General features: G+C 60.2%; 44 protein-coding genes and 1 pseudogene (1 of these 45 running past the window's edge). 37 read left to right on the plus strand and 8 right to left on the minus strand.

What is annotated here, in order from left to right; translation table 11 throughout:
- The 3 genes and pseudogenes from EZI54_RS25105 to EZI54_RS16860 form a co-directional block, all read left to right on the plus strand.
- Positions 1–170, plus strand: a pseudogene (locus EZI54_RS25105) (group II intron reverse transcriptase/maturase); the annotation flags it as partial.
- 419 nt (positions 171–589) lie between these two features.
- Positions 590–1,555 (plus strand): universal stress protein, encoded by a 966-nt coding sequence (locus EZI54_RS16855; protein ID WP_131483050.1) that lies wholly within the window; start codon positions 590–592, stop codon positions 1,553–1,555.
- On the plus strand, positions 1,555–10,056 hold the full coding sequence (locus tag EZI54_RS16860; protein ID WP_131483051.1) for a GH36-type glycosyl hydrolase domain-containing protein: 8,502 nt from the start codon (positions 1,555–1,557) through the stop codon (positions 10,054–10,056). The genes EZI54_RS16855 and EZI54_RS16860 overlap by 1 nt, the downstream gene beginning before the upstream one ends.
- Before the next feature lie 34 nt (positions 10,057–10,090).
- Here the strand turns inward: EZI54_RS16860 and EZI54_RS16865 are convergent, their stop codons facing one another.
- The 3 genes from EZI54_RS16865 to EZI54_RS16875 form a co-directional block, all read right to left on the minus strand.
- Positions 10,091–11,026, minus strand: coding sequence for a DMT family transporter (locus tag EZI54_RS16865; RefSeq protein WP_131483052.1), 936 nt, complete (start codon positions 11,024–11,026; stop codon positions 10,091–10,093).
- 128 nt (positions 11,027–11,154) lie between these two features.
- Positions 11,155–11,757 (minus strand): YceI family protein, encoded by a 603-nt coding sequence (locus EZI54_RS16870; protein WP_131483053.1) that lies wholly within the window; start codon positions 11,755–11,757, stop codon positions 11,155–11,157.
- A complete protein-coding gene (locus EZI54_RS16875) occupies positions 11,754–12,515 on the minus strand; it encodes a CDP-alcohol phosphatidyltransferase family protein (RefSeq protein WP_131483054.1) in 762 nt (253 codons plus the stop codon). The genes EZI54_RS16870 and EZI54_RS16875 overlap by 4 nt, the downstream gene beginning before the upstream one ends.
- A gap of 161 nt (positions 12,516–12,676) precedes the next feature.
- Between EZI54_RS16875 and EZI54_RS16880 the strand changes: the two genes are divergently transcribed.
- From EZI54_RS16880 to EZI54_RS16895, 4 genes are read left to right on the plus strand one after another with little or no spacing between them, the layout of a single operon-like run.
- Entirely contained in the window at positions 12,677–13,678 is a 1,002-nt protein-coding gene (locus tag EZI54_RS16880) for a zinc-dependent alcohol dehydrogenase (protein WP_131483055.1), read from the plus strand.
- Between the two features lie 54 nt (positions 13,679–13,732).
- A complete protein-coding gene (locus tag EZI54_RS16885; RefSeq protein WP_131483056.1) occupies positions 13,733–14,131 on the plus strand; it encodes a 6-pyruvoyl trahydropterin synthase family protein in 399 nt (132 codons plus the stop codon).
- A gap of 10 nt (positions 14,132–14,141) precedes the next feature.
- Positions 14,142–15,218, plus strand: coding sequence for a glycosyltransferase family 4 protein (locus EZI54_RS16890; protein WP_131483057.1), 1,077 nt, complete (start codon positions 14,142–14,144; stop codon positions 15,216–15,218).
- A gap of 3 nt (positions 15,219–15,221) precedes the next feature.
- Positions 15,222–16,076 carry a class I SAM-dependent methyltransferase gene (locus EZI54_RS16895; protein WP_131483058.1) on the plus strand — a complete coding sequence of 285 codons (855 nt, stop codon included), beginning with the start codon at positions 15,222–15,224 and terminating at the stop codon, positions 16,074–16,076.
- Positions 16,077–16,106: 30 nt separating this feature from the next.
- Here the strand turns inward: EZI54_RS16895 and EZI54_RS16900 are convergent, their stop codons facing one another.
- Positions 16,107–16,943: a RibD family protein gene (locus EZI54_RS16900; RefSeq protein WP_131483059.1), complete on the minus strand. Its 837-nt coding sequence runs from the start codon at positions 16,941–16,943 to the stop codon at positions 16,107–16,109.
- A gap of 78 nt (positions 16,944–17,021) precedes the next feature.
- Positions 17,022–17,813, minus strand: a complete 792-nt coding sequence (locus EZI54_RS16905; protein ID WP_131483060.1) for a creatininase family protein — start codon at positions 17,811–17,813, stop codon at positions 17,022–17,024.
- 191 nt (positions 17,814–18,004) lie between these two features.
- On the opposite strand from EZI54_RS16905, the gene EZI54_RS16910 reads away from it, so the two are divergent.
- Positions 18,005–18,808, plus strand: coding sequence for an enoyl-CoA hydratase-related protein (locus EZI54_RS16910; protein ID WP_131483061.1), 804 nt, complete (start codon positions 18,005–18,007; stop codon positions 18,806–18,808).
- 8 nt (positions 18,809–18,816) lie between these two features.
- On the plus strand, positions 18,817–19,221 hold the full coding sequence (locus tag EZI54_RS16915; RefSeq protein WP_242674505.1) for a helix-turn-helix domain-containing protein: 405 nt from the start codon (positions 18,817–18,819) through the stop codon (positions 19,219–19,221).
- 14 nt (positions 19,222–19,235) lie between these two features.
- Here the strand turns inward: EZI54_RS16915 and galU are convergent, their stop codons facing one another.
- Entirely contained in the window at positions 19,236–20,072 is an 837-nt protein-coding gene (galU, locus tag EZI54_RS16920; protein ID WP_131483063.1) for a UTP--glucose-1-phosphate uridylyltransferase GalU, read from the minus strand.
- Between the two features lie 845 nt (positions 20,073–20,917).
- Between galU and EZI54_RS16925 the strand changes: the two genes are divergently transcribed.
- The 27 genes from EZI54_RS16925 to EZI54_RS17055 all read left to right on the plus strand — a co-directional run bounded on the left by EZI54_RS16925 (position 20,918) and on the right by EZI54_RS17055 (position 54,707).
- Positions 20,918–22,630: a ShlB/FhaC/HecB family hemolysin secretion/activation protein gene (locus EZI54_RS16925; RefSeq protein WP_242674508.1), complete on the plus strand. Its 1,713-nt coding sequence runs from the start codon at positions 20,918–20,920 to the stop codon at positions 22,628–22,630.
- A gap of 343 nt (positions 22,631–22,973) precedes the next feature.
- Positions 22,974–24,518 carry a glucan biosynthesis protein G gene (locus EZI54_RS16930; protein ID WP_131483065.1) on the plus strand — a complete coding sequence of 515 codons (1,545 nt, stop codon included), beginning with the start codon at positions 22,974–22,976 and terminating at the stop codon, positions 24,516–24,518.
- Between the two features lie 21 nt (positions 24,519–24,539).
- On the plus strand, positions 24,540–24,794 hold the full coding sequence (locus EZI54_RS16935) for a hypothetical protein (protein WP_131483066.1): 255 nt from the start codon (positions 24,540–24,542) through the stop codon (positions 24,792–24,794).
- The gene (mdoH, locus tag EZI54_RS16940; protein WP_131483067.1) at positions 24,787–26,913 is read left to right on the plus strand and encodes a glucans biosynthesis glucosyltransferase MdoH; all 2,127 of its coding nucleotides are present in this window, start codon (positions 24,787–24,789) and stop codon (positions 26,911–26,913) included. Before EZI54_RS16935 ends, mdoH begins: the two co-directional genes overlap by 8 nt.
- A gap of 42 nt (positions 26,914–26,955) precedes the next feature.
- Positions 26,956–28,539: an OpgD/OpgG family glucan biosynthesis protein gene (locus EZI54_RS16945; RefSeq protein WP_165495776.1), complete on the plus strand. Its 1,584-nt coding sequence runs from the start codon at positions 26,956–26,958 to the stop codon at positions 28,537–28,539.
- A 109-nt stretch (positions 28,540–28,648) separates the two neighbouring features.
- Positions 28,649–29,329 (plus strand): GntR family transcriptional regulator, encoded by a 681-nt coding sequence (locus tag EZI54_RS16950; RefSeq protein ID WP_131483068.1) that lies wholly within the window; start codon positions 28,649–28,651, stop codon positions 29,327–29,329.
- A gap of 13 nt (positions 29,330–29,342) precedes the next feature.
- The gene (gene prpB, locus EZI54_RS16955) at positions 29,343–30,230 is read left to right on the plus strand and encodes a methylisocitrate lyase (RefSeq protein ID WP_131483069.1); all 888 of its coding nucleotides are present in this window, start codon (positions 29,343–29,345) and stop codon (positions 30,228–30,230) included.
- Between the two features lie 102 nt (positions 30,231–30,332).
- Complete coding sequence (gene prpC, locus EZI54_RS16960) at positions 30,333–31,460, plus strand: bifunctional 2-methylcitrate synthase/citrate synthase (protein WP_131483070.1); 1,128 nt, start codon at positions 30,333–30,335, stop codon at positions 31,458–31,460.
- A 154-nt stretch (positions 31,461–31,614) separates the two neighbouring features.
- Positions 31,615–34,221, plus strand: coding sequence for a Fe/S-dependent 2-methylisocitrate dehydratase AcnD (gene acnD, locus EZI54_RS16965; RefSeq protein ID WP_131483071.1), 2,607 nt, complete (start codon positions 31,615–31,617; stop codon positions 34,219–34,221).
- 195 nt (positions 34,222–34,416) lie between these two features.
- On the plus strand, positions 34,417–34,764 hold the full coding sequence (locus EZI54_RS16970; RefSeq protein ID WP_207389252.1) for an endonuclease domain-containing protein: 348 nt from the start codon (positions 34,417–34,419) through the stop codon (positions 34,762–34,764).
- Between the two features lie 79 nt (positions 34,765–34,843).
- The gene (prpF, locus tag EZI54_RS16975) at positions 34,844–36,022 is read left to right on the plus strand and encodes a 2-methylaconitate cis-trans isomerase PrpF (protein ID WP_131483072.1); all 1,179 of its coding nucleotides are present in this window, start codon (positions 34,844–34,846) and stop codon (positions 36,020–36,022) included.
- A 133-nt stretch (positions 36,023–36,155) separates the two neighbouring features.
- On the plus strand, positions 36,156–37,640 hold the full coding sequence (gene prpD, locus EZI54_RS16980; RefSeq protein WP_131483073.1) for a 2-methylcitrate dehydratase: 1,485 nt from the start codon (positions 36,156–36,158) through the stop codon (positions 37,638–37,640).
- A 201-nt stretch (positions 37,641–37,841) separates the two neighbouring features.
- Positions 37,842–38,573 carry a PEP-CTERM sorting domain-containing protein gene (locus tag EZI54_RS16985; RefSeq protein ID WP_131483074.1) on the plus strand — a complete coding sequence of 244 codons (732 nt, stop codon included), beginning with the start codon at positions 37,842–37,844 and terminating at the stop codon, positions 38,571–38,573.
- Between the two features lie 201 nt (positions 38,574–38,774).
- The gene (locus EZI54_RS16990) at positions 38,775–40,187 is read left to right on the plus strand and encodes a TIGR03013 family XrtA/PEP-CTERM system glycosyltransferase (RefSeq protein ID WP_131483075.1); all 1,413 of its coding nucleotides are present in this window, start codon (positions 38,775–38,777) and stop codon (positions 40,185–40,187) included.
- A gap of 71 nt (positions 40,188–40,258) precedes the next feature.
- Entirely contained in the window at positions 40,259–40,885 is a 627-nt protein-coding gene (locus EZI54_RS16995) for an XrtA/PEP-CTERM system exopolysaccharide export protein (protein ID WP_131483076.1), read from the plus strand.
- 76 nt (positions 40,886–40,961) lie between these two features.
- Positions 40,962–42,488 carry an XrtA system polysaccharide chain length determinant gene (locus EZI54_RS17000; protein ID WP_131483077.1) on the plus strand — a complete coding sequence of 509 codons (1,527 nt, stop codon included), beginning with the start codon at positions 40,962–40,964 and terminating at the stop codon, positions 42,486–42,488.
- On the plus strand, positions 42,488–43,390 hold the full coding sequence (locus EZI54_RS17005) for a P-loop NTPase family protein (RefSeq protein ID WP_242674506.1): 903 nt from the start codon (positions 42,488–42,490) through the stop codon (positions 43,388–43,390). The genes EZI54_RS17000 and EZI54_RS17005 overlap by 1 nt, the downstream gene beginning before the upstream one ends.
- A 16-nt stretch (positions 43,391–43,406) precedes the next feature.
- A complete protein-coding gene (locus EZI54_RS17010) occupies positions 43,407–44,669 on the plus strand; it encodes a porin family protein (RefSeq protein WP_131483078.1) in 1,263 nt (420 codons plus the stop codon).
- Positions 44,666–45,622 (plus strand): XrtA system polysaccharide deacetylase, encoded by a 957-nt coding sequence (locus tag EZI54_RS17015; RefSeq protein WP_131483079.1) that lies wholly within the window; start codon positions 44,666–44,668, stop codon positions 45,620–45,622. The genes EZI54_RS17010 and EZI54_RS17015 overlap by 4 nt, the downstream gene beginning before the upstream one ends.
- A gap of 24 nt (positions 45,623–45,646) precedes the next feature.
- A complete protein-coding gene (locus EZI54_RS17020; protein WP_131483080.1) occupies positions 45,647–46,801 on the plus strand; it encodes a glycosyltransferase family 2 protein in 1,155 nt (384 codons plus the stop codon).
- Entirely contained in the window at positions 46,801–47,928 is a 1,128-nt protein-coding gene (locus EZI54_RS17025; RefSeq protein WP_131483081.1) for a glycosyltransferase, read from the plus strand. Before EZI54_RS17020 ends, EZI54_RS17025 begins: the two co-directional genes overlap by 1 nt.
- Entirely contained in the window at positions 47,925–49,022 is a 1,098-nt protein-coding gene (locus EZI54_RS17030; RefSeq protein WP_131483082.1) for a glycosyltransferase, read from the plus strand. Before EZI54_RS17025 ends, EZI54_RS17030 begins: the two co-directional genes overlap by 4 nt.
- On the plus strand, positions 49,016–50,356 hold the full coding sequence (locus tag EZI54_RS17035) for a phenylacetate--CoA ligase family protein (protein WP_131483083.1): 1,341 nt from the start codon (positions 49,016–49,018) through the stop codon (positions 50,354–50,356). The genes EZI54_RS17030 and EZI54_RS17035 overlap by 7 nt, the downstream gene beginning before the upstream one ends.
- Positions 50,353–51,246: a glycosyltransferase family 2 protein gene (locus EZI54_RS17040; protein ID WP_165495777.1), complete on the plus strand. Its 894-nt coding sequence runs from the start codon at positions 50,353–50,355 to the stop codon at positions 51,244–51,246. Before EZI54_RS17035 ends, EZI54_RS17040 begins: the two co-directional genes overlap by 4 nt.
- A 22-nt stretch (positions 51,247–51,268) precedes the next feature.
- Entirely contained in the window at positions 51,269–52,252 is a 984-nt protein-coding gene (locus EZI54_RS17045) for a polysaccharide deacetylase family protein (RefSeq protein ID WP_131483085.1), read from the plus strand.
- 107 nt (positions 52,253–52,359) lie between these two features.
- Positions 52,360–53,601: a phenylacetate--CoA ligase family protein gene (locus EZI54_RS17050; protein ID WP_131483086.1), complete on the plus strand. Its 1,242-nt coding sequence runs from the start codon at positions 52,360–52,362 to the stop codon at positions 53,599–53,601.
- Positions 53,598–54,707 carry a CapA family protein gene (locus EZI54_RS17055; protein WP_131483087.1) on the plus strand — a complete coding sequence of 370 codons (1,110 nt, stop codon included), beginning with the start codon at positions 53,598–53,600 and terminating at the stop codon, positions 54,705–54,707. The genes EZI54_RS17050 and EZI54_RS17055 overlap by 4 nt, the downstream gene beginning before the upstream one ends.
- Here the strand turns inward: EZI54_RS17055 and EZI54_RS17060 are convergent.
- On the minus strand, positions 54,666–55,907 hold the full coding sequence (locus tag EZI54_RS17060) for a glycosyltransferase family 4 protein (RefSeq protein WP_131483088.1): 1,242 nt from the start codon (positions 55,905–55,907) through the stop codon (positions 54,666–54,668). The two genes, EZI54_RS17055 and EZI54_RS17060, sit on opposite strands and share 42 nt — an antisense overlap.
- 138 nt (positions 55,908–56,045) lie before the next feature.
- Positions 56,046–57,080: a hypothetical protein gene (locus EZI54_RS17065; protein ID WP_131483089.1), complete on the minus strand. Its 1,035-nt coding sequence runs from the start codon at positions 57,078–57,080 to the stop codon at positions 56,046–56,048.
- A 146-nt stretch (positions 57,081–57,226) separates the two neighbouring features.
- Between EZI54_RS17065 and EZI54_RS17070 the strand changes: the two genes are divergently transcribed.
- On the plus strand, positions 57,227–57,671 hold the 5' portion of the coding sequence (locus EZI54_RS17070; RefSeq protein ID WP_131483090.1) for a glycosyltransferase family 4 protein. Its footprint extends 698 nt past the window's final position; the window shows 445 of its 1,143 coding nt (coding positions 1–445); it begins with the start codon at positions 57,227–57,229; its stop codon lies beyond the right edge, outside the window.

Raw genomic sequence — 57,671 nt, forward strand, 5'->3', positions numbered from 1 at the left:
GGCTCGGACTACCCGAGCCGAGGGCTTGGACAAGCGCGATGAATGGTCGTGGACCTTGGTGGAATAGTGGCGCGTCGCATATGAACGCGGCCCTGCCCAAGAAGGTGTTCGACCGCCTGTCTCTGGTCAGTTTGCTGGATACGATGAACCGGCTTCAGAGTCAACCATGAACCGCCGTGGTACGGAACCGTATGCCCGGTGGTGTGAGAGGACGGGGGAGGTGACTCCCCCTCCTACTCGATCCCGTATTGAGCCGTCATGCCGCATGAGGACAGTATGGCATGAGTGGTAATACGCTTTTAGCTCGGTCCGACATCGCGCTCCGAATTCCCGCTCGCCCTTTGAGTTTTAACCTCCCCGGAAGGTCGGCCGACCGAATCCCGGTCTAATTTGACTCCCGTCAAATTGGCTTGAGAACGCTGTTGCATGCCGGCAGGTATGGGGTTACAAGAACTGAAGTCACCTCACGTTATCGACGCTTCATTGCCACGGAGTCGACCGGGCGTTTTACGGGAAGCACCTTCCATCAAGTTTGTTGTCTGATCGTTCCCTGTGCCACTGCTCTGAGGGCTGAGCAAGGGAAATCGCTATGTTTCAACGTATTGTTGTCCCCCTGGACGGCTCCTGTCTGGCCGAAGGGGCGCTGCCGCACGCCATCAATCTGACCAAGGCGCTCGACACCAGGCTCGTACTCATTCGTGTTCTTCAGGAGGAAAGCGGCGGCCATGATCGTTATCCGGCCGATCCGGTGGCCTGGGATGCCATGCAGGCGGAGGCCGTCGCCTATCTCGATTCGGTGGCCTCGAGACTGGAAGCCCTTGGCCTGAAGGCTGAAATCGCGACCCTTGAAGGCGATCCGGTCGACCAGATCATCAACTACACCCGCGGTGACGGTCATACCCTGCTGGTGATGACCAGTCATGGCGTGGGGGGGATCAGCCATTTCATGCTCGGCAGTGTTGCCCACAAATCCATTCTTCAGGCCCACGTGTCGTTCCTGTTGGTCCGCGCCCTCAGCGATCAATGCAACCCCATAAAGGAAACCCATTACAACAAGGTGACTGTTCCGTTGGACGGGAGCAGTCGTTCCGAGTGCGTGTTGCCCATCGTCGAAATGCTGTCACGCCATAACGAATGCACCGTAGACCTGATTTCGGTGGTGCCTTCGCTGGGGCATCACTACCAGGTGGCCAGGGACGATCCGCGTCTCGGCATCGTCAAGGAACTGGAAGCTGAATTCAGGACACGGATAGAGGATTACCTGACACGAATCGGGGACCGACTCAAGAACGAAGGGCTTCGTGTGCAGTCGGAAGTGGATATACGCGATTCCACCATTGCGGCCTTCTGGGAAATGACCCGCAAAGGCCAGTCCGATCTGGTGATTATGGCGGCCCATGGGAAGAGCTGCGTCAGCCATTGGCCGCTGGGTGCTTTACCGTTGAACGCCTTGGTCTACGGTGAAACGCCCCTGATGGTGATTCAGGATCTCGAACCTCATGAAATAGAGCTTACCTTTGCCGAGAAGGCCGCCCGTGAAGCCTGGGGGCACTGATGGCCGTCAACATGGAAAAGGGTCCCGGGACAGGCCGTGTCGATGCCGGAGCCAACGCGGGTGATGACGGGCAGAACCCGTGGGCGACGACTGGCCCGGGCTCGCGTCGAACCCACCGCCCGTTGAACGAGACGCTGAAGCGTCATGCTCACCGGCTGGACCGCATCCATAAGGCGCTTTACGCGCTCAGGAGCAACCCCTCGGTCGCCGGCCCATGGATTGACTGGTATATCGATAACGAGTACCTCATCCGCCGGGTTTTACACATGTTGCGGCGGGATCTGTCCGTCGACTTCGTTGCCTATCTGCCGGTACTCACGGAACCTCCGTCGACCGGCCGGATCCGCGTCCTGGAAATGGCCCGGGTCGCACTGGAGCGAGCCGAACAGCGCTTTGACCACAACGTGCTTGAAGCCATGGTGCTGGAGCTCAAGGAGACAACCCCCCTGAATACCGCTGAACTCTGGGCGTTGCCTTTGCTCCTGCGTTACCACGCCCTGGTACAGGTGTTGGATGCGGTCCAGCGCCGTATCGCCGAGCTGGCCTCCCATGATGCCCACAGAGGCATGGTCGACGTAGAAAGCCGGGATCTGGTGACCGATGGCGTCGTGACGTTGCATCGACTTGAACGGACCAACTGGCAGGGATTCTTCGAGCGCACGTCGCAGGTGGAAGCCCTGCTCAGAAAGGATCCCGCCGGCGCTTATCCGCGCATGGATTTCAGTACCCGTGACCGCTACCGGGGCCGGGTCGAACAACTCTCGCGACGCAGCGACATGGACGAACTCGCGGTGGCCCAACGTGTCCTGGAGCTGGCACGGCAGGCGAGGGAAGAGGCGCAGGATGCAACGTCTGTTGCCGCCCACATCGGCTACTACCTGATCGGCGATGGGCACCGACTGCTGGAGCAGACCCTCAATGTCCACCTGGATCGCTCAACCCGGTTCAGGCGTTGGCTGGTCCATCACCGCCAGCAGCTCTACTTCATCGCCCTGTCCCTGACGGCGCTTCTGCTGGTGACGATACCGACAGCCTACGCTTGGCTTCAGGGTGGCCCGTGGCAGGCACTGGCCGTCGTCCTTGTGGTTGGGGTTCCTGCGCTGGTACTGGCCTCCATCCTGGTGAACTGGCTGGCCACCCTGACGGTGCCGACGCGGGTACTGCCAAAGCTGGATTTTATTGACGGTATCCACGTCGATCACAAGGCAGCCGTTTGTATGGCCCTGCTGGTCTCCAGTGAGAAGGACATCCAGAGCGCCATCGATACGCTGGAGCGCCATTATCTTGCCAATCCCGACAAACAACTGCGTTTTGGGTTGCTGACCGGACTTTTCGACGCGCAAGAGGCCACGACGCCGAGGGACGGCAGCTTGCTGGAACGGCTGCGCGAAGGCATGACGTCGCTGAACAGGCAATACGCCAGTGAAGGTCATGCCCCGTTTTTCTGGATGCACCGGTCGCGGAGCTTTAACCGGCAGGATGCCATCTGGATGGAGTGGGAACGAAAACGGGGCAAACTCACGGAATTCAATCGCTATGTGCTGACCGGCAATCGCGGGTCGTTCTCTGATACAGCCGGGGACATCGATTGGCTGCGCCAGGCACGTTACGTCATCACCCTGGACGCCGATACCTTGTTGCCTGTGGACGGCGCGAGGCGTCTGATCGGCACCATCGCCCACCCACTGAACCAGCCGGTTTGGGATGAAGAGACGGGCGAAGTCCTCTCAGGATACAGCATTCTCCAGCCCCGGATCGAAATCAATCCCATGACCGCGATCCGGAATATCTTTACCCGCATTTTTTCGGGCGACCGGGGACTGGATCTCTACACGCTCGCGGTCTCGGATGCCTACCAGGATGTGTTCGGCGAGGGCATCTTCACCGGGAAGGGGCTGTATCACGTCGCCGCTTTCGAGGCCAGTCTGCGCAATGCGGTGCCCGAAGGGACCGTCCTCAGCCATGACCTCTTCGAAGGTATCCATGGGCGTACCGCGCTGGTCAGCGATGTCGTCATGTACGAGGAGTATCCACCCGATTACCTGTGTTTCGGGCGGCGACTTCATCGCTGGATACGGGGCGACTGGCAGTTACTGCCCTGGTTATGGCCGAGCGTACCGACGGAATCCGGCGAACGCAGACCCAACAAGTTAACGGGATTGCATCGCTGGCAGCTTGTCCACAACCTGCTGCGTAGCCTCCAGGCCCCATGGCTCCTGCTTCTGCTGCTGTTGGGTTGGTTTGCGCTTCCCGGTTCGCCGCTCCACTGGACGGCCCTGGCCGTGTTGACCCTGCTGGTCCCGAGTCTGACGGGGTTTGTCGGGCTGGCCCATGCCACGGTTCGCAGGCGGCGGGCGGCCCAGCAGGTCCGCAACCTGAAAGGGGACCTGAAACGGTGGGTGCTGGTTATTGCCTTCCTTCCCCAGGAAGCGTATCTCACGCTGGATGCGGTGATCCGCTCCATATACCGGAGCCAGATCAGTCACCGCCGCATGCTGGAGTGGGCACCGGCGGCGCTGGAAGCCGGGCGGTCCGATAACGCCACTCCGTGGCGCTACTGGCGCGCCATGTGGGTCGGACCCGTCGGCGCAACCATCGTGACTTGCCTGTTGCTTGTCTCGACGCCGGTCACCCTGATCTATGCCGCCCCGGTCCTGTTGCTCTGGCTGGTCTCGCCACAGTTGGCCTTTCTCGCCCGACGGGACCGGAAGCTGCCGATCGAGAGGATTCGTGCCGAGGATCGGACGCATCTCAGGCGGCTGGCCCGGCGAACCTGGTATTTCTTTGAGCGGTTTGTCGGACCGGAAGATCATTGGCTGCCTCCGGATCACTTCCAGGAGGACCCCAAGGGCGTGGTCGCTCACCGGACCTCGCCCACCAATATCGGTTTGCTGCTCGTGAGCAACCTGACCGCCTACGACATGGGCTATGTGGATGCGCAGGAACTGGTCATCCGCTCGCGCAACACGCTGCGGTCGATGGCGCGCCTGCCGCGTTTCCGGGGCCACATCCACAACTGGTGCGATACCCATCAACTGACGACCCTGCCACCGGCGTACGTATCCACGGTGGACAGCGGCAACCTCCTTGGATCTTTGCTGGCGCTGAAGCAGGGGCTGCTCGGCCTTGAAGCGGATGCGGTCTGGCGATTCGGTCAGTTCGAGGGGTTGCTCGATACCATGGGCGTGCTGGAAGACTCCCTGGGGGATTATCCCAAGACCACGCCCAGGCGCCGGTTGGGCCAGCAACTGATGGCGATCCGCCGGCAGGTCATGGATGCCCGCTCAAGCCCCCGGCAGTGGCCCGGTCTGCTGGACGAGATTGCCAATCGCCTGAAACGGGAACTGGACCAGGCGGTCCAGGAGGTTATTCGAGAACCATCTCCGCTGCCGGCTGATGTCCTGGCCGACATGCGGATCTGGCTGGAACGGTCGCGTCATCACATTGAGCGGATGTACCAGGGGCGTGATCAGTTCCTGTCCTGGTGGTCGATGTTCGACACCTGGCCGACTATCCATCCCGGCGATCTGCCTCCCCGGCAATATGAGGCCTGGCTGGCTTTGGAGAAGGAGCTTGTACATGTCCCGACATACCTGGAGCTGACCACGCTGGAGTCGCGTCTGGCACCGCTCATCGAGCAGCTTATGGCAACCGGAGACGGCGGCGCTGTGCCTGACCGCCTGCAACAGTGGCTTGCCTCCCTGTCTATGGCAGTCGGTAAAGCCTCGCGGGCAGCTACGTTGCTGCTGACAACCGCAAAGCAGCTCGCCGATACCTGCGAGAGCTGGTTTGAAGAGACTGATCTGGCCTTTCTCTACGATCGCGAGGCCGAGGTTTTCCGCATTGGCTACAACGTCGACGAGGGCAGGCTCGACGACAACGCCTACGATCTTCTGGCCTCCGAAGCCCGGCTTGCCAGTTTCCTCGGTATTGCCAAAGGCGACATTTCCGCCCGCCATTGGGTCCATCTGGGGCGCCCAATGACCCGCGACCACGGCCATCCCCTGTTGCTGTCGTGGAGCGGGACGATGTTTGAGTACCTCATGCCACAACTGCTCATGCGCGAACCGGCGACCACATTGCTTGGCATGAGTGCCCGCGCAGCCATCGATCATCAGATCCAGTATGCCGCGAATCGGGGGTTGCCCTGGGGGATCTCCGAATCCGGTTACTATCTCCTTGATGGTGCCCAGAACTATGCCTACCACGCTTTTGGAGCCCCCCACCTGTCGCTTCGCAGCCATAAGGGCGCCAAGGACTGGGTCATCGCACCCTATGCCACCTTCCTGGCCCTGTTGTGGCGCCCGCAGGCGGCCTTCGACAATCTTCGGCACCTTGAGCGACTGGGCATGCTGGGCCGGTATGGCTTCTTCGAGGCGCTGGACTACACCGAGCGCAGGATGGAAGTCGGTCAAACATACAGCATCGTGCGCAGCTACATGGCCCATCACCATGGGATGTCGCTGATCAGTCTGGGCATCTCGCTGAGTCCCGAGAATGCAGTCTCGCGATTTTCGGAAGATCCCAGGGTGGAAGCGTCGGAGCTGTTGTTGCAGGAGCGCGTCGCGCTGGATGTGGACGTTGAATACCCGGCCCACGGCGGGGAAGAAGAGAGGGAATCGGATGCCTCGGAAACACCGCACATCGCCCCCTGGCAGATTTCGCCTGACAGCCCGATGCCCCGGGTTCACCTGCTGTCGAATGGCCGGCTGGGTGTGCTCGTTTCGAGCTGGGGGGCCGGTGCGACCCGGTGGAAGTCGGATGCCATCACCCGCTGGCGGCCGGACGGTACCCTTGAGTCATGGGGAAACTGGCTTTACGTGCAGGACCTGGGCCGACGCGATATCTGGTCGATTCCCAGGGCGCCTCTGAAGGGGCGGGGCATTCGCGAACACGTGCGATTCCACAGTCATTGCGCCGAGTTTCAGCGTCACGACACCAGCCTCATCCAGACGCTGGAAATCACCGTGTCTCCCTGGCATGACGTTGAGTTGAGGCGCGTCACCATCACCAATCACGGCGACATGCCGCGCCGCCTGAGATTCACCAGTTATGCCGAGATGGTGCTGGCCGATCCTCGTGGCGATAGCCAGCATCCCGCCTTTGGCAACCTGTTTGTGCATTCGGAATTCGTGGAATCCCGGGGATTGCTGGTGTTTGAACGTCGCCCCCGGGATCCGGAAGACCAGCCCCCCGTCGTGGGTGAGTTGATGATGGGACTCTCCGGTGTGCTGACACCGGATGCGATAGAGACCGACCGCTCCGCATTCCTGGGGCGGGGCGGTTCCATTGCGCATCCCAAGGCGCTGGAGACGGGCCAGGCCCTCACCGGCTCGCTCGGCTACACGCTTGACCCCGTGGCCGTCCTGCAGAAGACCCTCAAGATCAATCCCACGGCGTCCGTCCAGTTCGCTTTCCTGCGTATTGTCGGGGAAAGCCGTGAAGAGGTCCTGGCAACGGCGGCCCGGTTTGCTTTCTGGCCTCGCGTGCAGCGCACCTTTGAGGAAGGGCAGGCCCAGGCAAGCCGGGAACTCTGGCGCAGCAAACTGAGCAGCGATGAGTTCCGGACCATGACTTCCCTGGCCTCGGCGCTGCTATACAGTCCGCCGCAACTGCGGGCGCCAGTGCCGATACTGTCGGCCAATCGCATGCAGCAGGCCAACTTGTGGGGCGTCGGGATTTCCGGGGACTTTCCCATCGTCCTGGTGCGCATCGGCCGCGAGGCGGACATTGAAACGGCCCACCTGCTGCTGAAAATCCATGCGCACTGGCGCAAGCGCAACTTCAGCGTAGACCTGATCCTTCTGAACACCGGCGATACGGGATACGAGGGTACCACGCAGGACACCGTGCGGCGGTTACTCGCCCAGCACAATGCCGAACCGTTTGTCGGCCGTCGTGGCGGCATTTTTCCGCTCACCTCCGAATCCTTGAGCAAGGAAGAGGTCGTGCTTTTGCAAACAGCCGCGAAAGTGGTGCTGGATGCCTCGGCGGCGTCCCTGTCCGAAGCCCTGAGCAAGCTGGAGCGCGCAGAGTCGCCGTTACCCCGGTTGCGGGTGCGGCCCCACGATGCCACGCCGCCGGCAACGCCGGCAGCACTGCCACCGCATGATGCCCTGAGTTGCGACAATGGTCATGGCGGCTTTACCGCGGATGGCCGTGAATATGTCATCACCGTCAGTCATCGCCAGCCGACACCGGCTCCGTGGATCAATGTCCTGGCCAACCCGGACTTCGGTACGGTCCTTTCGGAATCCGGCGGGGGATTCAGCTGGTATCAGAACAGTGGCGAGAACCGACTGACCCCCTGGCGAAACGATCCGACCCTGGATGAGCCGGGGGAATGTCTGTACCTGCGGGATGAGGAGACCGGGGCCCTCTGGGCCGCCACACCGAACCCCGTGGCCCACGAGTCGACCTACCGAATCCGCCATGGCGCCGGATACACGGTTTTCGAACACAGTCGCCACGACATTGAAAGCCGGATGACGGTCTTTGTGCCGCCGTCCGATGCCATCAAAGTCGTCCAACTGAGGTTGCGAAACCACTCGGACCGCGTTCGTCGTCTGACACTCACCTACTATGCCGAATGGGTGCTCGGCACCCGGCGGGAGGACACCAGTCCATACATCCAACCGGCTTTCCTGGCCGAGCAGGGTGCCTTGATTGCGGCCAATCCCTATAACCCCGACTGGCCTAAGCAGATCGCCTTCCTGGCAACCGACAGTCACGTTCACGGCTATACGACGGACCGCCTCGAATTCCTGGGGCGCCAGGGTGGCCTTGAGAACCCCGCTGCGCTGAAGAGAGTGGGTCTGACCAATCGTGTTGAACCGGGTCGGGACCCGTGTGCTGCGCTTCAGGTGCATGTGGATCTACCCACGGCTGACCAGGGTGAGCAAACCGTCACGTTCTTCGTCGGCGCCCAAGCCACGTTTGACGAGGCCGTGGCCCTGATCGACCGATACCGGCAACCCGACGCGGTGGCCCAGGCCCGGGAAGCCACCCGGGACTACTGGGACGCCGTGCTGGGCGCGCTGACGCTGTCCTGCCCGGACGACAGCGTGGCGTTCATCTTCAACCGCTGGCTGCTTTACCAGACGCTGGGTTGCCGTATCCAGGGCCGTAGCGCCCTGTACCAATCCAGTGGCGCGTATGGTTTCCGCGATCAACTGCAGGATAGCCTGGCCATGTTGCACACCCGCCCGGACGTGTGCCGTGCCCAGATCCTGGCTGCAGCGGCACGCCAGTTTCCCGAGGGCGATGTGCTGCACTGGTGGCATCCGCCAAATGCCCGCGGTGTGCGGACGCGTATTTCCGACGACCTGGTCTGGCTGCCGCTGGTCGTGAGCGAATACCTGGAGGTCACCGGTGACATTGGCGTTCTGGATGAACCGGTGCCCTGGCTCATCGGGGAACCGCTGGAGGACAACCAGGCGGAACACTACGGGCAGTTCGGGACGTCGACAGATACCAGCCCGGTTTACGATCACTGTCTCCGGGTACTGGAACGGGCTGACCGACTGGGGACTCATGGGTTGCCGCTGATTGGCGGAGGCGACTGGAATGACGGCATGAATCGCGTTGGCTGGGAAGGGCGGGGCGAGAGCGTGTGGATGGGCTGGTTCCTGATCCAGACACTGCGGCGCTTTGCCAATGTCTGTATCGGACGGGGGGACGACGCAACGGCGGAAACATTCAGGAAGCGCGCGCTCGATCTGTCCGATGCGCTCCAGCACCACGCCTGGGACGGGAACTGGTATCGCCGGGCCTACTATGACGACCAGACCCCCCTGGGCTCGGCGGGGCAGAACGCCTGCGAAATCGATTCCATCCCGCAGTCCTGGGCCGTGCTATCCGGTGCGGCCGAACCGGAACGAACCCACAAGGCCATGGAAGCGGTTTGGGAGCGACTGGTCAGGCCGGACCCGGGGCAAGTGTTGCTGTTCACACCGCCATTTACCGGCCGCGGACAGGGGCAGCCCGATCCGGGTTACATTGCCGCCTACCCCCCAGGCGTCCGTGAAAATGGCGGGCAGTACACCCACGCGGCCTGCTGGGCAGGGCTGGCGTTCGCTGCCCTGGGAGACGCCGAGCGTGCGAGCGTCGTGCTGGATTGCCTGAACCCGGTCAAGCATGGGGATTCTCCCGGGCGGATCGCGCAATACCAGGTGGAGCCCTACGTGCTGGCCGCCGATATCTATGGCGAACCGCCCCATGTCGGCCGGGGTGGCTGGACCTGGTATACCGGCTCGGCGGGCTGGTTGTACCGCTTTATCCTCGAGGGCATCCTCGGCATCCGCAAAAGGGGAAACCATCTGGAGGTGTCGCCGTGCCTGCCGCCACACTGGCCGGGTTACACCCTGCGCTATGTCTTCGGCCGGAGCGTCTACCATATTACCGTACAGCGCCTGTCCGCCGACTCGACCGCGCTCGATGGGCCCTGTTGCTTTGCGCTGCAGGATGATGGTGACGAGCATACCGTCGTGATCGGGGTATGAGCCGCCAACCGGACCTTGAATTGCCGGAGGCGCGCTACCGTCTCAGCAACAGCTTGCGTACGGAACTCCACCGATTGATCAGCAACGCCCCGAAAATCAGTGAACAGCCGGCCGCCTGCATACCGGACATAACCTCGCCGAACCAGCCCGCCGCAAAGATGGCGACCCAGACGGGTTCCAGCACCATGATCACGACGCCATGGCTGTTGATCGACAGGCTCTGGGCATAAGTCTGCACGAAGAAGCGTCCCGCCGTGCCCAGGATGGCCGATAGGCTCACCCAAACCAGGATCATTGGGTTGAAATGGTCGATCGTTGGTTGCCAGGATTCCCGCAACGTCGAAAGGGCCAGGGTGACCAGCCCCACGGTCACCAGGGCAATGGCGGTCAGGGCGAGCGCCGGGACGCGCTCCTTGCGTTGTTCAACACCACTGCGGCGCTGGATGATGCGCGTGTTGGCCGCGCGGGTATTGAGGGTGAAATAGAACGCGAAGATCAGGGCGGCCAGCACAAAAAGCACCTGGCCGGGTTCGGGCCTGAAACCGTTGCGGAGCGAGAGCAGCGCCAGGCCCGATATGGCGACGGGCAGGGCAACCCAGGTCGACATGGGCTGGGCCTCGCTGAAAACAATCCGGGCGATGACCGGTACAAAGACAACGCCGAGACTGGTCAGAAAAGCGCCTTCACCCACGTTCTCCGTCAGGAACAGGCCGCTGATCCAGAAACTCATGGCCACGCCGAAGACCAGTCCGACACCGGCCGCCCGCCGGAGTTGATTCCGCGCCAGCCGGGCGATTTGCCGGTGGCCGGCAATGCACAGGATGGCGCCGGCCAGCAAGAAGCGGCAGGCCATGAAGAGCAGGGGCGGCATGAGCAGCACCGCCTCTTTCGAGAAAATCCAGCCGATCCCGGCGAGCAGTGTGACCACGACAAGCAGGAGATCGGCCTTTCTGGCGTCGGTAAGGTTCATTCAACGGAGCATGGGCGTCGGTGATCGAAAGGAGGTGCAGTGTATCACGCCAACTGACACCATCTCACACGACACGCGGTCGCCAGGAGGTCGCTCGGTCATCCAGAGGCTCCCTGGCGGGAAGGGGCCTAGAACCAACCGCTGTCGTCATAGGCTTCGAACTCGAAGCGTAGCTTGACGTCATCGCCGACCATCATCGGGTCCAGACCATAATCCATGCCCCATTCGCTACGCCGCAACGTGGTCGACGCCGAGAATCCCAGCGTGAACTTCTCGTGGCCAAACGGATACACGCCTGACTTGTTGAGGGTCAGGTCCAGGGCAACGGGACGGGTCTGGCCGAGCAGCGTCAGCTTGCCATGCAGGACGCCCGCATTCGCGCTTTGCTTCTCGAAGCCGGTGACCACGAAGGTAATGTTCGGGTACTTCCGGCAATCCAGGAAATCGGCCTTGCACAGGTGCTCGTCGCGTTCCTTGTGGTTGGTAAAGACGCTCTTGCTCTGGATGATCACCTGGCCCTCCGTCAGCTCACCGGCTTCCCGGTCGTAGGTAAACCGGCCCTTCGCCTTCCGGAAGAGCCCCAGTACCTCGTCGAATCCGAGATGGTTGACGGCGAACAGCACCGAGAAGTGATCGGGGTCGATCTTGTACTCGATCGGTTCGGCCATTGCGACGGGGCTGCAAAGCGCGCTGAAAAGAAGGGCTGTGACCGTTGTCCTGAGGGTGTTCATTGGGCTATCTCCTTGCTGTGGCGCCGGGTCAGCAGCCAGAGGCTGTCCCTGCCGAAAGAATAGACCAGCAGGGCCAGGGCGATGCCCAGAAAGGCGGATGCCAGGGCTCCGGAGATCCAGGGCAGCAGGCAGACCATGAGGGTCACCAGTTGCCAGACACAGACCGTCTTGCGCAGGCGACTGGCCGGCAGAGGCGCCTTCAGCCTGGGTAACAGCCAGCCAGCGACGACGAACAGGTAGCGCATCAGGCCGATGGCCAGGGCCCAGGCGCCCACCTTGCCCTGGGTCACCAGCAGCGCGCAGAGCACCAGCATCAACGCGGCGTCCAGTTCCATGTCGAACCGGGCTCCGAACGCGGACGAGCTTTGGGTGCGTCGGGCGGTGGCGCCGTCGATGCCGTCCATGATCAATGCGATCAGGCTGATCCAGGCAATGACCCAGGCGTGCTGGGCGGCGTAATGGGAAAACGGCACGAACGCTGCGGCGATGCAGACCAGGGTGCCCCGGATGAGCGTCACCCGATTGGCGGCGCCCAGGGTGTGATGATCCGGCGGGCGCTGAGCGTCGGGCGCCCGGAACCAGCAGATGCCCACGATCAGGACGAACGCGGTGCCGGTGAGGCTTGCGGTCGGGAGATAGGCGACCGGCAGTCCGAGCGTGCCGGTCAGCAGCCCGGCCACCAGGATAACGATGAACAGGGCCACCACCAGCTCCGTGGTGACGCGCCAGCGGAATCGGGCGGCAAGCTGATGGGACATGTCGGAGCCCTCGTTCGGGGAGGAGGATGGTGCCCACGCCTTGCATCTCAACACAGTTTACGCCTTTATGGATGGGGTGGATTGATGTCGGGGGCTCCAGGGGCCCGAAGCGATCCGTCGACAGCCAGCAACTCATTCATTAAAGGCACAGGACGCAGCATATGCCAGGATCGGGAACGCGGCCGGATTACCAGGGCAGGGCCTTCTGGGTGACGGGATACCGCAAGGGTGAACTGCGGCCCGTGCAGGTGTCGCGCCAGCAACTCTCCGAAACCGGCGATGTGATTGTCGAGACGTTATACAGCGGCATCAGTCGGGGTACCGAAAGTCTGGTCTTCAACGGCCGGGTTCCCGAAACCGAATACGAGCGGATGCGGTGTCCATTCCAGGAGGGCGAGTTCCCTTACCCGGTGAAATACGGGTACGCCAATGTCGGGCGGGTCCTGGAAGGACCGGTCTCGTTGAGGAACCGCCTGGTGTTTTCCCTGTTCCCGCATCAAACCTGCTTTCGTATTCCGGAGGCCGCAGTCGTCCCGTTACCGGACACCGTGCCGCCTGAACGGGCGATCCTGGCGGCGAACCTGGAAACCGCCGTGAACGCGCTATGGGATGCCACGCCGCGAGTGGGGGACCGGGCGGTGGTGATTGGTTGTGGCGTCGTGGGTTGCCTGGTTGCCTGGTTGCTCAGTCGCATTCCCGGGACCCGCGTCCAGGCTGTCGATCCGGATCCCGGCAAAGCTGCGGTCCTGGAACGACTGGGCGTGCGCTGGCGGGCGGAGAGCGATGGTCGCGACGACCACGACCTGGTGATCCACGCCAGTGGCCATCCGGAGGGACTGGATACCGCACTGGCGATGGCCGGGGTGGAAGGACGCATCGTGGAAATGAGCTGGTACGGTGACCGCCCCGTGCCGTTGAACCTGGGCGGTGCCTTCCATTCCCGCCGGCTGTCACTGATCGCCAGCCAGGTCGGGAGGATTGCGCCGGCACAGGCACCCCGCTGGAGCCACCGTGACCGCATGGCTTTGGCGCTGACCCTGCTACAGGCACCGGAACTCGATGTCCTGATCAACGCCAACGGCGACTTCACTGAATTACCGAAGGCGATGGCCACAGTCACGGCCCCGGACAGCGGCGTCCTGTGCCATAGGGTGAACTATTGAAACCGCGGGGCGCTTCGTTGACGGCGTCCCCGACCAGTGGAAGGAACCTGCCTTATGTTCAGTCTGACTGTACGTGATCACATGATGATCGCCCACAGTTTCAACTCGCCCCGCTTCGGACCGGCCCAGGCCCTGCACGGGGCGACTTACGTTGTGGATGTCACGTTCTATCGGGACGAGCTCGACGCCGATGACCTGGTGGTGGATATCGGACTGGCCGGCGAGCAGTTGCGTGCGCTGGTGAGCCAATTAAATCTGAGCAACCTGGATGAGCATGATGAATTCCGCGGGCACAATACCACCACCGAATTCATGGCCCGGGTTGTCTGCCGGCGCATGATGGAGCGAATCCGCTCCGGTGCGCTGGGCCAGGAGGCCCTGGGACTCAAACGACTGAAAGTGACCATGGGAGAATCGCATGTGGCCTGGGCCACCTATGAACAGGACCTCTGAATCATCCGACATGACGTTTCTCGTCGCCGGCGATCCGGACCAGTGCACCGGAGGCTACGGCTACGTGCGCAGCATTGTGGACGGTCTGCGCCGCCGCGGACTCACGGTACAGCTGATCGGCCTGGACGGCGCCTTCCCGGAGGGCGACGCCGCTGCCCGCCACGCGATGGACGAGACGCTGGACGCGCTTGCCGACGGCGCCCGGGTCGTCATCGACGGACTGGCCCTGTGCGGTCTTCCGCCGCTGGCGCAGCGCCACCTGGACCGTCTCGAGGTGATGGCCCTGGTGCACCATCCGCTGGCGGACGAGACGGGCCTGGATGAGGCGGAACAGCGCCACTACTTCCAGACCGAAAAGGCCGCCCTGGCCGCCGTTGGGCGCGTGATTGTCACCAGTCCCTACACGGCCGGGCGCCTTGAAGCCTATGACGTGCGGGCCTCCCGGATCGAGGTGGTGATTCCCGGCGTGACGGTGCCGGCGACAGTGGCCCCGGAAAGCCCGCTGGCGGCCGGTGATCCGTTCCGACTCCTGTGTGTGGCAACGCTCGGCCCGCGTAAGGGGCAGGACCTGCTGGTCCGCGCTTTGGCGCAATGCGCGGATCTGGACTGGCAGTGTTCCCTGGCCGGATCGCTGGACCGGCACCCGAGTTATGTCGAGACACTGTATCGTCAGATCCAGGAGGCCGGCCTGGAGGATCGGGTGCACTGCGTTGGCGAACTGGACGACAGCGGCCTCGACCGGGCCTATCGCTCCGCGGACATCTTCGTGCTGCCCTCCTGGTACGAGGGGTACGGCATGGTTATCACCGAAGCAATGGCCTATGGCCTGCCGGTCATCACGACCACCGGCGGTGCACTGGCCCATACGGCGTCCAGCGATGCCGCGATCAAGGTCACTCCCGGGGATGTGGTCGCACTGACCGCCGCGCTCCGACAACTGATGACGATGCCGGGACGCCTCCAGCAACTCCTGGCCGGTGCCGCTTCCGAGAGACGGGCGCTGCCGTCATGGGACGACGCCGCCGCGACGTTCCGGTCGGCCGTTGCAAACCTGCTGGAGCAGCCACCGCATATGCACCCGGAGTAGGCCATGCCCCATCCCTCTACGGTTTTCGAGCGGGACTGGCTGGCCAGCCGCGAGACAGCCGATCATGCGGCGCGCAGCCAGGGACTGACTGACCGCCTGTCGGACTGGCTGGCGGAAGGCGTCGTCGGGCCCTATCGCCTGTGCGACCTGGGATGCGGCAGCGGATCGAACGTCCGCTACCTGGCCTCGAGACTGCCGGCGGGACAGTACTGGCATCTGCTGGATCATGATGCCGGGCTCCTCGAAGAGGCCAGCGAACGCTGCCGCTCGCTAGCCGGAGTAGTCGGTTTGCTCCCACAGCAGGGCGATCTGGTGAAGGCGCTGGAGGCACTGGTGCCCGATGGAGCGGCACTGGTCACGGCATCGGCCTTGCTGGACCTGATGTCGGCGCCGTGGCTGGAACAACTGGTTCGGTGCACAGTTCAGCGCCGGGCCGCCTGTCTGATGACGCTCTCCTACAGCGGCGAGATCGAACTGATGCCACGCCTGGCGGATGACGGCTGGATCAACCGGTCCGTGAACGCCCATCAGCAACAGGACAAGGGGAGCGGTCCGGCACTGGGACCGGGTGCCTGGTCCGCCTGTGAGGCGATGTTCCGGCGGGCGGGTTATCGCGTCTTCCACGAACCGGCGACCTGGTCGCTGGGCGCGTCCCAAGGGGAATTGCAGGAAAAATTGCTGACCGGCTGGGCCCGGGCGGTCACGGAATGGCGGCCGGCATCCGCCGGACGGATTGCCCGCTGGCTGGACGCGCGGCTGGCCCTGGTCCAGCGGGGAGAAAGCCGGATCCGCGTGAGTCACCAGGATCTGCTGGCCTTGCCGGATGTGCCGTACCCCGCGGCAGGTATCCGCTGGTGACCCGGCCGGGCGCCGTCTTCCTGCGGCCGTTCAGGCGGGCGGTGGCCGGAACCTCATGTCGAACAGGTAGTCGCTGCCCAGCCTGAACGGCACGGTCTCCGGCCGCAGCGCACCATCGAGCTCGTCTATTTCGGGGAGCTGCAGGGCGGGAATGCCGCTGCCGATGATCATCGGCGCCACAATCAGGTGGAGGTGATCCAGGCAGCCGGCGTGGAGGAAACGCGATACCGTCTGACCACCCCCTTCAATAAAGATCCGCCGGTAGCCCCTGGCTTGCAGGCAGCGGATGATATCGGCCGGCGTTACCGTGGCAGATTCGCACGTCACCTGGATCTCATCGGCCCGGCAGGGCGCATCATGCACCAGGCGAAAGGTGGGGGCGGCGGACTGGTCGAACACGACCTGATCCGGCGACACCCGTCGGCGCGGATCGATGATGGCCCGATCCGGGTTGTCACCATCCACCCGCCGCACTGTCAGTTGCGGGTTGTCGGAATCCGCCGTGCCGGCACCGACCACGACGACATCGGCAATCGCCCTCAGGCGGTGCAGGTGATCGAGCCCATCGCAGCCGTTGATGTAGTGGGACGCACCGGTGACCGTGGCGATGCGGCCATCCAGGCTCTGCCCGACCTGGGCATACACCAGGGGAGCGAGTGCCGGATGGCACAGTGGCAGGAAGCAGGCCAGCAGATCCGCCACCACGGCATCGGCCGGATCCCGGTGGAGATGCCAGGAGCCGTCACCAAGCAGGGTGAGCGCAGCGCCGTCCGGTGAATCGGCCGGGTAGGGGCCGATCATGTCCGATCGCGCCAGCTGTCGGATCAGGTGCCATGCCTCTGTGGCGTGCAGCGGTCGTCCTGCCATGGCGTTGAGGGGCCTTTTGATATAAGGAATGGGATCTGCCCGGATGCCTTACGGCGCCGTTGATGACCGGATTCCAGGTCAGCGCAGCAGTCGAAGGTTGAAGCGGGCCGTTTCCCTGAAGGTTTCTGCCAGGGCTCCGGCAAAGTGAGCCACCAACTGGGCACCCTGACCGGCGGTGGCCCGGCTGGCCCGGCCAACCACACCGGCGGGGTTCAGGTCCTGGCCCATCCAGGCGAATGCGGCTTCCCCTTCCGGTTTCAGGTGTCGGTTGTCGGCCATGACCGTTTCCTCCAGTGACTGGAAATGCTCGATCAGGTCCTGTCGAACCTGGTCGGGGGCCAGGTGCAGCATCATGGCAGTCTCCAGCTCGCCACCGTGCAGCCCGCGGGAGAGCTCTTCCGCGTCAACCAGTTCCTGCGGGATCTGATAACGAAAGTAGTTGGCCTTGACCACCAGCATCCGGAACCGCTGGCGCAGTTGCAACGCCGCCAGGTCGATGATCTGGCGGTTCCCGCCGTGGCTGTTGAAGATCACCAGTCGGTGAATCCCGGCGCTGGCAATGGACTGGCCGATGTCCACCAGTACATCGATGGCGGTATCCGGACGCAGCGACAGGGTGCCCGGGAACCCGCTATGTTCGAGGCTGAGGCCGATGGGCAGCGTGGGCAGCACCAGGAGCCGGGCGTCGTCGAAGCGTTCGACGGCGGCTTGCAGGATTCCCTCACCGATGATCCGGTCAGTGGCCAGCGGCAGGTGGGGGCCATGCTGTTCAATGGCTGCCACCGGCAATACCGCGATGGCGGAATCGCTGATGTGGTCTTTCAGTTCGACAGTGGTAAGGGCCTGCCAGTCCAGGGGAGAATAAGCCATGACGGTCGACTCCTAGAGCAGTGCGATACAGGCAGTATAGTGCCCCGGGAGCCATTCGTAAGCCTGCGCGGCAGCGTATTGAACCGATTGATTTAGGACCGTTTTCATAGCGACCGGCAATTGCGTGGGAGTGAGTCCATAAGGTGTAATGGGCGTTTGTCTCCCATTGAATGTTCCGCCAGGAGTAGCCCTTGTCCGATTCCTTCCTGACAGACCTGAGCCTGGAGAGCGGGCTGGCGCGCATGCGGCTGCCCCAGACGTCGAAGGCCTTTTGGAACGATGCCAGCCTCGACGCGTTCTATCGGGATATGCAGGCCCTCGGCTTGCGCCGGGACGTCCGGGGGCTTGTCATAGAGGGCCAGCCCGGTCAGCCCTTTTCCCGCGGGGTGGATCTTTCCCTGTTCCATGAGGGCAGCAAGGCCGCCGGTGCCGGCGTCAATCGTGAGTTCGGTCTGGCATTCAATGCACTGCGCCGTTTCCCGGGCGTATCCGCCGCCGCATTGACCGGCGATGCCGCGGACGCCGGGCTGGAATGTGCGCTATGCTGTGACTTCAGAATCGCCGAGCCGACGGTGCGGCTGTCCATGGTGCCAGCGCGCTACGGACTGGTGCCGGTTGGCGGTGGCAGTCAACTGCTGCCCAGACTGGTCGGGGAGGTGTGGGCCAAGCGCCTTTTGCTGTGCGGCGAGTCGGTCGACGCCGAAACGGCCCTCGCGATCGGCCTGGTCGATGCCATAAGCGATCCCGGGCTGGCGGGTGACATGGCGGCTGGTTGGGTGCAACGCTCTTTCCATCAGGGACCGCACGCGATTCGGGCGACCAAGCAGCTGATTGAGCACGCACGGATGCGCCCGCTGGAAACCGGCTTTGCCGCTGAGCGGGACTGGATGGTTGAGTTGCAGGGCACGGCTGAACAGGTTGAGGGTATACAGGCCGTTGACGCGGGACGCGACCCGCGCTGGCCGGACGATGAGTCAGAGGGGAGAGACCGGTGATGCGGTACATGAAGTCCTTTCATCGACGCCTGCGGGTATTGCGGGAGTCCAGACAGCTGTCGGTCGCGGATATCGCCCGTCTGTGCGATGCCGATGAGCGGCGGGTTGCCGGATGGGAAAGCGAGAACCCAAAGACCCGCACCTATCCGGATATCGACGAGTTGATGGATCTCTGCCTCAAGACGGAGACACCGCTGGAAGCCCTGCTGGATTTTGAGGACGCACCGGATGCGGGGCAACTGGAACTGCCGGGTCTGGCGTTTGATTCACAGGCCGATCTGGGGCGTGTACTCGAGGAACTGGAACGGGAAATCGAGCGACTCAAGCCCACCGAAGAGGAAATGGAAATGCTGCGCCGGTTCCGCAATACCACCGCGGAGAACCGGCGCATGCTGATTCAGCTGCTCGGCTGAATCACGGCGGGGGATCACCGGCCGTTCTTGTAGATGTTGTTGTACACGTAGTTGGTGGCGTCGACGAAGCCATCCACGCTACCGCAGTCAAAGCGACGGCCACGGAACTTGTAGGCCAGCACGCAACCTTTCTGTGCCTGGTGGAGCAGGGCGTCGGTAATCTGTACTTCGCCGTTCTTGCCGGGCTCGGTGTTCTCGATGATCTCGAAGATGTCCGGCGTCAGGATATAGCGGCCGATAATGGCCAGGTTGGACGGCGCGTCTTCCGGCGCCGGCTTCTCCACCATGTCGGTAATGCGGTAGAGGCCATCCTTCATCGGTTCCCCGGCGATGACGCCGTATTTGTGGGTCTCGTCTTCCGGCACTTCCTCAATGGCGACGATGGAGCAGCGGAACTGCTTGTAGAGCTCAGCCATTTGCGCCAGCACGCCGATATCGCCCGGTTCGGCTACGCAGAAATCGTCCGCCAGGACGACGGCGAACGGGTTGTCGCCCATCAGGTTGCGACCGGTCCAGATCGCGTGGCCCAGGCCTTTCATTTCATTCTGACGGGTAAACGAAAACGAACTGTTGTCGATCAGTTCACGGATCGACGTGAGCAGGTTTTCCTTGCCTGAACCGGCGATCTGGTGCTCGAGCTCATAGCTGATGTCGAAGTGATCTTCGATGGCGCGCTTGCCGCGGCCGGTTACGAAGCCGAACTCATGGATGCCGGCCTCGGCAGCCTCTTCCACGCCGTACTGCACCAGCGGCTTGTTTACGATGGGCAGGATTTCCTTGGGCATGGCCTTGGTGGCGGGAAGAAAGCGGGTACCGTAACCGGCAACGGGGAATAGGCACTTCCTGATCATATGAATCGTCCTTAGTAGCGGTTCATTCAAACCTGTCCATGACCGGGCGAGGGCCCGTCCGGGGAAAGGTCTCCGGAACATTTCAGGTTTTGCACAAAGTTTGCCAAGTGTAACCAAGTTGATGTGACAAATGGAGACATGGCCGCTTACCACTTCGTCACTTTGGCGTAATTCGGGCATGGCTCACCGGATACCGCTCGCCCGCCGGGAGGGGGCAGTTCAGTATCGGACGCATTCCGGGCCCCGGGCAAGCGTCATTTCGCTGAGCGTGCCGCAGGGGACATAAACGCCGCTTCGATTGGTTCTCGCCGAAAACCCGGCCTGTTTGGCGACACATGGAGTTGATGGGTGAGCGCACCGGATTGGTGCGTGGGCGAGAGAATCGTCGTTGTTCGGTCGGAGACGAGGGCGGTTCTGTGCGTTTCTATCGGAATCGATTGAATAAAAAGGAAAAATACGTGATCTGCGGCGACGGTGGCTGCGTTCCTGGAGGGAGGTCCGGGAAGGTTAACGGCGTTTAATCTATCTCCAGAAACTACATACAAATATTGTTACAACCTGTTGTTTTACGTTAAAAATTAAATTTGTAAATTTTTGATAATAAGGTCTGGTATGTCACAGTCACCTTCCTTATAGTCGGAACTGCCAATAATGCTTACCGTGCTTGCGGTGTCGCCCAGGCAAATACCATTCGGACTCCGTTCCGGGCTCTGAATGACAGCGAATTCGCAAGACCATCCCAAGTGTGTCGTCTGGGATTTTCGGTACAACGATTCCTTTAATTCCACTGACCGAAGAGTCGGACGCACTGCTTGTGTCCGATGGAGACGCTCGCTTTGAAATTTGTGGCACTCATGGTTTTTGTCGGCTGCCTGATCAGCGCCCCAAGCGGTGCTGTCGTGCGCTTTGCCTCGCCGTCGACAGACAATGCCACGCGGCTGTCCAGCGCCTTGGATGCCAGCTTTTCCAATCAGCAGCCGGTGAGCGGCTGGCTGACGCCCGCCCCCCACGCTGCCACACGACCGGATCGCGCCCAACTGCAGACCGACTGGCCTTCAGGCCGTTGTGTGCCGATCGACTCCGTGCGCATGCCGGGCCTGAGACTCCTCTCGAGTCGCGTCGTCACACGGGTTCAGGCCCTGGTGCAACCGGAAACGCGTCAGTGCCTGGATCCGGAACGGCTCAACGGTCTGGCCAGTCGCATCAACCGCGTACTGGAGGAAGAGGGCGAGCAGGATACCATCGCCTGGCTGCCGGAACGCCCCATTGTCGATCATGTGCTGACGCTGCGTTTTCGCAATGCCGCCATGGGGGAAACGCGCAAGGATATCGCCCGGTCCGGCCCGTCCGCAACGGCTCATTTTTCCAGTCGCGGCACGGCGCTGGTCGCTTCGGATGCCCTGCCGTCGTACACCTTCGGGCGCTGGAGCCGTCCGGCGGGGCTGGCCGACGTTGCTCCGGTCGAAGGTGGTAATACGGCGTCGGCCGACAGCCCGAAGGCACCTACGGTGCGCTTCCAGCACGTTCACCGGCACTGGCTCGGGTCCCATCTGCAACTGGCGGGGAACTCGGCATCCTCCCGTGACCAGCGAAGCGGGCAGATTGGCCTGGAGGCCGACAACCTGATTCGCGACGACCATGCCCTGCGGCTCAACTTCAATGAGTCGGAATCCCAGCGCATCGAAAACGAAGCCGAAGCGTTTTCTTTCCACTACGCGTTTCCGCTGGGCCTGAACCGCTTCAGTTTCGATGTCGACAACTTCTCCTATCGCAGCACCGTCATTGGTGACGAAGGCAAGTACGACGCCAGTGGAGAAGGGCGCAACATCCACGTCAGCGGGCAGCGCGCGCTTTTTTCCCTGTACGGCGTGCAGTTTGACAGCGTCATGAGCCTGTCGACCCGGGATGCATCCTATTACGAGGATGGCGAATGGGTGGAAGACTCAAGCCGCCAGAAGTCGCGGTTTACCCTGCAGGGATCCACATCCCATGAACTCTGGTACGACGTGATCGCAACGACTCAGGTGTCCGCAGTGAGCGGCCTGGAAATGGTCGGCAAGGAATACGACATGGAGGAGGACTTCAACGAGGATGAAGCCTTCAGCAAATACTCATTGTCCGCCGCACTGTCCCGCGATTTCTTCAGCTGGCGCTGGGGGTTGAGTGGTCATTACCAGTTTTCTCCCAACGACCTGCCGGATTCCGAATACCTGACGGTGGCCGGGTCGTCCCTGATTTCCGGCTTCAACGGGCAGAGCGTGAGTGCCTCGCAAGGCGGGTGGCTCCGGCTGGATGCGAGCAGCCCGCATTTTGATATGCCCCTGATGCCCTACCTGCGATCCGGTCTGAACTTTTCCCTGCTGCGGGGCTGGGTCCCCTATACCGAAGCCCAGGCGGACCGCTACGGTTCCGCCAGCGCCGCCGAGATCTCGCTCAGCATGCAGGGGCAGGGCTTTCAGGCCGGTTTGAGCGTTGGGCGTATGCTCGGCGCGTCGAGCCTGGCCACCACCAAGCCGGACGTACCGGACGTGTCCCTTTCTCTCTCGATGGGTCTCTAGTTTGGTCTGAGCTGTTTTCCGGACCCTCTCCCTCTGACCCGTTATTCTGCCGTTCAAACCGACATATCCTGACGTCTGGCCGGAATTGGTCATATACTGATCGCTATCCGGAGCCTGTTTATTTCCGTGCCTTACAGAGATGTCACTTGAAGCATAAGCTACTGACAGTGTTACATTAAAAGTTCTGGTATGCCGGAAATAGACAGACGGCTCCTGCTGGCCACGGTCTCCATCCGCGGATGGGTGCGCCCGGGAGCATGCGAACACCGGATAGGTCAGGGAGTTGGCGATCCGGCTTCTGACACGCCCTCTAATTTACTGAAACGACGGAGACGGACAGTCCATGCTTTCAGCCCGATTGCTTTTGTTCCTGCTAGCCCCTGTGATGCTGCTGGCCACCCAAACAGCCAGCGCCTTTGGGCTGGACGATGTGGAACAGATGGCAAAAGCCCGGGCTGGAAAGCCCTTCGAAGCGCCTGCGCCGGCGCCCCAGTTCCTCCGGGATCTCAGCTACAGTGATTACCAGGCCGTCCGCTTCAAGCCCGAGGCCAGTCTCTGGCGAGAGGGCCGGTCCCGCTTCCAGGTACGGCTGTTTCCCCCGGGAAGCTACTATGCCCATGCGGTGAAGCTGCACCAGGTCGACAGCCAGGGCGTGGAGCCCATCACCTTCGACAAGGCCAACTTCAACTATCCGAACGATGCGTTTGCCAAGCGCGTTCCGGCAGACCTGGGCTATGCCGGGTTCAAGCTGGCGTTCCCGCTCCACAAGGAAACCAATCCCGAGCAATTCATGGTCTTTGGCGGCGCCAGCTATTTCCGTGGGCTGGGACGGGATAACCGGTTCGGGCTCTCGGCGCGGGGCATCGCTATCAACACCGGTCTGCCATCCGGTGAAGAAGTCCCCAGTTTTGTGGAGTTCTGGCTGGAGCGACCGGCCGGCGGCAGTGACACCATGCGCGTCTACGCGTTGCTGGACGGCCCCAGCCTGACCGGTGCCTACCAATTCGATATCCACCCGGGCGACAGCACCCGTGTGGATGTGACCGCCAAGCTGTTCTTCCGGGACCATGTCGACCTGCTGGGGCTCGCGCCACTGACCTCGATGTTCTATTACGGTGAGAACACCGTTCGGCCGGTAGGGGAATGGCGTCCGCAGGTGCACGATTCCGATGGCCTGCTGATCCACGACGGCGACACCGGTGAATGGCTTTGGCGCCCCCTGCTGAATCCCCGCAAGCTGCGGATGAGTTATCTCCAGGCCCAGGATCTCAAGGGGTTCGGCCTGATGCAGCGCAACACCCGGTTCTACAACTTCGAGGACATGGAAGCCCGTTACGACAAGCGCCCCAGTGCGTGGGTCGAGACGAAAGGCGACTGGGGCAAGGGGCATGTGGTGTTGGTGGAAATTCCCACGCGTTCCGAGGTTAACGACAACATCGTCGCCTTCTGGCAGCCGGAAAGTAAGGTCAAGGCCGGAGACGAGCGGACCCTGCAATACACGCTGAGCTTCGGCGGCCCTTCGATTGCCAATCAACCCACGGCACATGCCATGCAGACATTCGTGGGCGAGGGCAATCGGATCGGTGGTGGGAATGTGGATGGCGCCTACCGGCTGATTGTCGATTTCAAGGGTGGCGAGCTGGACAAGCTCAAACCGGACGCTCCGGTTGTCAGTCAGGTGACCGGTGGGGATCACGTCAAGGTGATCGAGCATTTTGTCGAGTACAACGAGCCCAGCAATGCCTGGCGGCTTTCCATGCTGGTCCAGCCAGAGCCGGATGCAGACATGACCCTGCGCGGCTTCCTGAGCATGGACGGTAAACCGCTGACCGAGACCTGGACCTATCAACTGCCGGTCGACTCGGATTTGCGGACACCAAAGGAATAACCCGGTCAGGAGGAAGAGTGGATGCAACGAGCTGTCTGTCAACAAGCCCTGGATAGGTTGATCGCCTACCTGCGTGGTTGTGGTGTGGAAATCACATCCGAGAACTGCCGGAAGGCGCTTCGACTCGTGGACCGGGCGCTGGAGACGGGGAGTCACGATGTCATGGCGCGGGCCATGGACATGATCCCGGACTATTTTGACTTGCCCCCCCTGGCTATTCCCCAGCAAAGCCCGTCGTTGATGCGCGGCAGTATCGGATACCATCCCTATGTCTGAAGCGCTCCAGGAGCGAACAACCCAAGGCGCCGTGCCGGCGAAAACCACTAAACGTTATCGCTGGCGGGGCATCGCCTTTGTCCGGCGCAGTCTGCTGATCCTGTTCGTTTTTGGGCAGACCACTGTGGCTTGCTATTACCTGCTGTGGGTGCTGCCTTACCATGGAGGGACCGGCGTTGAGCTGGGCCTGCTGATCCTGTTCGCCCTGCTGTATTCCTGGATTGCCGTCGGCTTCTGGACTGCCATGCTGGGGTTTGTCCTGCGCCTGTTCGGCGGTGACCGGCGATCCCTCATGCGGCGGCATTCGCCGGAAGAGCTCGATAAGACTCCGCTGGGAAAGACGGCCGTGATCATGCCGGTCTACCACGAGCCCGTCCACCGCACGCTGAGCGGCCTCAAGGCGGTCTATCGGGATATCGAGCGTGCCGGGCAGATCGAGAATTTCGAGTTCTACATCCTCTCCGACAGCCGGGATCCCAACGTCTGGCTGGAAGAGCAGGCGACCTGGCAGCGGATGGCGGAAGAGCTTGGCGCCGAAGGCCGGATGTTCTACCGGCGCCGGACCGTCAATCTCAACTACAAGAGCGGTAACGTCGCCGATTACCTGCGTCGCTGGGGGCGGCGGTCGAAGTACATGGTCGTGCTGGATGCGGACAGTCTGGTCAGTGGCCGTACCCTGGTGCGGATGGTGCAGCTCATGGAGCGCGAGCCCCAGTGCGGCATCCTGCAAACCAACCCGACGCTGATCAACGGCCGATCCCTGTTTGCACGAATGCAGCAGTTCGCCAACCGGGTCTATTCCCCCCTGTTCGCCACGGGCCTGGCGGCCATCCAGATGGGCGACGCCGCCTTCTGGGGGCACAACGCCATCCTTCGGGTGGATGCCTTCATGGCGCATTGCGGTCTGAGGAAGCTGCCCGGCTTCGGCATCTTCGGCGGCCCGATCCTCAGTCACGACTTTGTCGAAGCCGCCTATATGGGGCGGGCAGGCTATGAAGTGTGGCTGGAGCCGGGACTGGGCGAAAGCTATGAGGAATCGCCGCCCACCCTGTCCGATGAGCTGACCCGGGATGAACGCTGGTCCAAGGGCAATATCCAGCACCTGTGGATCATGCTGTTCGGCCGCAAGCTGCGGTTTGCCCACCGGATGGCCTTTATGAACGGCATCATGGCCTACTGCGCCTCGCCGTTGTGGCTGGCCTTCCTGATCCTGACCACAGTCGAGGCGGCGCAGATGGCGCTGTCTCCCATCGACTATTTCCCGGAAGGGCACCAGGGGTTGTTCCCGCTCTGGCCGGAATGGCGGCCGGAGTGGGCGCTTGGACTGGCGCTGAGCACCATGGCCCTGCTGTTTATCCCCAAATTCCTGGCCATCCTGGATGCCGTGATTCACCGCCATTCAAAATTTTTCGGTGGGATCGGACGGTTGTTTGTCAGCGTCCTTGTGGAGATCGTCATCTCCGTCCTGCTGGCCCCGGTGCGTATGCTGGCGCATAGCCGCTATGTGCTGGGAGCTCTGATGAATTTCTCGCTCAGTTGGGCCGGCCAGAACCGGACCGAGGAAACCACCTGGCGGCAGGCCATCGTGACCCAGTTGCCCGGCCTGGTGGTCGGGGCATCCTGGTCCACCTTTGCCTGGAGCCTGGATCCGCTGTTCTTCTTCTGGTCACTGCCGGTGGCGATTCCACTGGTCCTGGCGGCGCCGACCTGTGTCTACCTGAGCCGGGTCAGCATCGGCGAACGCTTGCTACGGCACCGCCTGTTACTGATTCCCGAAGAGATCAGTCCAAGCCCGCTGCTCGACGACGCCGAGATCAGCCGGGAAGCCGAACCCGAAGAGTCGCCGCTCACCAATTTCGAGGAAGCCGTCCTGCGACCACACCTGAACCAGATGCACCAGGCCCTTGCCGGCAGTCACCGTCGCCGCGCGCGCGCGGAGGTGCTGGCGACCCTGGTCCAGCGCTGCCTGCGGGAGGGGCCGGATGGCCTCACCCGCAGTGAGCTCAGTCAACTGTGCCGGGACCAGGAGTCCCTGGCCACACTTCACCATGAAGCGTGGCGTGCCCGCCCGGAAAGCTACTGGGGCCGCCGCATTGAAAAACTCACCGCCGGTGACTGATTGACCTGACCCAGCAGGGGTAGAAAGGAGGAGACCATCCGCATGGACCGTCGTACCGTGATGAAAATGCTCGCTGCCGCCGGGGTGCAGGGCCTGCCCCTGTCGGCCCTGTTCCAGAGCTCCCTGGCCAACGCTCGACCGATTGGTGAGCCGCAGGCGTTCAGCTACGCATGGCTCAAGGGGCGGGCAAGAGAACTGGCCTCCAAGCCATTCAAGTCCCATGAGGGCGAACTGCCGCGATCGCTGAAGAATCTGTCGTGGGATGATTACCAGGCGATCCAGTTTCGCCCCGAGAAGTCCCTTTGGCAGGACGAGGGCAGCGCCTTCCGGGCTCAGCTGTTCCACCTTGGCCTGTTCTTCAAGACGCCGGTGCATATCTACGAAGTGACCGATGGCAAGGCGCAGGAACTGGGTTACGACCCGTCCTATTTCAGTTATTCCGGTAAACAGCCGCTGGGTGATTTACCGGAGGACCTGGGCTTTGCCGGCTTCCGTATCCAGTTTCACACCAACTTCAAGCTGGACCTGGCCGCGTTCCAGGGGGCCAGCTATTTCCGCGCCGTCGGGAAAGACATGCAATACGGCATGTCGGCCCGCGGACTGGCCATCGATACCGCCACGGACCATGACGAGGAGTTTCCGAAGTTCACTGCCTTCTGGCTGGAAAAACCGCAACCGCACAGCACCAAGCTGACGGTCTACGCGTTACTGGATTCTCCCAGCACCACCGGGGCCTACGTGTTCGACCTCTATCCGGGGCGCAACATGGTGATGGACATCGGCGCCGCCCTCTATCCGCGTAAACACATCGAGCGGTTGGGTATCGCGCCGCTGACCAGCATGTACCAGGTGGGCGAGAACAATCAGCGCATGGACTACGACTGGCGTCCGGAAATCCATGATTCCGATGGCCTGGCCATGCACACCGGCGCCGGGGAGTGGATCTGGCGACCACTGGTGAACCCCCGCGGCGTCCGCGTGAATACCTTTGTCGACAAGAACCCGCGCGGTTTCGGTCTGCTCCAGCGGGATCGCGACTTCGACCATTACCAGGATGACGGCGTCTTCTATGACAAGCGCCCCAGTGTGTGGGTCGAACCGAAGGAAGACTGGGGCAAGGGCAGCGTCATGCTGGTGGAGCTTCCCACGGTCGATGAAACCTTCGACAACATCGTGGCGTTCTGGAACCCCGAGAAACCGCTGGCACCCAACCAGGAGCACCTGTTCTCCTACCGGCTCAACTGGGGTGAACAGGCGCCGGTGAAGCCCTACGAACTGGCCACGGTTCGTGCGACCCGGACGGGCCTCGGCGGCGTCGTGGGCCAGAAGCGGGAATACTTCTCCTGGCGCTTTGCGGTGGATTTCGCCGGTGGCGCACTGGCTATGCTGGGCAAGGACGCCAAAGTGGTTCCGGTGATCACCAGCAGCCGGGGCCGCATCGAAATCACCTCGGCGCGTCCGTTACACGAGATCAACGGTTATCGCGCCATGTTCGACCTGGTACCGGACGATTCCGAGGAGCCGATCGACCTGCGTCTCTACCTGAAACTGGACGACCAGCCCCTGACCGAAACCTGGGTCTACCAGTACACGCCGCCGCCCAAGGATCAGCGCAAGATCTACTGATTCCCCTCCCGCATTGTCAACAATCCGGACATCCTCTAGTCCGGATTGTTGACAAAAATAATATCCGGGCGTAGTTTTCTTGCCATCACGGATATTATTGTCAACAAAAATGCTTGAGACCGTCACTCCAACGCAAACCCGTGCAGACGAAGCCTTCGAATGTCTGCAAACCGCGATCGTCAAGGGCGAGCTGGCCCCGGGCGAAAAGATCGGTGAAGTTGAACTGTGCGAACGCTTCAACCTGACCCGTGGCCCGCTGCGGGAGGCCCTGGGACGCCTGGAATCACGTGGCCTGCTGGTGCGCCGTCCCCACGCCGGTTTCAAGGTCGTCTCGATCAACGGCGAAGAACTGCTCGAACTCTATCGTATCCGCGAAGCCATGGAAGGGCTGGCCGCCTGCCAGGCCGCCGAGCGCATGACCGATGCCGAAATCGCCGACCTGCAGCGCTTGCTGGATCGCCACGAAGAGATGGTGGACGAAGCGCAGGGACAGGCGTATTACCAGCATGAAGGAGACTATGATTTCCATTACTGCATCGCCATGGGCAGCCGCAACCGGAAGCTCAGCCAGATGCTCCTGGGTGACCTGTATTACATGGTTCGCCTGTATCGCTACCGGTTGAGCACGTCCGCCGGCCGTCCTCATCGCGCCCTGCGCGAGCACCGCAGTATTGCCGACGCCATCGCCAACCGCGATGGCGAACTGGCGCAGTTTCTGATGCAGCGTCATATCAACGCGGCACGCCTGAACATCGAGAAAAAGATTCAGGAAGGTGTCCTGACATTCTGAACGGGGAGATTTTATGAGCCAGTCACTCACAGCCGGGGCCCGTTTCCGCAAAGCCCTAAAAGAGAGCCATCCACTTCAGATCGTGGGCACCGTCAACGCCTATTGCGCCATGATGGCGGAAAAGGTCGGCCACCAGGCGATCTACCTGTCCGGTGGCGGCGTCGCGAATGCGTCTTACGGTCTGCCTGATCTGGGCATGACCACCATGAACGACGTGCTGGAAGACGTGCGTCGCATCACCGCCGTGACCGACGCACCGCTGCTGGTCGATATCGACACCGGCTGGGGCGGGGCATTCAACATCGGCCGGACCATCAGGGAAATGGAACGCGCCGGAGCAGCCGCGGTGCACATCGAGGACCAAGTGGCCCAGAAGCGTTGCGGTCACCGGCCCAACAAGGAAATCGTCTCCCAGGAAGAGATGGTCGACCGCATCAAGGCCTGTGTGGATGCGCGAACCAACGAGAACTTCTTCATCATGGCGCGTACCGACGCCTTCCAGCGGGAGGGGCTGGAGCCGGCCATCGAACGGGCCAGGGCCTGCATCGAAGCCGGCGCCGATGGCATCTTCGCCGAAGCCGTGACCGAACTGGAACACTACCGCGCCTTCTCCGAAGCACTGGATGTGCCGATCCTGGCCAACATCACTGAATTCGGCGCCACGCCGCTGTACAACACCAAGGAGCTGGCAGGGGCCGGCGCCGACATGGTGCTGTATCCGCTGAGTGCTTTCCGCGCCATGAACCAGGCCGCGCTGACCGTCTACCGGAACCTCCTGGAGAAGGGGGACCAGAAAGACGTGGTCGACATGATGCAGACCCGCATGGAGCTCTACGATTTCCTGAACTACCACGAGTTCGAACAAAAGCTGGATGCGCTGTTCAAACAGCATAAGGACTGAACGGCTGATTCCCGAATTCGGCGGTTGGCGGCACAACGCCCCAACCGCCAGACACCACAAGACTCGAAATAATCGCAAACAACGACGCACAAGGTGACAATCATGGCTGAGAAAAAACAGGGCGGCGCTGGCCTTCGTGGCCAGGTCGCGGGCGCAACCGCACTCTGTACGGTAGGTCAGAGCGGAACCGGTCTGACCTACCGGGGCTATGACATTACGGATCTGGCAGGCAACGCCCAGTTCGAAGAGGTGGCCTACCTGCTGCTGCGCGGCAAGCTGCCGAACCAGCAGGAGCTGGACGCCTACAAGGCCAGGCTGCAGGGCCTGCGGGCGCTGCCGGATGCGCTGAAAGCCGTTCTGGAGCAGATCCCCGGGGACGCCCATCCGATGGACGTGATGCGCACCGGCTGCTCCATGCTGGGCAACCTGGAGACCGAAGAGGACTTCAGCGAGCAGGATGACAAAATCGACCGCATGCTGGCGGTATTCCCGAGCATCATCACCTACTGGTACCGCTTTGTTCACGAAGGTGTGCGCATCGAGACCGACGGCGACTGCGACTCCATCGGCGGCCATTTCCTGGAGCTGCTGCACGGCAAGAAGCCCAGCGAGCTGCACGAGCGCGTCATGAACGTCTCGCTGATTCTCTATGCGGAGCACGAGTTCAATGCCTCCACGTTTAGCGCACGGGTCTGCGCCTCCACGCTGTCCGACATCCACAGCTGCGTGACCGGTGCCATCGGCACACTGCGCGGTCCGCTGCACGGTGGTGCAAACGAGGCGGCCATGGCGCTGATCCAGCAGTTCAAGACCCCGGACGAAGCGGAGCAGGGCCTGCTCGGTATGCTGGGGCGAAAGGAAAAGATCATGGGCTTCGGCCATGCGGTCTACCGGGAGTCCGACCCGCGTAACGCCATCATCAAGAAGTGGTCCGAAAAACTGGCGCAGGAAGTGGGTGACCAGGTGCTGTACCCGGTGTCCGTGCGCTGCGAGGAAGTCATGTGGCGCGAGAAGAAGCTGTTCTGCAATGCGGACTTCTTCCACGCTTCGGCCTATCACTTCATGGGCATCCCGACCGAGCTGTTTACGCCGATCTTCGTGATGTCGCGGGTCTCCGGCTGGACCGCCCACGTGAAGGAGCAGCGTGAGAACAACCGGATCATCCGCCCGAGCGCGGAATACACCGGACCGGATCACGCCGAGTGGCTGCCGATCGAGCAGCGCGCCTAAGACGCTTCCCGCTCTCTCCCGCCAGGGGAGAAAGGCTTATCCCCCAGGTTAGAGTTATAAGCTCCCCTTTCCCCTTTGCGGGAGAGGGGCCGGGGGAGAGGGGTATGAAGAGAGACCAACGCCACACCCGACCCATTATCGCCAAAGGTCAACCATGAACACTCAATACCGCAAGCCCCTGCCGGGCACCGGCTACGACTATTTCGACACCCGCGAGGCGGTCGACGCCGTCCAGCCCGGCGCCTACGACAGGCTTCCGTATACTTCCCGTATCCTGGCGGAGCAACTGGTTCGACGCTGTGATCCGGCGTCACTGACCGATTCCCTGAAGCAGCTCATCGAGCGCAAGCGGGACCTGGATTTTCCCTGGTATCCGGCCCGGGTCGTGTGCCACGACATCCTCGGCCAGACCGCATTGGTCGACCTGGCCGGCCTGCGCGATGCCATCGCGGAGAAGGGCGGTGATCCGGCCAAGGTCAACCCGGTGGTGCCCACCCAGTTGATCGTGGATCACTCCCTGGCTGTCGAACACCCCGGCTTCGAGAAAGACGCGTTCGAGAAGAACCGCGCCATCGAGGACCGCCGCAACGACGACCGCTTCCACTTCATCAACTGGACCAAGACCGCGTTCGAGAACGTGGACGTGATCCCGCCGGGCAACGGCATCATGCACCAGATCAACCTGGAGAAAATGTCGCCGGTGGTCCAGGTGCGCGACCGGGTGGCCTTCCCGGACACCTGTGTCGGCACAGACAGCCACACGCCGATGGTGGATGCGCTGGGCGTGATTTCCGTGGGTGTCGGCGGCCTGGAAGCCGAAAGCGTCATGCTGGGCCGCGCCTCCATGATGCGCCTGCCGGACATCGTCGGCGTGGAGCTGACCGGCAAGCTGCAACCGGGCATCACCAGCACGGACATGGTGCTGGCCCTGACCGAGTTCCTGCGTAAGGAGCGGGTCGTGGGCGCCTACCTGGAGTTCTTCGGTGCTGGTGCCGACAGCCTGACCGTGGGCGACCGCGCCACCATCTCCAACATGACGCCGGAGTACGGCGCCACCGCGGCGATGTTCTACATCGACAACCAGACCATCGACTACCTCAAGCTGACCGGCCGCGACGACGACCAGGTGGCCCTGGTGGAGAAGTTCGCCAGGCACACCGGTCTGTGGGCCGACAGCCTGAAGACCGCCGAGTACGAGCGCGTCCTGAAGTTCGATCTGTCCAGGGTGGTGCGCACGCTGGCCGGTCCGTCCAATCCGCATGCGCACCTGCCCACGTCCGAACTGGCCCAGCGCGGCATTGCCGGCCAGTGGGAAGAGAAGGAAGGTGAAATGCCGGACGGCGCGGTCATCATCGCCGCCATCACCAGTTGTACGAACACCTCCAACCCGCGCAACATGGTGGCGGCCGGCCTGATCGCCCGCAACGCCAACAGGCTGGGGCTGATCCGCAAGCCATGGGTGAAGTCCTCCCTGGCGCCGGGGTCCAAGACCGTCAAGATGTACCTGGAGGAAGCCAGCCTGCTGCCGGAACTGGAACAGCTCGGCTTCGGTGTCGTCGCCTTTGCCTGCACCACCTGTAACGGCATGAGTGGGGCACTGGATCCGAAGATCCAGCAGGAAGTGGTGGATCGCGATCTGTATTCCGTGGCAGTGCTGTCCGGCAACCGCAACTTCGACGGCCGGATACATCCCTATGCCAAGCAGGCGTTCCTGGCCTCGCCGCCGCTGGTGGTGGCCTACGCCATTGCCGGGACCATCCGCTTCGACATCGAGAAGGACGCCCTGGGCCACGACTCCGACGGCAACCCGATCCTGCTCAAGGACATCTGGCCCAGCGATGAAGAGATCGACGCCATCGTGAGGTCGTCGGTCAAGCCGGACCAGTTCCGCGAGACCTACATCCCGATGTTCGACGTCACCCGCAAGGCCCAGTCCCAAACGGACCCGCTCTACGAATGGCGCCCGATGAGCACCTACATCCGCCGCCCACCGTATTGGGAAGGCGCGCTGGCCGGCGAGAAAACTCTCAAGGGTATGCGGCCGCTGGCGGTTCTCGGTGACAACATCACCACCGACCACCTGTCGCCGTCGAACGCCATCCTGGCCTCCAGTGCCGCCGGTGAATACCTGGCGAAAATGGGCCTGCCGGAGGAAGACTTCAACTCCTACGCGACCCACCGCGGCGACCACCTGACGGCGCAACGGGCGACCTTCGCCAACCCGAAGCTGCTGAACGAGATGGTCCGCGACGAGAACGGTGATGTGAAGCAGGGTTCCCTGGCGCGCATCGAACCGGACGGGAAGGTAGTGCGCATGTGGGAAGCCATCGAAACCTACATGGACCGCAAACAGCCGCTGATCATCGTCGCCGGCGCCGATTACGGGCAGGGCTCTTCCCGGGACTGGGCCGCCAAGGGCGTGGCCCTGGCGGGCGTCGAAGCCATCGTCGCCGAAGGCTTCGAGCGGATCCACCGCACCAACCTGGTGGGCATGGGCGTGATGCCGCTGCAGTTCGAGGAAGGCACCACCCGCAAGACGCTGGGGATCGACGGCACCGAGACCTTCGACGTGAAAGGCGAGCCGGCACCCCGGGCGACCCTGACGCTCGTGATCCACCGCACCAATGGCGAGAGCCAGGAAGTTCCGGTCATTTGCCGCCTGGATACGCAGGAAGAAGTCTCCATTTATAAGGCGGGCGGTGTGCTGCAGCGCTTCGCGCAGGACTTCCTGGAGGCTGAGGCGGATAAGGCGAGTGCTTGATCAGGTTCCTCCTTTTTTTCGCGAGCCCTTCTGCCACGAGGGGAGAGCGTAGCCAACTCGAGGTTTAAGTAAATTAAGCCTCTCTCCCCTGGAGGGAGAGAGGTTTGGAGAGAGGGGGGAGCGTCTTGATCCAAAAGCTGGAGATTAAAAGTGGTGAAGGAGCACCAATCCCGCGCAAAGGATCTGCGCGCGAACATGACCGATGCTGAGCATAAGCTGTGGTGGCATCTGCGAGGCCACCGACTCTGTGGCCAGAAGTTTAGGCGCCAGCAGCCCATTGGCCCCTATATAGTCGACTTCGTTCACTTCGGAGCTCGACTGATCGTCGAGGCCGATGGTGGTCAGCATAACGACAGCGAGTATGACAGGAAGCGCGATGCCTGGTTGACGGCTAAAGGCTTCCAGGTTCTGCGATTCTGGAACCATGATGTTTTAAAGGATATCGAGACGGTGCTGGAAGTGATTCTTCGTGAGGCTTCTGCCCCCTCTCCCCCAGCCCCTCTCCCGCGAGGGGAGAGGGGAGTTAACTCGAGGCATGACTGAGTAAGCCTTTTTCCCTGGAGGGAGAGAGGCTAGGAGAGAGGGAAAGCCCCAGAACCCAATCTGGACCAGGAATACCAAAATGACCCGCAAACCCCAAATCAGAATCCCCGCCACCTACATGCGTGGCGGCACCAGCAAGGGCGTGTTCTTCAACCTGACCGACCTGCCGGAAGTGGCGCAGGTACCGGGCGAAGCACGCGATAGGCTGCTGCTGCGCGTCATCGGCAGCCCCGATCCCTACGGCAAGCAGACCGACGGTATGGGCGGCGCCACCTCCAGCACCAGCAAGACGGTGATCCTGTCGAAAAGCGAAAGCCCGGATCACGATGTGGACTACCTGTTCGGTCAGGTCTCCATCGACAAGCCGTTTGTCGACTGGAGCGGCAACTGCGGCAACCTGACGGCGGCCGTCGGCGCCTTTGCCATCAACAACGGCCTCGTCGACCCGGAGCAACTGCCGGAAAACGGCATCGCCACCGTCCGCATCTGGCAGAAGAACATCGGGAAAACCATCATTGCCCGTATTCCCATGACCAACGGGGAAGTCCAGGAAACCGGCGACTTCGAACTGGACGGCGTGACCTTCCCGGCCGCGGAAGTCCAGGTGGAGTTCATGGACCCGGCCGATGGTGAGGGCGCGATGTTTCCCACCGGCAACGTGGTGGACAACCTGGACGTCCCCGGCGTCGGCACCCTGAAAGCCACGATGATCAACGCCGGCATACCGACCATCTTCATCAACGCCGACGCCATCGGCTACGACGGCACCGAGTTGCAGGAAGCCATCAACAACGACGACAAGGCCCTGGCCCTGTTCGAGACCATCCGCGCCCATGGCGCCGTCAGGATGGGATTGATCGGCGATGTGGCCGAGGCTGCCAACCGACAGCACACCCCCAAGGTTGCCTTTGTGGCACCGCCGAAGGGTTACGTGGCCTCCAGCGGCAAGGCGATCGCGGCGACTGATATCGACGTGCTGGTCCGCGCCCTGTCCATGGGTAAGCTACACCACGCCATGATGGGCACCGCTGCGGTGGCCATCGCTACTGCCGCGGCCATTCCGGGCACGCTGGTGAACCTGGCCGCCGGTGGAGGCGATCGCACATCCGTGGTGTTTGGCCACCCGTCGGGCACGCTGCGTGTCGGGGCCGAAGCCGAGCAGGTGAACGACCAGTGGAGTGCGAAGAAGGCCATCATGAGCCGCAGCGCCCGGATCCTGATGGAAGGCTGGGTGCGCATTCCAGGCGATGCTTTCTGAGTGGTTCCCCGCTCTGGAAACCGGGTGACTCGAAGCCGCCCGGTTTCCGGTCCATACTGACGCCATCATTTCCAGAATGGCCGGGGCAGGGCTGATCGACCAAACGGCACAATCCCGGCCAGGGAGACGCCCCATGTCAGCGACATTCGACCTCAACGAACGCCCCGATTACGATGACGTCCTGCAGAAAATCGCGGACTACGCCCTCAACTACCAGGTCGACAGCCTCGAGGCCCTGGACACGGCCCGCAACTGCCTGATGGACACCCTCGGGTGCGGCCTGCTGGCGTTGCGCTTTCCCGAATGCACCAAACACTTGGGGCCGATCGTTGAAGGTACGGTGGTGCCCCATGGCGCCCGGGTGCCGGGTACCTCCTTCCGTCTCGACCCGGTCAAGGCCGCCTGGGATATTGGCTGCATCATCCGCTGGCTGGATTACAACGACACCTGGCTGGCGGCAGAGTGGGGGCATCCGTCCGATAACCTGGGCGGGATCCTCGCCGTGGCGGACCACTTGTCACAGAAACGCCAGGCCGAGGGCCAGGCGCCGCTGACGATCCGAGACGTGCTGGAGTGCATGGTCATAGCCCACGAAATCCAGGGCGTGCTGGCGCTGGAGAATTCCTTCAATCGCGTTGGGCTGGATCACGTGGTGCTGGTGAAGGTGGCCTCCACCGCCGTGACCGCAAAACTGATGGGCGCCAATCGGGAGCAGATGCTGTCGGCACTGTCACACGCCTGGGTGGATGGCCAGGCCCTGCGTACCTATCGCCACGCCCCCAACGCCGGGTCGCGTAAATCCTGGGCGGCCGGCGATGCCACCTCCCGGGCCGTGCGGCTGGCGGACATCGCCATGCGGGGCGAGATGGGCATTCCCGGCGTGCTGACGGCGCCGCAATGGGGCTTCTACGACGTGCTGTTCAGCAAGACCAACAAGGACCAGAAGCTCAAGCCCGAAGACCAGCGCCGGTTCTCGCTACCCCAGGACTTCGGGTCCTATGTCATGGAGAACATCCTGTTCAAGATTTCGTTCCCGGCCGAGTTCCACGCCCAGACGGCCGCCGAAGCCGCGGTGACCCTGCATCCCCAGGTGAAGGACCGGCTGGATGAGATCGACCGGGTAGTCATCACCACCCACGAATCCGCCATCCGCATCATCTCCAAGGTGGGCAAGCTGGCCAATGCCGCGGATCGCGACCACTGCCTGCAGTATATGACGGCGGTTCCGTTGATCTTCGGTGCACTCACCGCCGACCACTACGAAGACAGCTTCCACCAGGCCCATCCGGAAATCGACACCCTGCGGGACAGGATGGAGATCGTGGAAGATCCCCGCTACACCCGCGAATACCTGGAGCCGGACAAGCGCTCGATCGCCAATGCCGTCCAGGTGTTCTTCAGCGATGGCTCGAAAACGGAAAACGTGGCGGTGGAGTACCCCATCGGTCATCGCCGGCGCCGGAAGGAGGGGATTCCGCTGTTGGAGGAGAAGTTCCGGGCCAACCTGGAGACCCGTTTCCCGAAGGCAAGGTGCGATGCCATTCTTGATCGGTGTGTGGACCAGAAGGCGTTCGAGCGTACATCCGTCCCGGAATTCATGGCGCTGTTTATGATCTGAAACAGATTTTACAAGTTTTTTAAAAAAATTAAGGGGTTGATTCCTAGCCAGATGCGTCCGTTTTCTTTACATCGGCTTGGTCATAAATCTATCAAAATGAATGTTAAGGTATTGATTTAAAGTAAATAAAAAATTATGGCCTTCTTGTTGCAGTCCCTGAGCCGCGGACAAACAACAACCTCACTGGTTTAGGAGCTGTGCATGAAGATGGAACGTGTTCTCGGTATTAGTGCGGGCATCGCGCTCGGCGTGTCCGGCCTTGTGGCCTCTGTGCAGGCGGCACCGATGCTGTATGTCAGCGGTGCCGGCGAATCCGCTGCGCAGGCTGCTGAAACCAACTTTCTCGCCAAACTGAAGTCGGGTTACCTGACGGAAGATTTCGAGTCCTATACGGCTGGCGCGACCTCCCAGAGTAGCTCTATTGGAACGAGCGTAGGCTCATTTACCCAGGTGGTTCCCGGCGTTGGTGGTGACTGCGACAGCGGTTCATTCACCTGCACCGGTGGTGTCGCCATCCTGGACGACCTGACCTCACCGTTCTCGGGGCGCTTTGCCACCCCAAGTGGCGCGGACAACAACAACTGGCTCGACAGTATGGACAGCCAGGAGATGACCTTCTCGCTGACGCCGGGCTTTAACGCGCTGGGGTTCTACATCACCGATCCGAACGATGTCGGTGGCCGGATGACGGTGGGTGGAACCACATTCACCTTCGAGGACATCTTCGGTTCCGCGCTGGGTAACGGCAACGTGTTCTACATCACGCTGTTCGACTCGGAAGGGCTGGGTGACGTCACTTTCTATGCCAATGCCCCGGACGACGGTTACGGCATCGATAACGTGACCGTTGGTGAAGTACCGGAACCGGGATCACTGGCCCTTATCGGCCTGGGTCTTGCCGGTATCGGAGTGATGCGTCGTCGCAAGGCGTAAGCCGGCGAGGGTGTCGTCACAACCTGCTAAACCCCGGCTTTGCCGGGGTTTTTGCTGTCAGGAATTTTTACATGCGCCTTCCATCCTTTCGTGTTTGCACTCAATTGCAGTCCGGTCCGGAAGGAGTAGACTTCAAGGGAATTGGAGTTCCTTCCATCGGATTTATGGGCACGTCTGGCAGGTTGGCGTGAAGGAGTCGACGTGGCACACGTCAGAGTATTCAGGCATTACATTCATCTTCCGTTTGTCATTCTGGGTCTGATCGATTTCAGCGTTATTGTGGGCGTTTTTTGCCTCGCGGTTTTCTTCCGTTACTTCGGGGACATCAGCTATTTCTCGGAATCGATTGCCTACATCCTGCCGTCCGCCGTGGTCTTTGCGGCACTCAACATGCTGCTGATGATGGCCATGGGGGTGCACCAGTCACGCTTGGAAGACGGCCTCTCCGGCATGATGCTGCGGACCCTGATCGCATTGATCCTCAGCATTCCGTTTGCGTTGACGGCTTATCTGCTCAGCCGGGATTGGCTGTGGTATCTCGGCGGGGACGGCGTGATCACGTCGGCCTCCGTTTTCGGGTTCTTCCTGCTCGGTATCGCCCGCATCATCTTTTTCACGCTGGTGGGCGACGACGCGTTCAAACGCAGGGTGCTGGTCCTGGGGACCGGTTTCCGGGCCCGGCAGTTACTGGAAGACCTCCAGACGCCTTTCAACCGCAAGGGCTTCAACCTGGTGGGCTTCGTGCCCATCAACGATGAGCCGATCGAGGTGCCGGAGAAATACCTGGTGAATGTACCGGGAACGTTACACGAGTACGTGGCGCGTCGGCCGGTGCAGGAAATCGTGGTCTCCGTGGAAGACCGCCGTAAGGGCCTGCCGATGGAGGACCTGCTGGAGTGCAAGATGCAGGGCGTAAGGATTGTCGACGGTGCGGTGTTCTACGAGCGGGAATCCCGCAAGGTCGCCATGGAGATGATCACCCGCGGCTGGCTGGTCTTCTCGGATGGTTTCTCGGTGTCTTCGGTGTCCGGTTTTGGCAAGCGGGCGCTGGATATCCTGGCCGCCGGCACGCTGCTGATCGCCTCCAGTCCGCTCATGCTGCTGACCTTCCTCGCCATCAAGATCGAGGACGGCTGGTCCGCGCCGGTCTTCTACAGCCAGGAGCGGGTGGGTTTGCGGGGGCAGGTCTTCAAGGTCCACAAGTTCCGTTCGATGCGCACCGACGCGGAAAAGGACGGCGCCGTCTGGGCCCGCCAGAACGATACCCGCGTGACCCGCGTCGGTGCTTTCATCCGCAAGGTGCGCATCGATGAGCTGCCGCAAATCTTTAACGTGTTGAATGGCACCATGTCGTTTGTCGGCCCCCGGCCGGAGCGTCCCATGTTCGTGGAGCAGCTGGCGGAAAAAATTCCGTTCTACAACGAGCGCCACCGGGTCAAGCCCGGCATCACCGGATGGGCACAGCTGTGCTTCGCCTACGCCGATAACGAGGAAGACAGTCGGGAAAAACTCCGCTACGACCTGTACTACATTAAGAATCAGAGTCTGCTGCTGGATTTGTTGGTTATTATTCAGACAGTGGAAGTAATATTGTTCAAGAAAGGATCACGCTAGGCGTTTGTGTGGTGGACACCGCGCGGCGCCAGTAACCGTGGCTTTCGAAATAAAAGAAGCGAGGATGTGACATGGCAAGGATGGTAATTGGGCTCGTTGTACTGTTTTCTCTTCTGGCTGGTTGTGCCTCGCAACCCGCGTCGTCGCCCCAACAGATCGAGGCGGCGCTCAACAAGAACGCCGGACCGGTCGATCAGTATATCCTCGGCCCCAACGATGTGGTCCAGGTGTCGGTCTGGCGTAATCCGGATCTCAGCGTCAGTGTGCCCGTTCGCCCGGACGGCCGGATTTCCGTGCCCCTGGTCGGCGACGTCGTGGCCGCAGGTCTGACGCCGGAAGAACTGGCCGACGATGTGCAGGACAAACTCGAGCAGTACATCCGCCAGCCCCAGGTGAGCGTGGTCGTCACCGGCATGAACAGCCACGAGTTTACCGACCGCGTGCGGGTCACCGGTGCCGTCCAGAGCCCCATGACCATGCCTTTCCGCGATGGCATGACGGTGATGGACGTGGTGCTGTCGGCGGGCGGCGCGAACCCGTTCGCGGACCTGAACGACGCCATGCTCTACCGCCCCATGGGCAAGGAGGTGGTGGCGATTCCCGTCAAGCTCGACGACATCCTCACGCGGGGTGATATCGCAACCAATTACCGGCTTTTGCCCGGGGACATCCTGACGGTGCCCGAGCGCAGTTTCTGAGTCTCTGGATGAGGCCCCGGCCGGGGTCGGGCCTCCCGGGTGATCGCACGTTAGTTTTGAGTTTCAGGTAACACCTATGGCACTTCCACTGATTCAACTGCCCAGCGAAATTATCCGCGAAGTCCGTGCCCGCAAATGGCTTGCGCTGGCGGCCTTTGCCATTGTCAGTTTTGGCGTACTGGCAGCCGGGTTCCTCTGGCCCTACAAGTACGAGTCTGAGGTCGTCATCTATGTGGACGACGACAACATCATCCGCCCCCTGATGGAGGGCAGTGCCGTCACCACCAAGATCAGTGAGCGGGCGTCGGCGGCCCAGGAGCTGCTCTGGAGCCGCGGCGTCATGGAAAGCGTGGCCAGGGATACCGATACCTTCGGGCCCGAGGCGGCGACCCTTCCGGCGGAAAAACTGGAGGCCAGGGTGAACTGGCTGCGCGCTAACCTGGAGGTTCACCCCCGTGGCGACAGTTATTTCAGCATCGGCTTCCTCTCCGAATCGCCGGCACAGGCCTATCGGGTATCCCAAAGGCTAGGGCAGGCCTTTATCGAGGAATCGACGCGACGTAAGCAGGCCGAGAGCCGCAGCGCCTACGAATTTATCGACAACCAGGTGAAATCCTACGAGGACTTGCTGGCGGAGTCGGAAAAGCGGTTGAAGAACTTCCTGTCGGAGAACGTCGACGGCACCGAGGGCGAGGCCAACAGCAAGATGTCCGATCTGCGCAGCAAGCTCGAGCTGGCACAACTCGACAAGCAGGAAACGGAAACCCGGGTGGCCTCGCTGCAGAGTCAACTGGCCAATGTGAATCAGAACATTCGCCAGGAGAAAACCGTCGATGCCTACCAGCAGCGGATCAACAGCATGCAGGATCAGTTGGATAACCTGCGGCTGAAGTACAAGGATTCCTATCCGGACATTGTCGCCCTCCAGGAACAGATCTCGGTGCTCAAGCGTCAGCGTGACCGGGCAAGGGCCAACGGCAGTACGTCCGATGCGAGCATGGCGACCAGCTCCACCGTCAATCCGCTGTATCAGGACCTGAGTTCGGATCTGGCCAACGCCCGGACCCAAATGGAAATGATCAACACCCGGATCAGCTCGTTGAAGAAACTGCTTGCCGAACAGGTCTCGCGCATGGAACGCATCCAGGACAACAAGGCAGAGTACTCACAGCTGACCCGTGACATGGATGTCAACAAACAGATCTACAACGACCTGCTCAAGCGGCGCGAGCGCGCCAGGGTATCCATGCACCTGGATATCAAGGGCCAGGGGCTGAACTACCGGATCAACGAAACGGCCCGGTACCCGCTGAAACCCGAAGGGGCACAGTTTAACCAGTTTGCCATGGCCGGCCTGCTGCTGGGCCTGCTGGCTCCATTCGGCGCCATCGCCGGGCTGCTGCAAATTGATCCACGGGTGCGGGCCAAGTCCCAGTTGGAGGATGAGGTCGGTATCCCGGTCCTGATCGACATCCCCCGCGTGAGAACGCCCTTTGAGATGCGACGGGAGCGGCGGGTGACATACGCCGTCATTATATGTGCAGTATTGGTGATCGCCGCCTATGTCGGTATTGCCGTTGCTTCAGTCATGGGAGTCATTTGATGAACGGAACGCGCCAGAGCAGAGACGTTGACGGTCCTTCCGGGCAGGACGAGCAGAACGAGTTGGATGCTCTCCGCCAGCGCCAGCGCCGGCTGGGCCGGGAAGAGGACTCTGTGACCCGGTCCGAGCCCGCCAAAGCCGGCTCAAGCGAATCGGAAGATGCGCGCCTGCTGGTCCCCAGCACGCTTGAGTTGGGCGCCGGGGCGGTCGACCGCTATGTGATGAGCCGCCAGATCAAGCGGATGCAGGAGCCCCGGCAGCTCACATTCGACGACCTGGACGAGCGCCGCATTATCTATCCGGAGTCGCCCAACCGGGAGCTGGTGAACCGGTTTCGCAGTCTGCGGACCAAGCTGCTCGAAATTTCCGGCGGCAACAACTTCACGCTGGTCGTCAGCGGTGCGACGGATGGGGCCGGTTCATCCTTCATTGCGCTGAACCTGGCCGCCGCGTTTGCGTTCGACCAGTCCAAGACCGCGCTGCTGGTGGACTGCAACCTGCGGGAGCCGTCACTGCACACCATGCTGGACATGTTCCCGGATACCGGTCTGACGGATTTCCTGGAAGAATCGGACTACGACGTCGCCAAGATTATCTATCCCACGGGGATTCCCCGGTTGCGTCTGGTGCCCGCCGGCAGTCGCCGTGAGTCGCCGGCGGAATTCTTTACCTCGTTCCAGATCAAGCTGTTCCTGCAATCGATTCGCCGTCGTTACCCGGACCGTTTCATCATCCTGGACACGGCTTCGATCAGCCATTCGCCGGATGCGCGGATCCTGTCCGATCTTTGTGACTACTCGCTGCTGGTGGTGCCCCATGGTAAGGCAACGCCATCGGCGGTGGAGCAGGCCGCGCATTCGTTCGATCCCGAGAAATTTGCCGGAGTGGTTATCAATGGGTAGTTCTTCCGAATCAGGGATGATTCGAGGCCTTGTCATCCTGGCCGGTTCACTGGCTCTCGGCGCGGCCGCCGTGGTCCATGCCGAACCGGTGAGGCTCAGTATTGGTGCCGACAGCCGATTCAGCGACAACATCAAGCGCAGCGAGTCGGGGGAGAAATCGGACATGGAAAACCGGGTCAAGCTCAGCATTTCCCACAGGACCGATCCGGGGCGGTGCATATCGGACCTGAACGCCGATCTGGCCTATGGCATCTATGCCAACAACACTTACGATCCGGAGCCCTACGCCTTTGTCGACTGGCTGGGCCGTTGCCAGATTGCCGAGCGCTTCTTCTGGGATGTCACCAACGAAACGCGCGATGTGGTCCAGAGCAACACCGAGCCCAATACCCCGGACAACCGCAGCCGCCGGAACATCTTCAGCACGGGGCCACGATACGTCTGGAGCGTCACCCCGGTCGACACGATCAACGTTTCGGCCCAGTACGAGAACATCGAGTTCAATGAGCCGGAAGAGCGGGACAGCGAGGCGGGTCTGGGATCCGCCGTCTGGAGCCACCTGTTTTCCGAGCTGCTGACCGGCGGGTTGAGCCTGTCCACCGAGCATCGTGAGTACGACAACAAGGAAAAGGTTGATCGGAACACGGCGACCCTGTTCTTCTCGAAGGATTTCGCGGCCACCACGATTTCCGGCTCACTGGGCGGGACCTGGTTGAAGCGCCGGTTCTTCAGCACCGAGCAGTCGTTCAATGGCTGGGTGGGTGACCTGAGGCTCGAACGCCAGATCAACGAAGCCTCCTCGTTCTACGTGGCCGCAAGCCGCCAGATCACGGATGAAACGTCCGAGTTCGATTTCCTGTTCGACGGCGTGACCTACACGATTGAAGACACCGCCGCCGTTGAAGTGAGCGATGTCCGTGGGGGCTACACGCGCCGTTTCAGTGATACCTCGGCCCTCAACCTGAACGCCGTCGCCACTCGCTCGGACAACCTGAAGACCGACTCACGGGAGGGCCGGGTTGCTTTCACGGCCGACTACCGCCGTCCCGTCACCGGGCAGATCGACTTTACCGCGGGTACGCGGTTCGCCTACATCGACAACAAGGACAATGACACCCAGGACGAGATTATCGGCGTCAATGTGGGGCTCAGTTGCCAACTCCTGTCCGATCTGGACCTGAGTGGCAAAATTGGCCACAACCGGCGCAACAGCGATGTTGCCTCCCGGGAATATGCGGAGAACTGGGTGCTGGTCAGCCTGGAGTACCAGATCCGATGAGGCACCTGACCGATCAAAGCCGCGATCAACGCCCCGTCAACGCACTGACGGTGGACGTCGAAGACTACTTCCAGGTGGCTGCGCTGGCCGAGGCCGTGTCCCGGGATGCCTGGGACACCATGGAATATCGGGTGGAAGCCAACACCGATTGCCTGCTGGCCCGGTTCGAGAAGCACGGCATTCGTGCGACGTTCTTTACCCTGGGCTGGGTCGCGGAGCGATCGCCCGCGCTGGTGCGTCGCATCCAGGCTGCCGGCCATGAGATCGCCAGCCATGGCTACAGCCATCAGTTGATCTACAACCAGACGCCCGACGTTTTCCGGGACGAGACCCGGCGGTCGAAGCGGATCCTTGAAGACATCACCGGCGAGCCGGTTACCGGGTATCGTGCGGCCAGTTATTCGATCACCCAACGCTCCCGCTGGGCGCTCGACATCCTGGCGGAAGAGGGCTTTACCTGGGACTCGTCGATTTTCCCGGTCCATCACGATCGCTATGGCATGCCGGGCACGCCGCGCTGGCCACATCGGCTGAAAACCGATGACGGCCACGAGCTGGCGGAATTCCCGCTCAGTACGCTCCAGTTCCCCGGCTATACGCTGCCGATTGCCGGCGGCGGCTACTTCCGGCTGTTTCCCTACTGGTTCAGCCAATGGGGGCTGGGGCAGATCAATCGTCAGCAGCAGCCTTTCGTGTTTTACCTGCACCCGTGGGAAGTGGACCCCGGTCAGCCCCGGCTCAAGGTCAAATGGCTGTCACGTTTCCGGCATTACAACAACCTGGAAATCTGTGAGGCGCGGTTGGAAAAGCTGCTCCGCCGTTTCCGCTTCGCGGCGATGAGCGATGTGCTGCGGGAACGTGGGGTGCTGTCGCCCGGAGCGGGTAACGAAGCGAGCAGTGCGGGCCCGGCGGACACCGACGTGGTGCCGGGTCGCTCTGCGGTATCCCATTAGGGACGGTGTTAACGGGCAACCATTATGCTGATCCTGCTGTTCTGGCTTTCGCTGCTCCTGCTGCTCTACATCTACCTGGGCTACCCGTTGCTGGTCTATTTCTGGGGGCAGCCGCCCCGGACGATCGAACGGGACGACGAGCACCAGCCCCGCGTGTCGATCCTGATTGCCGCCTATAACGAAGCCAGGGACATCGAGGCGACGCTGCGCAACAAGCTGGCCTTGGACTACCCGGCGGACCGTCTCGAGATCCTGGTGGTCTCCGACGAGTCCGAGGACGGCACGGACGATATCGTGCGCTCGGTGGCCGCGGACAGCGCGTCGCCTATCCGTCTGTTTCGCCAGGCGCCCCGCCAGGGCAAGACCGCCGGGCTGAACCGCATTGTGCCGGAAGCGACCGGCGAGATCATCGCGTTTTCCGACGCCAACTCCGAATGGGATCCGGCGGCCTTGCGCAAACTGGTGCGCAACTTCGCTGACCCGCAGGTCGGATACGTCACCGGCAAGATGGTGTACGTCAACGAGGCGGGCCACCTGGTGGGCGACGGATGCAGCGCCTACATGAAATACGAGAACTGGTTGCGCGAAAAGGAAACCCGGCTGGGGTCGATCGTCGGCGTCGACGGCGGCATCGATGCCATGCGCCGCTCGCTCTATCAGCCGCTGCGCCCCGACCAGTTGCCGGACTTTGTGCAGCCGCTGAAAGTGGTGGAGCAGGGGCGCCGTGTGGTCTATGAACCCGAGGCGCTGTTGCGGGAAGAGGCCCTGCAGGACAGCGCCAGCGAGTTCTCCATGCGGGTTCGTGTGACGTTACGGGCCCTGTGGGCACTGCGGGATATGCATGAACTGCTCGACCCCCTGCATTACGGCCGGTTCGCCGTCCAGTTGCTGTCCCACAAGGTGATGCGCTATCTGGCGTTCATCCCGCAGATCATCCTCACGCTCAGCGCCGTGCTGTTGGCGAACCGGGGCGGTATCTACGGGCTCTGCCTGCTGGGCCTGATCGCGATGTACCTGTTTGCCTGGTTGGGGCAGCGGCGAGAGCGTCACGGCCGCAACCTGCCGTTCTACATGGCGGCGCCGTACTACCTCATGCTTCTCAACATGGCCTGTTATCAGGCGACTCGCGCCTTTATCCGGGGCGAGAAGAAAGTGATCTGGAATCCAAGGAAGGGTTAGTGGAAAAAGTACTGCACCTGATCGATAGCGGTGGACTCTATGGTGCCGAGAAGATGTTACTGACCCTGGTTTCCCAGCAGATGGCCATGGGGCTTTCCCCCATGATCCTCAGTGCCGGGGAGCTGGATGCCGGCGACAAGGCCATCGAGGTGGAAGCCCGGCGGCTGGGCCTGCCGGTGCACCCCTGGCGTATGCGGCCGGGGTTCAACCCGTCGGAAGCGCTGCGAATCCTGCGCTGGGCTCAGGCGGAAGGCTACGAGTTGCTGCATTCCCACGGCTACAAGTTCAACGTATTGCTGGGTATGTGGCCGGCCTTTATGCGCCGGTTGCCGATGGTGGCGACCCTGCACGGCTACGTCAAAGCCGCCCGCTATACCAGGGCCTGGCTGTATGAAGCGCTGGACCGGATGATCCTGCGACGCCTGAACCGCATCGTCGTGGTTTCCGAAGCGATGCGTTTCGACATACCGCCGGGTATCGCCCGGTCGTCGGCGCTGACGGTGATCCCGAACGGGCTGGATACCGAGAGCCTGCGGGAGACCGCCAAAACGCCGCTACCGCAGGCGCTCCAGGTATTCATCGACAACCACCACCCGATCCTGCTGGGTGTCGGGCGGCTGTCCCGGGAAAAGGGCTTCGAGCGACTGGTTGGGGCGCTGGCCCTGCTGAAAGCGCGCTTTCCCGGCATCGGGCTGATGCTCGTCGGGGAAGGGCGGGAACGGCAGGCCCTGACCGACCAGATCGTCACCGAGGGGCTACAGCAGCAGGTCATGATGCCGGGTTACTGCGACACCGTGCCGGCCCTGATGGCCGCGGCCGATGTCCTGTGCATGCCGTCGCGGACCGAAGGGTTGCCCATTTCGCTGCTCGAGGCCATGGCCCTGGAGCTGCCCGTCGTCGCCTCCAATGTCGGGGAGATTGGGGCGGTGCTGGGGAACGATTGTGGCGGTTACCTGGTGGACGCGACCGAGAGCGCGTCCCTGGCCAACAGCATTGTTGATTGCCTGACCGATGAGCAGGAGCGGGGCAAGCGGGTGGCGTGGGCACGCTCACGTGTCGAGCGGGACTTTTCAGGCGAGGCGATGTGCCAGCGATACATGACGGTTTACGAGCAGGCGCACCGATGAAAATCAGCATTATCATGGATCAGTACAACCACCCCCACGCCGGCACCGAGAGCCAGGTGCTTAAGCTGGTGCGTGGCCTCCAGGACAAGGGCTGGGACGTCCGCTTTGCCGTGCTGCGGGGGACGGACTATTCGCGCAGCGGCCACTTCCCGGTACCGGTGGAGGAACTGGGCGTGGGCAGCCTCTCCCACCCGGCCAGCTGGTGGTCCGTCTATCGCTATGCGCGCCGGTTGCAGGCCGAGGGTGTTGGCCTGGTACACGTTTTCTTCAACGATGCATCGGTCCTGTGCCCGCCCATGATGCGGCTGGCGGGCATCCAGACCATCATCTCCCGTCGTGATATGGGCTTCTGGTATTCGCCCCTCTACCTGAAAGCCCTCCGCCTCACCGGCCGCTGGGTGTCGGCGGCAATCTGTAACAGCCAGGCCGTGGCGCGGGTAACCGGCGAATCCGAGAACCTGCCGGAGGACAAGCTCCACGTCATCTACAACGGATACCCCGGCATTGGCGAAACGCCCGAACCCTCCTACGCGGTCGCCGGCAGCGTGCGGGTCGGCATCGTGGCTAACCTGCGCCCCATCAAGCGGATTGACGACCTGATCCGGGCCGCGGCCAAGGTCGTTGCCGATGGCGGGGACATTCGCATCAGCGTGGTCGGCGGCGGGGACAGCGCACCCTATGAGGCGCTCGCCCGACAACTGGGCATGGCCGAGCGGGTGGAATTCCACGGCAGCCAGCCGGAACCGGAACATTTCATCCGGGAATTCGACATCGCGGTGCTCTGTTCCGAGTCGGAGGGCTTCTCCAACGCCATCATCGAGTACATGCGCTGCGGCAAGCCGGTGATCTGCACGCGTACCGGCGGTAATCCGGAGATCGTATCCGACGGCGACAACGGCTTCCTGATTGAAGTGGGCGACGTCGAGGCGCTGGCGCGCCATATTGCTACGTTAACCGAACGCCCCGAATTAAGGAGAAAAATGGGTGAAGCAGGGAAGTTGAAAGTCACCCGCCAGTACTCGGTGGACACCATGCTGGCGCACCACGTGGCCCTGTACGAGCAGTTGATGGGCAGGGAGGCCTGGGCATGCTGACACGCCTTTCCCGACACGTGTTCTACCCCCTTTGGGACCTCAAGGATCGCAGTCATCGCCTGGAGGAATGGAGAAACCTGGAGCGCCAGCAGTGGGCGCCGCGCGCCGAACTCGAGTCGCTGCAATGGCTGCGGGCGCAGGAGATGATTCGTTATGCGGCCCGCCATAGCCCGTATTACCGGGGATTGTTTCAGGAGCACGGTATCAAGCCGGACCGTATCCGCACCCTCGATGATCTGCGGACCATTCCCGTCACCACCAAGCAAACCATCCGGAACAACCTGGACCGGTTCATCAGCGACGAGTTTGCGAAAGACGACCTGGTGACGGCCAAGACCGGCGGTTCCACCGGCGTTTCACTGCACCTGTATTTTGATGAAACCTGCCAGGAACGGCGCAATGCGGCCCAACTGCTCGCCGACCGGTGGTCCGGCTGGGACCTGGGGATGAAGAAGGCCGCCGTCTGGGGCAATCCGCCGGTTCCCAGGACCATCAAACAGAAACTGCGCCACCACCTGCTGGATCGCACGATCTACCTCGACACCATGGACCTGAACGACACCTCCATGGGCGAGTTCGTGGCTCTCTGGCGCCGGGAGAAACCGGAAGCCATCTTCGGCCACGCCCATTCGATCTACATCTTTGCCCGTTATGTGGACCGGCAGGGCATCCGTGACCTGCGCCCGCGGGGCATCGTGGCAACGTCGATGATGCTGCTGGACCACGAGCGCGCCCTGATCGAGTCTGCGTTTGGCTGCAAGGTCACCAATCGCTATGGCTGTGAGGAAGTGGGGCTGATCGCCTGCGAGTGCGAACAGCACAATGGCATGCACCTGAACGTTCCCCACGTGCTGGTGGAATGTCTCGACAGCGATGGCCGGCCAGCCGCGCCGGGCCAGCCCGGCAAGCTCGTCCTGACCGACCTGAACAACCAGGGCATGCCCCTGATTCGATACCGCGTGGAGGACGTCGGCGTGTTGTCCGACCGCCAGTGCAACTGCGGGCGAGGCTTGCCTATCCTTGAGCGCCTGGAAGGCCGTGTCGCCGATTTCCTGAAATTGCCCAGTGGCGGGCAGGTCGCCGGTATTTCACTGGTGGAACGGACCCTGACGAAAGTCCCCGGAATTGAGCAGATGCAACTCGTCCAGGAAACCCTGGATACCCTGACCATCAATCGCGTGAAAGGCCAGGATTATGATGACCAGACGGATGCCGCGCTGATTGCCGCGTTGCGTGAAGTCTTCGACGAGAGCGTCACGTTGTCCATCAACGATGTAGAGGCGATCCCGCAGGAAGCCTCGGGCAAATACAGGTTCTCGATATGCAAGGTATGACGTCAACCAACCAGCCCCTGGTCAGCGTGGTGATCGCCACCTACAACATGGGCCACTACCTGCCGGAAGCCGTCAATTCGGTTCTGAGGCAGACCTGGTCCAACCTTGAAATCGTGATCATTGACGACGGCTCCACGGATGACACCGCCCACCAGATAGCGCCGCTGGCGACTGACAAAAGGGTCCATTACATCCGCACCGAGAACAAAGGCCAGCCCCAGGCGAAGAACCGGGGCCTGCATGAGGCGCAAGGTGAATTTATTGCCTTCTGCGACGCCGACGATCTCTGGTCACCCCGCAAGCTTGAGCTGCAAATGCGGGAATTCGAGAACCCCAAGGTAGGGGTGGTCTACAGCGAGGTCTCCTACATCGACCAGGAAGGCGATCATATCGACAAGGCCCAGCCCTACGAACGCCACAGCGGAACGGTAACCGAGCATCTGGTGATCAAGAACTTCGTCCCCTTTGGTACGGCGGTCATCCGGCGGGCCTGCATCGAGAAGAACGGGCCGTTCGACGAGACCCTGCCCATGGGGATCGACTGGGATCTGTGGCTGCGCTATTCCGTCGACTGGGAATTCCGCTACGTCAGCGACGTCACCTACATCTACCGGATCTGGCCCGGCCAGATGTCCAAGAACTACCGGGGCCGCTACGACAACGCGTTTCGCATCCTGGAGAAGTTCCTGACGGCGAACCCGAACGCTGTACCGGACGAGCTGGCGTCCCGGGCGTGGGCGGATATGTACATCAGCCGCGGCATGTCCATCGCCGCTGCCGAACGATCGTTTATTGAACCGTTCTGCGATGTCTGCCGGGGCATCCTGCGGGACAGCTCCTACTGGCAGGGCTGGCGGTCACTCGCCAAGCTGATCCTGCGCAGGGTGTAGTCGGGGCGGGGAGAGACAGGGAATGACACTCAACCAATTTATCTACAAAGCCACCCGCCCATTGGGCGGCCTGCAGCTCGCCCGCATACTGGCGCGCCACCATCCCCGTATCCTGATGTACCACCGGCTTTCGGCGACAGACGAGCCGGGCAAGATCCACGTGGACCAGTTTCGAAAGCAAATGCGGTTGATCAAGCGCCACTTCCACCCGATGAACCTGACAGAGCTGTTGGAGGCGCATGAGCAGGGGAACGTCCCCAATCATGCGGTTGTGGTGACGTTCGATGATGGTTATGCGGACTTTGCCGAATACGCCTTCCCGATCATGCAGGAGGAGGGGATACCGTCCACGTTGTTTATTACGACGGGCTTCGTGAATGGTGACCTGTGGTTGTGGCCGGATCAGTTGCGGTATGTCATCGACAATACCGTAAGCAACAAAGAGGTGTTTATTGAAGGTTTGAACCAGAAAATCAACTTCCATACTGATAGAGAGAAGGCGTGGAATGTGGTCGCCGATCATTGCCTGACAATTCCCAACGAGCAGAAGGAATCCTTGATTTCCGATCTGTATGACAGGCTTGATGTGGTGCGACCAGAGAGTTCACCTAGCCAGTACCGAGGGTTGGAATGGCCTCAACTCAGAAAGATGGTGAATAAGGGGTTGGATATCGGAAGTCATTCGTACAGTCACCCTATATTAACCAGACTGAGAAGCGATGCGCTTATATCTGAACTGACAAGCTCTCGTGAACTGATTCGCGAAAAGCTTGGTGTCGACACCCAGGTGTTTTGCTACCCAAACGGCCAGCCGTTCGACTTCAATTCGGATGTGAAATCAGCCATTAGGGCAGCAGGTTACAGTGTCGCAGTGGCCGCCTACCCAAGCCGTCATCCACTGTCTGATATCTGGGCTATCAATCGCTACCCCGCAAACAAGCTGTGGGAGCTTTTTGAAAAAAATGTCTACGGCATGACTTATCTGAATAGCCGTGCGCTTACCTAAACGGATAGCCTCAGGAACTCATAAAAGTGAGACGGCCATTCAACACAAGTACGAGGGAAGGGGTGTTTAGAGGGATTCGATTTTATCTAACCCGGGCTTTTTACCGATTGCTGGGCATCAACCTGGACCAGCGCTGCAAAGAGATTCAGGAATTATGGGATGCGGGTGAAGAGAAGCGGAATCAGCATTTAAATGATCTTCTCCAAGAGCGGCAGCCATTGGATGCCCGGGGGAATCGGGTAGATTCATTGAAGGCCCTCCATAACGCTCCGGTTATGAGCAAATCTGTGCTCAGAGAGCGGTCCTTAGCTAAAGCGGAGAAATATTCGCGCCATACGGCGGGAACCACCGGTGAACCAACGTATGTCAAACTCAATACCAGTGAACTCTCGCGAATGCTGGGCGTTCGGGAGTACTGCTTCAAATCGCACGGTTTGAAGCTAGGGATGAGGGAAGCAAGACTTTGGGGGCGATCTGCCGGAGGAGTCAAGGGCCGCATTCGCGATTTCTTGCTCAACCGGCGTGTTTTTCACCCTGTGGGGCCCTCTGCGGAGAAAGAAGTAATCGAAATGCTTTCGTGGAAACCTGATTACATATACGGCTACTCTTCCTTAATTCTTGAGGCCGCGCAAATGATTGAGCGCAGAAAACTTGAACCTCTGGATATTAAAGGCGTCATTTGCACGGCAGAGAATATTCTTCCCAGTCAAAAGAGGCTCGTGAGTAAAGTCTTTAACTGCCCAGTCATGGAGGAGTATGGGGCTACAGAGTTCGACGTCATAGCCTTTGACTGTCCAGTTGGACATCGGCACCTCGTTAACCCATGGTTGGTTGTCGAATCAATTGATCATGAATTGGTCATATCCGACGTTTCCAGAAAGTCCCAGGCCTTGGTCCGCTACCGAATAGGCGATATAGCGGATGTGACATGTTCCAGCTGTCTCCATTTCGGCTCAAACATTCTCTTAGAGAATCTTGAGGGGCGCGCGTTTAATCGATTCGCCTACGGCAACGATAAAACCCGATTTCATGCCGTTGAATTCTCACGAGTGATGGATGCTTATATGCAAGAATATGGAGAAACCCTTTCATTTTCTTTCGTTCAAAGAAAACCCGGTTTCGTTACCGTGACGACTAGCCCGGAAGCCGGAAACTCATCAGATCTCTGCCGGTTCGTCGAAACGCAAATCTACAAAAGGTGCAAGACGTCTATTAGGGTTGAGTGGTCGGGGCAAAATAATGGTTCAGGCCTAGCGTTCAGGGCCGGTAAATCAAGCTACTTCGTACAAACGATGGACCATCGCAACGTGAGTGAATCTGATAGCATCAATTTTGGAGATGAAGTATGAAAGACACCAAAGCTCCAACCTTGAGGATATCGGCTGTCGGAGATTTATCGCTGGGCGATCACCCTGTTTGCGTTGGTCACGGTATGCGCTCTGCTTTTGAAAAGCATGGCAATGAGATTCTAGCGGCCGCTGAACCCTATTTCCGTCAATCAGACGTTACGATTGCTAACTTGGAAACGGTTACGACGGATCGCGGTTTCAACAGATTCTGGCTTCCATCCTTTGAAATGCGTGGGAATCCGCGGCACCTACGCTATATCAAGGATGCTGGCATCGATGTAGTAGGGGTTGCGAATAACCATGCCATGCAACATGGCCGGGAAGCATTCGAAGATATGACATCATCGCTAGTACGCCACGGACTCTCAGTAATTGGCCTAGACCGACCTGATGGTCGTACGGCGTATCACACATATGAACATGAGAGCGGTGAAATAACATATATCGTTGCTCTTTCTATGCGCCCGGAAGAATGGACTCATGATCCTGTCAACTATAGCTTGCGGGAAGATTTTTCAGAGTTGTTGTCGGAAATTCAGGATTTACGCAGAGAATGCGATGGGTTTCTGATCTGTTCTTTGCACTGGGGGCTAGAGTTTATCAACTTCCCATCCGGGCAACAGGTCGAGTTTGGTCATGCACTCATTGATGCTGGAGTTGATGTGGTTCTGGGGCATCATCCCCACGTGCTGCAACCAGTAGAGAGGTATGGGCATGGTCTTATTTTCTATTCACTGGGAAATTTTGCATTTGATCTCTGGGGCGATGAAACAAAGCTGACCGGCATTGCTTGCGTGAATCTATGTAAGGGGGGCCAGCCTGAGTTTGAATTTATTCCTATGGTAATCGGAGACAACCTTTCGCTTGAGTTGGCAAACAGCGACGATGCAAACGAGATCCACCGATTACTTTCTTGGGAGCGTTATAAAAATCTAGATAATCGTCCCGAAGGTGAACCTGAATACGAAGCCTTGTACAAATCAGAAAGAATGAAATTTAGATATTCGAGCTATCGCTATTTTTTAAAGAACTTTTATAAATACCCGCTTCATCTATTTTTACAATCATTGGCTCGCACTGCTCTCCGACGTCTGACTGGTACCTGATGCTGATATATCTGCTTCAAGCGCCTCAAATACGGACAGCAGTACGTTTTTGTCCTTTTCCCAGTTATATCTTTCCAAAACTGCATTTTGACCGTTTGTACCTAATTTTTTTCGGAATGCCGGGTCGCGAAGTTTTTCCAGGTTTTTTGCTATAGTGAAATCCGGTTTGTTATCATCGCAGATCAGGCCACAATTCGTTGACTCAATAATCCGGCAAATAGGAATAACTGGTGTAGTCAACACAGGTAAGCCTGCGAGCATATAGTCAAAAATTTTGTTAGGAATAGTGTGGTTCCAATGTCCACAAACACGGTAAGTTAAAGCTCCTACATTCGCGTTGGCTAAAAGTTCATCAACTCTGTCTTGGGCGAGCCAACCATGTACAGTAATGCATTCGTCGAGATTTAGATCATGTATGAGCTTTATCAGCGAATCCCTTTCTGCTCCTTTTCCTATAAGGTCTACTTGTATTTCGGACTTATCATACCCTAGATTAAGAAACTCATTTACACCTTGAATAAGTAGATCCAATCCCCTAAGTCGTGTCAAAAAACCAACGTAGACAATATGTAGTTTGCTGCCCTTATGGATGTGTGTTTTTCCAAGATACTTGTTGATTGGTGGTGTATTGCTCACTATTGAGATCTTGTTTTCATCAAGTTTTTTCTTGAGTAGCCTGTCTCTGGATTCTTCAATCATAACGAGAATATGGTCCGCGTCCGGTAAGGTCGCGTTCTCGTAACGTTGTGCAAGATAAGGGCTCTTTAAAATTCTCTGGAAAATGCTTTTATTTGAGAATTGTTGAGAAGAGGCGTACATTTCAGGATAAACCTCCGCCATGTCGAGAATTACATTACCGCTCCTGAGCTTTGCACATAGCAATCCCGCCTTAAGTAGGGGGAGATCCCTTATTAAAAAAACTGCTTGGCTTGAACCTTTAGATTGTTTTAACAAAGTGTTAAGCCAAAAGAAGTTGAACCAGACGGGCATGAAAATCAGCTTTAATATACGAGTGGGAAGCCATTTAATCTGAGGAAGTCGCTTAATGTTGATGTTACCTTGGGTGTCAGACTCGGCTAACTTATTATGATTATTAGCGATGACTGTAACTGCGTGGCCTGCTTCGGATAGCGCAAGTGCAAGCTTTTCAACCCGCACGTCCCATGGGTAATCTTCCTTGTAAACTAAAAATACTTTCAACGCCGGAGTCCTTCCTTAGAAAATCAAAAACAGTGCGCGAATTTTTACATCCGCGCACAATTACTAATTTTGGGTAGAGTTAACTAAGTCAATAAAAGCCTGACTAATGTAAGTATAATAGCTGTTAGGTGAACGTATTCACTCTACTGTCAGCGATTTTGGTCTGCCTGGACATTTAGCGCAAACAGGAAAGCCCGTTTGATTCGCATTACCATTCCGATCAATAACATATAAGTAAAGCCCTCCAAGCGAATCGAACGCAAAAAGATTCATGTCAGCTGTTATAGAGTTATTACTCCAGTCTGTCACGTTCAAAACTTCCCTATGGCTAGTAGGGTCATATTTAGAGGAGTCTGAAAGCTCAACTCTGGCTTGAGAGAGTGAGACGTAGATGTCTGTCATGCGGAAGGAGAGGTTGCTGTAGTTGTCGCCTATGCTGGGATCAAACCCAATTAGACCTATATTCAGTCCTTCGGACGTGCTGGCTTTCTGGAATGTTGAGATATCATGTACACGATTGCCATTCAACCAAGTTTCTATCAAATTTTGATCGGCATCTACAAAAACTTCCATATGATTCCAGGCATTTGGCGTTGGCAGGGTGTTGCCCCAGTCTGGAGAAGATCCATTTATATCATTAAAGGTCATGTGCATCTGTGTCCACGATATTCGCGTGCCATTACCATCTGATTGATCCCAAATACGAACGAATTTGTTTGAACCGCCGTTATCGATAGAGTCACTTGGTTTGAACCACCAAGATAGGTAGAGTGAACGATTAGACTTGTTATCTAGAGCTCTCGGCCATCCGAGATAGGAGCGTTTTTTTCCATGATAGACGGCATTCGCTCTCTCGGATCGAAGGTCTCCTGATCTCAGGACTGTGATTTTTTCGCCATAATCCTCAGGGTTATGTGTCCATGGACCGCTATCTTCCGGGACCACCGAACCGTCACTTAAATTCGCGATTACTGGCTGATTATCTAACCGATCGTACAGGACGGGAACTGCTTGGGCATCGGTAAAGCCGGAGCCGCTGATTTTTATCTCACCGCCTTCTTGAAAATCCCCTTCGACGGAGCTCACCGACGGATCAGCAAGCACGCCCGCAGAGGCAGCAATCAACAACGTGAATACTGAGTTCACCCTTAACGAATGCAATTGCAGAGACATCGTACACCTCGGTAATATGCTGCTGTGGGCTTCAACTCCAAAAATGCAGTAAGAAAATTCTCTCACTGACGTTTTAAAAGTTTACACCAAGTTGAGGCATGGATTAGGAACAATTTAGCATAAACATTAAAGGGAAGTTCTTGGTGATGAATAGAGATGGAAGCCATCTGGGGTTCCCTATTAGGGTGTTGCTCGTAGTTCGCTGGCCGGTTGGAGGAATTAGAACTTTCCTTCGCTACGTATTGAATTCACTGCCAAATGAGCGTTTCGAATTTACCGTCATCGGAGTAGACACCGATGGGATGAAAGCTTTAAGAAGCGAGCTTGCTCATCGCTTGAAGGACTCTAGGGCCGTCGCGGCTGATGGCAAAGAGGAGAGGTCTCTTCTTTCAGAAGTTGTTAGCTGTTTGAAAGCAAAGGAGTTTGACGTAATTCATGCACATGGCTTCACATCTGCTACCGTAGCAGTGCTTCCCAGCTTGATTTTTCGTGTACCTCTTCTTTGCACGTCGCATGACGTAATTAATGAGAATCAGTTCTTAACTTTCAACGGTTGGATCAAAAAAAGGGTTTTATATCTAAGCCTTAAGA

Origin of the sequence: Marinobacter halodurans (assembly GCF_004327985.1) — a bacterium.
GTDB lineage: Bacteria > Pseudomonadota > Gammaproteobacteria > Pseudomonadales > Oleiphilaceae > Marinobacter_A > Marinobacter_A halodurans.

What these genes read in the sequence shown, in the direction of transcription:
- EZI54_RS16855 (WP_131483050.1), top strand. Translation starts at nt 590, where the DNA reads ATGTTTCAACGTATTGTTGTCCCCCTGGACGGCTCCTGTCTGGCCGAA.
- EZI54_RS16860 (WP_131483051.1), top strand. Translation starts at nt 1,555, where the DNA reads ATGGCCGTCAACATGGAAAAGGGTCCCGGGACAGGCCGTGTCGATGCC.
- EZI54_RS16865 (WP_131483052.1), bottom strand. Translation starts at nt 11,026, where the DNA reads ATGAACCTTACCGACGCCAGAAAGGCCGATCTCCTGCTTGTCGTGGTC.
- EZI54_RS16870 (WP_131483053.1), bottom strand. Translation starts at nt 11,757, where the DNA reads ATGAACACCCTCAGGACAACGGTCACAGCCCTTCTTTTCAGCGCGCTT.
- EZI54_RS16875 (WP_131483054.1), bottom strand. Translation starts at nt 12,515, where the DNA reads ATGTCCCATCAGCTTGCCGCCCGATTCCGCTGGCGCGTCACCACGGAG.
- EZI54_RS16880 (WP_131483055.1), top strand. Translation starts at nt 12,677, where the DNA reads ATGCCAGGATCGGGAACGCGGCCGGATTACCAGGGCAGGGCCTTCTGG.
- EZI54_RS16885 (WP_131483056.1), top strand. Translation starts at nt 13,733, where the DNA reads ATGTTCAGTCTGACTGTACGTGATCACATGATGATCGCCCACAGTTTC.
- EZI54_RS16890 (WP_131483057.1), top strand. Translation starts at nt 14,142, where the DNA reads ATGACGTTTCTCGTCGCCGGCGATCCGGACCAGTGCACCGGAGGCTAC.
- EZI54_RS16895 (WP_131483058.1), top strand. Translation starts at nt 15,222, where the DNA reads ATGCCCCATCCCTCTACGGTTTTCGAGCGGGACTGGCTGGCCAGCCGC.
- EZI54_RS16900 (WP_131483059.1), bottom strand. Translation starts at nt 16,943, where the DNA reads ATGGCAGGACGACCGCTGCACGCCACAGAGGCATGGCACCTGATCCGA.
- EZI54_RS16905 (WP_131483060.1), bottom strand. Translation starts at nt 17,813, where the DNA reads ATGGCTTATTCTCCCCTGGACTGGCAGGCCCTTACCACTGTCGAACTG.
- EZI54_RS16915 (WP_242674505.1), top strand. Translation starts at nt 18,817, where the DNA reads ATGAAGTCCTTTCATCGACGCCTGCGGGTATTGCGGGAGTCCAGACAG.
- galU (WP_131483063.1), bottom strand. Translation starts at nt 20,072, where the DNA reads ATGATCAGGAAGTGCCTATTCCCCGTTGCCGGTTACGGTACCCGCTTT.
- EZI54_RS16930 (WP_131483065.1), top strand. Translation starts at nt 22,974, where the DNA reads ATGCTTTCAGCCCGATTGCTTTTGTTCCTGCTAGCCCCTGTGATGCTG.
- EZI54_RS16935 (WP_131483066.1), top strand. Translation starts at nt 24,540, where the DNA reads ATGCAACGAGCTGTCTGTCAACAAGCCCTGGATAGGTTGATCGCCTAC.
- mdoH (WP_131483067.1), top strand. Translation starts at nt 24,787, where the DNA reads ATGTCTGAAGCGCTCCAGGAGCGAACAACCCAAGGCGCCGTGCCGGCG.
- EZI54_RS16945 (WP_165495776.1), top strand. Translation starts at nt 26,956, where the DNA reads ATGGACCGTCGTACCGTGATGAAAATGCTCGCTGCCGCCGGGGTGCAG.
- EZI54_RS16950 (WP_131483068.1), top strand. Translation starts at nt 28,649, where the DNA reads ATGCTTGAGACCGTCACTCCAACGCAAACCCGTGCAGACGAAGCCTTC.
- prpB (WP_131483069.1), top strand. Translation starts at nt 29,343, where the DNA reads ATGAGCCAGTCACTCACAGCCGGGGCCCGTTTCCGCAAAGCCCTAAAA.
- prpC (WP_131483070.1), top strand. Translation starts at nt 30,333, where the DNA reads ATGGCTGAGAAAAAACAGGGCGGCGCTGGCCTTCGTGGCCAGGTCGCG.
- acnD (WP_131483071.1), top strand. Translation starts at nt 31,615, where the DNA reads ATGAACACTCAATACCGCAAGCCCCTGCCGGGCACCGGCTACGACTAT.
- EZI54_RS16970 (WP_207389252.1), top strand. Translation starts at nt 34,417, where the DNA reads ATGACCGATGCTGAGCATAAGCTGTGGTGGCATCTGCGAGGCCACCGA.
- prpF (WP_131483072.1), top strand. Translation starts at nt 34,844, where the DNA reads ATGACCCGCAAACCCCAAATCAGAATCCCCGCCACCTACATGCGTGGC.
- prpD (WP_131483073.1), top strand. Translation starts at nt 36,156, where the DNA reads ATGTCAGCGACATTCGACCTCAACGAACGCCCCGATTACGATGACGTC.
- EZI54_RS16985 (WP_131483074.1), top strand. Translation starts at nt 37,842, where the DNA reads ATGAAGATGGAACGTGTTCTCGGTATTAGTGCGGGCATCGCGCTCGGC.
- EZI54_RS16995 (WP_131483076.1), top strand. Translation starts at nt 40,259, where the DNA reads ATGGCAAGGATGGTAATTGGGCTCGTTGTACTGTTTTCTCTTCTGGCT.
- EZI54_RS17000 (WP_131483077.1), top strand. Translation starts at nt 40,962, where the DNA reads ATGGCACTTCCACTGATTCAACTGCCCAGCGAAATTATCCGCGAAGTC.
- EZI54_RS17005 (WP_242674506.1), top strand. Translation starts at nt 42,488, where the DNA reads ATGAACGGAACGCGCCAGAGCAGAGACGTTGACGGTCCTTCCGGGCAG.
- EZI54_RS17010 (WP_131483078.1), top strand. Translation starts at nt 43,407, where the DNA reads ATGATTCGAGGCCTTGTCATCCTGGCCGGTTCACTGGCTCTCGGCGCG.
- EZI54_RS17015 (WP_131483079.1), top strand. Translation starts at nt 44,666, where the DNA reads ATGAGGCACCTGACCGATCAAAGCCGCGATCAACGCCCCGTCAACGCA.
- EZI54_RS17020 (WP_131483080.1), top strand. Translation starts at nt 45,647, where the DNA reads ATGCTGATCCTGCTGTTCTGGCTTTCGCTGCTCCTGCTGCTCTACATC.
- EZI54_RS17030 (WP_131483082.1), top strand. Translation starts at nt 47,925, where the DNA reads ATGAAAATCAGCATTATCATGGATCAGTACAACCACCCCCACGCCGGC.
- EZI54_RS17035 (WP_131483083.1), top strand. Translation starts at nt 49,016, where the DNA reads ATGCTGACACGCCTTTCCCGACACGTGTTCTACCCCCTTTGGGACCTC.
- EZI54_RS17040 (WP_165495777.1), top strand. Translation starts at nt 50,353, where the DNA reads ATGACGTCAACCAACCAGCCCCTGGTCAGCGTGGTGATCGCCACCTAC.
- EZI54_RS17045 (WP_131483085.1), top strand. Translation starts at nt 51,269, where the DNA reads ATGACACTCAACCAATTTATCTACAAAGCCACCCGCCCATTGGGCGGC.
- EZI54_RS17055 (WP_131483087.1), top strand. Translation starts at nt 53,598, where the DNA reads ATGAAAGACACCAAAGCTCCAACCTTGAGGATATCGGCTGTCGGAGAT.
- EZI54_RS17065 (WP_131483089.1), bottom strand. Translation starts at nt 57,080, where the DNA reads ATGTCTCTGCAATTGCATTCGTTAAGGGTGAACTCAGTATTCACGTTG.